Source organism: Planotetraspora mira, assembly GCF_016863275.1.
GTDB classification, from domain to species: Bacteria; Actinomycetota; Actinomycetes; order Streptosporangiales; family Streptosporangiaceae; genus Planotetraspora; species Planotetraspora mira.
The window spans coordinates 113,190-168,811 of sequence record NZ_BOOO01000017.1; the positions used below are offsets into that span (position 1 = coordinate 113,190).

The 55,622-nt window shown below is 69.4% G+C and carries 54 protein-coding genes and 1 pseudogene (2 of these 55 cut by a window edge); 26 read left to right on the forward strand and 29 right to left on the reverse strand.

Going from position 1 to position 55,622, the window contains the following annotated elements; genetic code table 11:
- The 4 genes from Pmi06nite_RS17145 to Pmi06nite_RS17160 all read left to right on the forward strand — a co-directional run.
- Window positions 1–44 carry the 3' end of a DNA glycosylase AlkZ-like family protein gene (locus tag Pmi06nite_RS17145; RefSeq protein WP_203954014.1) on the forward strand. Its footprint begins 1,060 nt before the window's first position, so the window shows 44 of its 1,104 coding nt (coding positions 1,061–1,104); the start codon falls outside the window, past its left edge; the stop codon is at window positions 42–44.
- Window positions 45–169: 125 nt separating this feature from the next.
- The gene (locus Pmi06nite_RS17150; RefSeq protein ID WP_203954015.1) at window positions 170–1,126 is read left to right on the forward strand and encodes an NAD-dependent epimerase/dehydratase family protein; all 957 of its coding nucleotides are present in this window, start codon (window positions 170–172) and stop codon (window positions 1,124–1,126) included.
- A complete protein-coding gene (locus Pmi06nite_RS17155) occupies window positions 1,123–2,073 on the forward strand; it encodes an RNA polymerase sigma-70 factor (RefSeq protein ID WP_239113973.1) in 951 nt (316 codons plus the stop codon). The genes Pmi06nite_RS17150 and Pmi06nite_RS17155 overlap by 4 nt, the downstream gene beginning before the upstream one ends.
- A gap of 148 nt (window positions 2,074–2,221) precedes the next feature.
- Window positions 2,222–4,291 (forward strand): PhoX family protein, encoded by a 2,070-nt coding sequence (locus tag Pmi06nite_RS17160; RefSeq protein ID WP_373317307.1) that lies wholly within the window; start codon window positions 2,222–2,224, stop codon window positions 4,289–4,291.
- Window positions 4,292–4,507: 216 nt separating this feature from the next.
- Here the strand turns inward: Pmi06nite_RS17160 and Pmi06nite_RS17165 are convergent, their stop codons facing one another.
- On the reverse strand, window positions 4,508–7,033 hold the full coding sequence (locus Pmi06nite_RS17165; protein ID WP_203954017.1) for a DUF262 domain-containing protein: 2,526 nt from the start codon (window positions 7,031–7,033) through the stop codon (window positions 4,508–4,510).
- Between the two features lie 299 nt (window positions 7,034–7,332).
- Between Pmi06nite_RS17165 and Pmi06nite_RS17170 the strand changes: the two genes are divergently transcribed.
- Window positions 7,333–7,914 carry a cysteine hydrolase family protein gene (locus Pmi06nite_RS17170; protein ID WP_203954018.1) on the forward strand — a complete coding sequence of 194 codons (582 nt, stop codon included), beginning with the start codon at window positions 7,333–7,335 and terminating at the stop codon, window positions 7,912–7,914.
- A gap of 7 nt (window positions 7,915–7,921) precedes the next feature.
- Entirely contained in the window at window positions 7,922–8,887 is a 966-nt protein-coding gene (locus Pmi06nite_RS17175) for a GlxA family transcriptional regulator (protein WP_203954019.1), read from the forward strand.
- Window positions 8,888–8,910: 23 nt separating this feature from the next.
- On the opposite strand, the gene Pmi06nite_RS17180 is transcribed toward Pmi06nite_RS17175, so the two are convergent.
- Together Pmi06nite_RS17180 and Pmi06nite_RS42590 are read right to left on the reverse strand one after the other, a co-directional pair.
- Window positions 8,911–9,543, reverse strand: coding sequence for an AAA family ATPase (locus Pmi06nite_RS17180; protein WP_203954020.1), 633 nt, complete (start codon window positions 9,541–9,543; stop codon window positions 8,911–8,913).
- Window positions 9,544–9,560: 17 nt separating this feature from the next.
- Complete coding sequence (locus tag Pmi06nite_RS42590; protein WP_275409575.1) at window positions 9,561–10,556, reverse strand: TetR/AcrR family transcriptional regulator C-terminal domain-containing protein; 996 nt, start codon at window positions 10,554–10,556, stop codon at window positions 9,561–9,563.
- A gap of 153 nt (window positions 10,557–10,709) precedes the next feature.
- Here Pmi06nite_RS42590 and Pmi06nite_RS17190 point away from each other — a divergent pair, with 153 nt between their 5' ends.
- On the forward strand, window positions 10,710–11,819 hold the full coding sequence (locus Pmi06nite_RS17190; protein ID WP_203954021.1) for an FAD-dependent monooxygenase: 1,110 nt from the start codon (window positions 10,710–10,712) through the stop codon (window positions 11,817–11,819).
- Window positions 11,820–11,834: 15 nt separating this feature from the next.
- Here Pmi06nite_RS17190 and Pmi06nite_RS41920 read toward each other — a convergent pair whose 3' ends face one another.
- A complete protein-coding gene (locus Pmi06nite_RS41920; protein WP_203954164.1) occupies window positions 11,835–12,023 on the reverse strand; it encodes an SDR family oxidoreductase in 189 nt (62 codons plus the stop codon).
- A gap of 29 nt (window positions 12,024–12,052) precedes the next feature.
- A pseudogene (locus Pmi06nite_RS42990) lies at window positions 12,053–12,115 on the reverse strand (hypothetical protein); the annotation flags it as partial.
- Between the two features lie 33 nt (window positions 12,116–12,148).
- On the opposite strand from Pmi06nite_RS42990, the gene Pmi06nite_RS41930 reads away from it, so the two are divergent.
- The 4 genes from Pmi06nite_RS41930 to lepB all read left to right on the forward strand — a co-directional run bounded on the left by Pmi06nite_RS41930 (window position 12,149) and on the right by lepB (window position 15,606).
- Complete coding sequence (locus Pmi06nite_RS41930; RefSeq protein WP_373317310.1) at window positions 12,149–12,511, forward strand: TetR/AcrR family transcriptional regulator; 363 nt, start codon at window positions 12,149–12,151, stop codon at window positions 12,509–12,511.
- Window positions 12,512–12,662: 151 nt separating this feature from the next.
- A complete protein-coding gene (locus tag Pmi06nite_RS17205; RefSeq protein WP_203954022.1) occupies window positions 12,663–13,586 on the forward strand; it encodes a Ppx/GppA phosphatase family protein in 924 nt (307 codons plus the stop codon).
- A 9-nt stretch (window positions 13,587–13,595) separates the two neighbouring features.
- Window positions 13,596–14,546 (forward strand): NADP-dependent oxidoreductase, encoded by a 951-nt coding sequence (locus Pmi06nite_RS17210; protein ID WP_203954023.1) that lies wholly within the window; start codon window positions 13,596–13,598, stop codon window positions 14,544–14,546.
- A 232-nt stretch (window positions 14,547–14,778) separates the two neighbouring features.
- Complete coding sequence (gene lepB / locus Pmi06nite_RS17215; protein ID WP_373317308.1) at window positions 14,779–15,606, forward strand: signal peptidase I; 828 nt, start codon at window positions 14,779–14,781, stop codon at window positions 15,604–15,606.
- 3 nt (window positions 15,607–15,609) lie between these two features.
- Here lepB and Pmi06nite_RS17220 read toward each other — a convergent pair whose 3' ends face one another.
- The gene (locus Pmi06nite_RS17220) at window positions 15,610–16,509 is read right to left on the reverse strand and encodes a LysR family transcriptional regulator (protein WP_203954025.1); all 900 of its coding nucleotides are present in this window, start codon (window positions 16,507–16,509) and stop codon (window positions 15,610–15,612) included.
- Window positions 16,510–16,581: 72 nt separating this feature from the next.
- Here Pmi06nite_RS17220 and Pmi06nite_RS17225 point away from each other — a divergent pair, with 72 nt between their 5' ends.
- Window positions 16,582–17,517: a dihydrodipicolinate synthase family protein gene (locus tag Pmi06nite_RS17225; protein WP_203954026.1), complete on the forward strand. Its 936-nt coding sequence runs from the start codon at window positions 16,582–16,584 to the stop codon at window positions 17,515–17,517.
- 532 nt (window positions 17,518–18,049) lie between these two features.
- Here the strand turns inward: Pmi06nite_RS17225 and Pmi06nite_RS17230 are convergent.
- Window positions 18,050–20,617 (reverse strand): DUF4118 domain-containing protein, encoded by a 2,568-nt coding sequence (locus tag Pmi06nite_RS17230; RefSeq protein WP_203954027.1) that lies wholly within the window; start codon window positions 20,615–20,617, stop codon window positions 18,050–18,052.
- A 270-nt stretch (window positions 20,618–20,887) separates the two neighbouring features.
- On the opposite strand from Pmi06nite_RS17230, the gene Pmi06nite_RS17235 reads away from it, so the two are divergent.
- Genes Pmi06nite_RS17235 through Pmi06nite_RS17250 form a run of 4 tightly spaced genes read left to right on the forward strand, consistent with a single transcriptional unit; the run spans window position 20,888 to window position 25,764 of the window.
- On the forward strand, window positions 20,888–20,977 hold the full coding sequence (locus Pmi06nite_RS17235) for a potassium-transporting ATPase subunit F (protein WP_203954028.1): 90 nt from the start codon (window positions 20,888–20,890) through the stop codon (window positions 20,975–20,977).
- 14 nt (window positions 20,978–20,991) lie between these two features.
- Entirely contained in the window at window positions 20,992–22,653 is a 1,662-nt protein-coding gene (kdpA, locus tag Pmi06nite_RS17240) for a potassium-transporting ATPase subunit KdpA (RefSeq protein ID WP_203954029.1), read from the forward strand.
- Window positions 22,653–24,791: a potassium-transporting ATPase subunit KdpB gene (gene kdpB / locus Pmi06nite_RS17245; RefSeq protein ID WP_203954030.1), complete on the forward strand. Its 2,139-nt coding sequence runs from the start codon at window positions 22,653–22,655 to the stop codon at window positions 24,789–24,791. The genes kdpA and kdpB overlap by 1 nt, the downstream gene beginning before the upstream one ends.
- Window positions 24,792–24,831: 40 nt before the next feature.
- Window positions 24,832–25,764, forward strand: a complete 933-nt coding sequence (locus Pmi06nite_RS17250) for a potassium-transporting ATPase subunit C (protein ID WP_239113974.1) — start codon at window positions 24,832–24,834, stop codon at window positions 25,762–25,764.
- 32 nt (window positions 25,765–25,796) lie between these two features.
- On the opposite strand, the gene Pmi06nite_RS17255 is transcribed toward Pmi06nite_RS17250, so the two are convergent.
- Window positions 25,797–26,318 carry an SRPBCC family protein gene (locus Pmi06nite_RS17255; protein ID WP_203954031.1) on the reverse strand — a complete coding sequence of 174 codons (522 nt, stop codon included), beginning with the start codon at window positions 26,316–26,318 and terminating at the stop codon, window positions 25,797–25,799.
- Between the two features lie 107 nt (window positions 26,319–26,425).
- Between Pmi06nite_RS17255 and fxlM the strand changes: the two genes are divergently transcribed.
- A complete protein-coding gene (gene fxlM / locus Pmi06nite_RS17260) occupies window positions 26,426–27,679 on the forward strand; it encodes a methyltransferase, FxLD system (protein ID WP_203954032.1) in 1,254 nt (417 codons plus the stop codon).
- Window positions 27,680–27,759: 80 nt separating this feature from the next.
- On the opposite strand, the gene Pmi06nite_RS17265 is transcribed toward fxlM, so the two are convergent.
- On the reverse strand, window positions 27,760–27,963 hold the full coding sequence (locus Pmi06nite_RS17265; protein WP_203954033.1) for a cold-shock protein: 204 nt from the start codon (window positions 27,961–27,963) through the stop codon (window positions 27,760–27,762).
- A 603-nt stretch (window positions 27,964–28,566) separates the two neighbouring features.
- On the opposite strand from Pmi06nite_RS17265, the gene Pmi06nite_RS17270 reads away from it, so the two are divergent.
- Entirely contained in the window at window positions 28,567–28,965 is a 399-nt protein-coding gene (locus tag Pmi06nite_RS17270; protein WP_203954034.1) for a hypothetical protein, read from the forward strand.
- 83 nt (window positions 28,966–29,048) lie between these two features.
- Here Pmi06nite_RS17270 and Pmi06nite_RS17275 read toward each other — a convergent pair whose 3' ends face one another.
- Both Pmi06nite_RS17275 and Pmi06nite_RS17280 read right to left on the reverse strand, forming a co-directional pair.
- The gene (locus Pmi06nite_RS17275; protein ID WP_203954035.1) at window positions 29,049–30,008 is read right to left on the reverse strand and encodes an LLM class F420-dependent oxidoreductase; all 960 of its coding nucleotides are present in this window, start codon (window positions 30,006–30,008) and stop codon (window positions 29,049–29,051) included.
- Window positions 30,009–30,010: 2 nt separating this feature from the next.
- Window positions 30,011–30,796 (reverse strand): ABC transporter ATP-binding protein, encoded by a 786-nt coding sequence (locus tag Pmi06nite_RS17280; RefSeq protein WP_203954036.1) that lies wholly within the window; start codon window positions 30,794–30,796, stop codon window positions 30,011–30,013.
- A gap of 380 nt (window positions 30,797–31,176) precedes the next feature.
- Between Pmi06nite_RS17280 and Pmi06nite_RS17285 the strand changes: the two genes are divergently transcribed.
- The 3 genes from Pmi06nite_RS17285 (at window position 31,177) to Pmi06nite_RS17295 (ending at window position 35,205) form a co-directional block, all read left to right on the forward strand.
- Window positions 31,177–32,076, forward strand: coding sequence for an ABC transporter substrate-binding protein (locus Pmi06nite_RS17285; RefSeq protein ID WP_203954037.1), 900 nt, complete (start codon window positions 31,177–31,179; stop codon window positions 32,074–32,076).
- 85 nt (window positions 32,077–32,161) lie between these two features.
- The gene (locus Pmi06nite_RS17290) at window positions 32,162–32,992 is read left to right on the forward strand and encodes an ABC transporter permease (protein ID WP_203954038.1); all 831 of its coding nucleotides are present in this window, start codon (window positions 32,162–32,164) and stop codon (window positions 32,990–32,992) included.
- 134 nt (window positions 32,993–33,126) lie between these two features.
- Entirely contained in the window at window positions 33,127–35,205 is a 2,079-nt protein-coding gene (locus tag Pmi06nite_RS17295) for a phosphocholine-specific phospholipase C (protein WP_203954039.1), read from the forward strand.
- Window positions 35,206–35,255: 50 nt separating this feature from the next.
- On the opposite strand, the gene Pmi06nite_RS17300 is transcribed toward Pmi06nite_RS17295, so the two are convergent.
- Entirely contained in the window at window positions 35,256–36,515 is a 1,260-nt protein-coding gene (locus tag Pmi06nite_RS17300; protein ID WP_203954040.1) for an APC family permease, read from the reverse strand.
- 178 nt (window positions 36,516–36,693) lie between these two features.
- Between Pmi06nite_RS17300 and Pmi06nite_RS17305 the strand changes: the two genes are divergently transcribed.
- Window positions 36,694–37,377 carry a pyridoxine/pyridoxamine 5'-phosphate oxidase gene (locus tag Pmi06nite_RS17305; protein ID WP_203954041.1) on the forward strand — a complete coding sequence of 228 codons (684 nt, stop codon included), beginning with the start codon at window positions 36,694–36,696 and terminating at the stop codon, window positions 37,375–37,377.
- Window positions 37,378–37,456: 79 nt separating this feature from the next.
- Here the strand turns inward: Pmi06nite_RS17305 and Pmi06nite_RS17310 are convergent, their stop codons facing one another.
- The 3 genes from Pmi06nite_RS17310 to Pmi06nite_RS17320 all read right to left on the reverse strand — a co-directional run bounded on the left by Pmi06nite_RS17310 (window position 37,457) and on the right by Pmi06nite_RS17320 (window position 39,189).
- Complete coding sequence (locus Pmi06nite_RS17310) at window positions 37,457–38,086, reverse strand: MBL fold metallo-hydrolase (RefSeq protein ID WP_203954042.1); 630 nt, start codon at window positions 38,084–38,086, stop codon at window positions 37,457–37,459.
- Between the two features lie 71 nt (window positions 38,087–38,157).
- Entirely contained in the window at window positions 38,158–38,799 is a 642-nt protein-coding gene (locus tag Pmi06nite_RS17315; RefSeq protein ID WP_239113975.1) for an MBL fold metallo-hydrolase, read from the reverse strand.
- Window positions 38,800–38,904: 105 nt separating this feature from the next.
- Window positions 38,905–39,189, reverse strand: a complete 285-nt coding sequence (locus Pmi06nite_RS17320; RefSeq protein ID WP_308442505.1) for a YchJ family protein — start codon at window positions 39,187–39,189, stop codon at window positions 38,905–38,907.
- Here Pmi06nite_RS17320 and Pmi06nite_RS41935 point away from each other — a divergent pair.
- Complete coding sequence (locus tag Pmi06nite_RS41935) at window positions 39,188–39,379, forward strand: hypothetical protein (RefSeq protein ID WP_239113992.1); 192 nt, start codon at window positions 39,188–39,190, stop codon at window positions 39,377–39,379. The genes Pmi06nite_RS17320 and Pmi06nite_RS41935 overlap by 2 nt on opposite strands.
- A gap of 46 nt (window positions 39,380–39,425) precedes the next feature.
- Here the strand turns inward: Pmi06nite_RS41935 and Pmi06nite_RS17325 are convergent, their stop codons facing one another.
- A complete protein-coding gene (locus Pmi06nite_RS17325) occupies window positions 39,426–40,961 on the reverse strand; it encodes a Na+/H+ antiporter (protein WP_203954045.1) in 1,536 nt (511 codons plus the stop codon).
- A gap of 176 nt (window positions 40,962–41,137) precedes the next feature.
- On the opposite strand from Pmi06nite_RS17325, the gene Pmi06nite_RS17330 reads away from it, so the two are divergent.
- Together Pmi06nite_RS17330 and Pmi06nite_RS17335 are read left to right on the forward strand one after the other, a co-directional pair.
- Window positions 41,138–41,941, forward strand: coding sequence for an aminoglycoside 3'-phosphotransferase (locus tag Pmi06nite_RS17330; RefSeq protein ID WP_203954046.1), 804 nt, complete (start codon window positions 41,138–41,140; stop codon window positions 41,939–41,941).
- A gap of 106 nt (window positions 41,942–42,047) precedes the next feature.
- Window positions 42,048–42,899, forward strand: coding sequence for a helix-turn-helix domain-containing protein (locus tag Pmi06nite_RS17335; RefSeq protein WP_203954047.1), 852 nt, complete (start codon window positions 42,048–42,050; stop codon window positions 42,897–42,899).
- A gap of 27 nt (window positions 42,900–42,926) precedes the next feature.
- Here Pmi06nite_RS17335 and Pmi06nite_RS17340 read toward each other — a convergent pair whose 3' ends face one another.
- The 8 genes from Pmi06nite_RS17340 to Pmi06nite_RS17375 all read right to left on the reverse strand — a co-directional run bounded on the left by Pmi06nite_RS17340 (window position 42,927) and on the right by Pmi06nite_RS17375 (window position 50,874).
- A complete protein-coding gene (locus Pmi06nite_RS17340; protein WP_275409579.1) occupies window positions 42,927–43,166 on the reverse strand; it encodes an EF-hand domain-containing protein in 240 nt (79 codons plus the stop codon).
- A 48-nt stretch (window positions 43,167–43,214) separates the two neighbouring features.
- A complete protein-coding gene (locus Pmi06nite_RS17345) occupies window positions 43,215–44,141 on the reverse strand; it encodes a succinylglutamate desuccinylase/aspartoacylase family protein (protein ID WP_203954049.1) in 927 nt (308 codons plus the stop codon).
- Window positions 44,138–44,989, reverse strand: a complete 852-nt coding sequence (locus tag Pmi06nite_RS17350; RefSeq protein WP_239113976.1) for an alpha/beta fold hydrolase — start codon at window positions 44,987–44,989, stop codon at window positions 44,138–44,140. Before Pmi06nite_RS17350 ends, Pmi06nite_RS17345 begins: the two co-directional genes overlap by 4 nt.
- A 61-nt stretch (window positions 44,990–45,050) precedes the next feature.
- Window positions 45,051–46,766 carry a DUF885 domain-containing protein gene (locus Pmi06nite_RS17355; RefSeq protein WP_203954050.1) on the reverse strand — a complete coding sequence of 572 codons (1,716 nt, stop codon included), beginning with the start codon at window positions 46,764–46,766 and terminating at the stop codon, window positions 45,051–45,053.
- A 140-nt stretch (window positions 46,767–46,906) separates the two neighbouring features.
- Entirely contained in the window at window positions 46,907–48,100 is a 1,194-nt protein-coding gene (locus tag Pmi06nite_RS17360; RefSeq protein WP_203954051.1) for a dipeptidase, read from the reverse strand.
- Window positions 48,097–49,488, reverse strand: a complete 1,392-nt coding sequence (locus tag Pmi06nite_RS17365) for a dipeptidase (protein WP_203954052.1) — start codon at window positions 49,486–49,488, stop codon at window positions 48,097–48,099. The genes Pmi06nite_RS17360 and Pmi06nite_RS17365 overlap by 4 nt, the downstream gene beginning before the upstream one ends.
- Window positions 49,466–50,164, reverse strand: a complete 699-nt coding sequence (locus Pmi06nite_RS17370; RefSeq protein WP_203954053.1) for an SDR family NAD(P)-dependent oxidoreductase — start codon at window positions 50,162–50,164, stop codon at window positions 49,466–49,468. Before Pmi06nite_RS17370 ends, Pmi06nite_RS17365 begins: the two co-directional genes overlap by 23 nt.
- Window positions 50,161–50,874 carry a creatininase family protein gene (locus tag Pmi06nite_RS17375; protein ID WP_203954054.1) on the reverse strand — a complete coding sequence of 238 codons (714 nt, stop codon included), beginning with the start codon at window positions 50,872–50,874 and terminating at the stop codon, window positions 50,161–50,163. The genes Pmi06nite_RS17370 and Pmi06nite_RS17375 overlap by 4 nt, the downstream gene beginning before the upstream one ends.
- 298 nt (window positions 50,875–51,172) lie before the next feature.
- Here Pmi06nite_RS17375 and Pmi06nite_RS17380 point away from each other — a divergent pair, with 298 nt between their 5' ends.
- Entirely contained in the window at window positions 51,173–51,733 is a 561-nt protein-coding gene (locus Pmi06nite_RS17380) for an Lrp/AsnC family transcriptional regulator (protein WP_203954055.1), read from the forward strand.
- Between the two features lie 71 nt (window positions 51,734–51,804).
- Here the strand turns inward: Pmi06nite_RS17380 and Pmi06nite_RS17385 are convergent, their stop codons facing one another.
- The 5 genes in view from Pmi06nite_RS17385 to Pmi06nite_RS17405 are tightly spaced (at most 1 nt apart) and all read right to left on the reverse strand, a layout consistent with a single transcriptional unit that may run on beyond the window.
- Window positions 51,805–52,302 (reverse strand): MaoC family dehydratase, encoded by a 498-nt coding sequence (locus Pmi06nite_RS17385; RefSeq protein WP_203954056.1) that lies wholly within the window; start codon window positions 52,300–52,302, stop codon window positions 51,805–51,807.
- A 1-nt stretch (window position 52,303) separates the two neighbouring features.
- The gene (locus Pmi06nite_RS17390) at window positions 52,304–53,503 is read right to left on the reverse strand and encodes a CaiB/BaiF CoA transferase family protein (protein WP_203954057.1); all 1,200 of its coding nucleotides are present in this window, start codon (window positions 53,501–53,503) and stop codon (window positions 52,304–52,306) included.
- The gene (locus Pmi06nite_RS17395; RefSeq protein WP_203954058.1) at window positions 53,500–54,762 is read right to left on the reverse strand and encodes a methylaspartate ammonia-lyase; all 1,263 of its coding nucleotides are present in this window, start codon (window positions 54,760–54,762) and stop codon (window positions 53,500–53,502) included. The genes Pmi06nite_RS17390 and Pmi06nite_RS17395 overlap by 4 nt, the downstream gene beginning before the upstream one ends.
- Window positions 54,759–55,583, reverse strand: coding sequence for a M55 family metallopeptidase (locus Pmi06nite_RS17400; protein ID WP_203954059.1), 825 nt, complete (start codon window positions 55,581–55,583; stop codon window positions 54,759–54,761). The genes Pmi06nite_RS17395 and Pmi06nite_RS17400 overlap by 4 nt, the downstream gene beginning before the upstream one ends.
- Window positions 55,580–55,622 carry the 3' end of a glycosylasparaginase gene (locus tag Pmi06nite_RS17405; RefSeq protein WP_203954060.1) on the reverse strand. Its footprint extends 905 nt past the window's final position, so only the last 43 of its 948 coding nucleotides appear in the window; its start codon lies beyond the right edge, outside the window — the gene reads right to left on this strand; its stop codon occupies window positions 55,580–55,582. Before Pmi06nite_RS17405 ends, Pmi06nite_RS17400 begins: the two co-directional genes overlap by 4 nt.

Sequence of the window (55,622 nt, forward strand, 5' to 3'; positions counted from 1 at the left end):
ACCTGGCTCGCTGGCTCGGCCTGGACCTCACCTTGCCTCGTTGAGCGCTTCATGACCACTGTGGCCTGAATCACATCCGACGTCTGTCACACGAGAGCCCGCCCGCCCGTCCTGTCGCCGCAATCGAACTTTCCCCGGCCGGCGGCCGGGGCGGAGACATGGAGTGATCATGCGAGTTCTCGTCGCTGGAGCCACCGGAGTGATCGGTCACAGGATGGTGCCGCTGCTGACCGCGGTCGGGCACGACGTGGTGGGCCTGGTCCGGCCGGGAGGTGACGCCCGGGCGCTGATGGAGGCGGGCGCCGGGGTCGTGACCGGGGACGCCCTGGACCGGGAGAGCCTGCACCGGGCGGTCCGCGAGGCGGCGCCCGACGCGGTGGTGAACATGCTCACCGCGATTCCCGCCACGATCGATCCGAAGAGACTGTCACGGGATTTCGCGCTGACCAACCGGCTGCGCACCGAGGGCACCGGCAACCTGATCGACGCCGCGAGCGGGGCCCGGATCATCAGCCAGGGGCTGGCCTACGGCTACCAGCCGGGCGAGGGCCCGGCCGACGAGGACGCCCCGCTGTGGCGGACGGGCACGCCCAAGGAGTTCGTCCCCGTGCTGGACGCCCTGGTCGAGCTGGAGAGGCTGACCACGCGGGCCGGCGGGCTGGTGCTGCGCCTGGGGCATCTGTACGGACCCGACTCGATCTACGCCGCGGACGGCTCGTTCACCCGGCAGGTGCGGGCCGGGAAGGTGCCGCTGGTGGGCGGCGGGAACGCGGTCTTCTCCTTCACCCACGCCGACGACGTGGCGGCCGCCGTCGCCGCCGCCCTCGACAAGCAGGACGTCACTGGGGTGCTGAACCTGGTGGACGACGAACCCGCGGCCCTCCATGAGTGGCTGCCCCGGCTCGCCGAGATCCTCGGCGCCCCGGCCCCCAGGAAGGCGCCCGCCGCGCTCGCGCGGCTGGCCGTCGGAGGCTGGGGGGTGGCCTTCATGAACTGGCTGCGCGGCGCCGACAACGCCCGCGCCCGCCTGCGCCTGGACTGGCGGCCGCGGTACGCCTCGGTGCTCCAGGGGTTCGCCGCCGAACTCGGCGGTGAACTCGGCGGTGAAATGGCCGCGTCCGCATGAGCGTTGACGCCGGCGGGCCCGGCGGGCCCGGCGGGCCCGGCGGGAACAGGAACACACAGGCCGAGGAAGAGGGGCAGGGCATGCGGACGTCCGCGGAGGTGTTCGAGGAGCACAGGCAGTTGCTCCTCGGCCTCGGATACCGGCTGCTGGGGAGCATGTGGGACGCCGAGGACGTGGTCCAGGACGCGTATCTGCGCTGGACGCAGACGGACAGGTCCGAGGTGCGCGAGCCGCGGTCCTTCCTCGTGACGATCGTGTCGAGGCTCGCTCTGGACCAGCTGCGGTCGGCGCGGGTGACCCGTGAGGCCTACACCGGTCCCTGGCTGCCCGAGCCGGTGGACGGCCAGGCGTTCGGCCCGCTCGACACGGCGGAACTCCGCGACACCCTCTCCTACGCGACCCTGCATCTGATGGAGCGGCTGTCCCCGCCCGAGCGCGCGGTGTTCGTGCTCCGGGAGGCGTTCGACCTGCCGTACGACGACATCGCCGAGATCGTCGGCAGCTCGGCCGCGACGTGCAGGCAGTGGCACCACCGTGCGGCCGAGCGGCTGGCGGACGGCCGGGACAGATTCCACCCGTCGGCCTCGGACCACGACGAGTTGCTCGGCCGGTTCCTGGCCGCCGCGCGGAGCGGCGACCTGGCCACGCTGACCGAGGTGCTGGCCAAGGACGTCGTCGCCTACAACGACGGCGGCGGCAAGGTACGCGCCGCGCTGCGCCCGGTCGTCGGCCGCGCCAAGGTGCTGGCGTTCGTGGCCGGGCTGATGTCGCGCTATCCGATCGAGGAGGTCCGCGCGGTCGAGGCCAACGGCGAGCCTGCGATCTGGACGGTGATCGACGGTCAGCGGCAGCTCGTCACGTTCGACATCCGGGCCGGCCGCATCCACGCCATTTACGCCGTCCTCAACCCCGACAAGCTCTCCCACATTAATCAGGACATCAGCTGATTTATCCATATATCGGCCGAATGTAGTAATACGACCTATTTCTCGTCATCCCTGGAATCGATTCACCCAACGGGCAATCTCAATTCATCTGAAATTCAGATGGCGCGTCTTACGGTAAGGGCAATCGTCTCCGATCTTGGAGGGCCCTGTGGCGAACCCTTCTCCCCGAAGGATGCTCCCGCTGTTATCCGCTCCACGCGCGGGCGGGCGCGATGCGATGACATGCCGGTTCCGCTGTGGCGATGCATGCGCACATGAAGTCCCCAATACCAGCGACAATCCCTATTTCGGCGACATCCTCTCCGGCACGTTCTCCCGCCGCGGCGCGCTCCGGGCCGGTGCCCTCGGCACGCTGGTCGCGACCGTCGGCGTCGCCGGTGCTGCCGTGCCCGCCGCGGCCGACAGCGGTCACGGATCGGCCTCCGGGCACGGGTACCGGGACGGCCTCGGGTTCACTCCCGTGGCGCCGAACTCCGCGGACGCGCTGACCGTGGCCGCCGGCTACGTGTCGTCGGTCGTGGTCCGCTGGGGTGACCCGGTCCTCCCCGACGCGCCCAAGTTCGACTTCGACAGGCAGACGGCCGCGGCGCAGGCGAAGCAGTTCGGCTACAACTGCGACTTCGTGACCTTCTTCCCGCTGGGACGCGATCGCGGCCTGCTGTGGGTCAACCACGAGTACACCGACGAGAACCTCATGTTCCGCGGGTGGACCAGCGGCGACACCGTGCCGCTGGAGCAGATCAGGATCGGGCTGGCCGCGCACGGCGGCTCGATCGTGGAGGTCGAACGGGTCGGGCGCACCGGGCAGTGGAAGCTCGTGACCCATGGCCGCCGCCGGTACAACCGCCGCATCACCGCGCAGACCCGGATGGCCTTCTCGGGTCCCGCGGCCGGCTCGGCGCTGCTGAAGACCGCGGCGGACAAGCGCGGAACCACGGTGTACGGCACGCTCAACAACTGCGCGGGAGGCACGACGCCGTGGCAGACGGTCCTCACCGGTGAGGAGAACTGGAACCAGTATTTCGTCGGCGGCAACGGAGTCCCCGAGGCGCAGAAGACCTACCTGACCCGGTACGGCATCAGCACCACCACCGCGATCCCCAGCGGCAACCGCCGCTTCGACCGGGTGGAAGAGCGGTTCGACCTCGCCAGGCACCCGCAGGAGATCAACCGGTTCGGCTGGATCGTGGAGGTCGACCCGTTCGACCCCGACTCCACCCCGGTCAAGCGCACCGCCCTGGGCAGGTTCGCGCACGAGGCCGCCACCACCACGCTCACCCGGGACGGCCGCGTGGCCGTCTACATGGGCGACGACGGCCGGTTCGAGTACATCTACAAGTTCGTCTCCAAGGACCGCTACATCCCGGGCTTCGACCGGCACAACCGGGATCTGCTGGACGAGGGCACGCTGTACGTGGCTACGTTCACCGGCGACAGCCCCGCGGCCGAGATCGACGGCTCGGGCACGCTGCCGAAGGACGGCGCGTTCGACGGGGCGGGCACCTGGATCCCGCTGGTCAGCGGTGACAAGTCCTTCGTCCAGGGCATGACGGCCCAGGAGGTCCTCGTCTACACCCGCGTGGCCGCGGACAAGGTCGGCGCGACCAAGATGGACCGCCCCGAGGACATCGAGCGCAACCCCGTCAACGGCGCCGTCTACGTCGCGCTGACCAACAACACCAACCGGACCGCGGCCCAGGTCGACGAGGTCAACCCGCGGACGGCGAACAGGCACGGACACATCCTGGAGATCGTTGAGAGGAAGAACGACGCGGGCGCGACGTCGTTCGGCTGGTCACTCCCCCTCGTCTGCGGCGACCCCGCGGATCCCTCGACCTACTTCGGCGGATACGACAAGACGAAGGTCTCGCCGATCTCCTGCCCGGACAACGTCACCTTCGACGCACAGGGAAACCTGTGGATCTCCACCGACGGCAACGCGCTGGGCAAGAACGACGGCCTGTTCGCGATGCCGCTCGCCGGTTCCGAGCGCGGCCACGTGCGGCAGTTCCTGACGGTTCCCTTCGGCGCCGAGACCTGCGGCCCGCTCATCACCGGAGACCAGCTCAGCGTGTTCGTCGCCGTACAGCACCCGGGTGAGATCACCGGCGCGACCCCCGACAACCCGTCCAGCCACTGGCCCGACGGCGGGGCCGCCCAGCCCCGGCCGTCCGTCGCGGTGGCCTGGCACAAGCAGGGCAAGAAGATCGGCTCCTGAATCCGGCCGCTCGCGATGAGGACCACGGCCCGCCCGGGCCACGGTCCTCATCCGGGCGGACCCGGTCAGCCTGCGGTCGGTTCGGTCAGGTTGGCGACCAGGCGCGAGACGAGCACACGTGTTCTCCCCCATAGGTTCGACCTGCCGACGCGCAATCGAATCGTTCGCCACTACACCGACGAACGCGCAGGCGGCCGATACGCCTTCTCCCCCTGATCACGTCTTTGACGTGACCTGCGCGGCAAACCAGTCGAGTAGGGCGACAACAACGTCGAAGACCGCGATGTTGGCCAGCTGGGTTATCTTGACTGAGGGATATAGCTCCAGCTTTCCCACCGGGATGTCGACGCCGGGCGCGTCGTTGAGCCGTTGCCTCAGGTCTTCGCGCAGAGCCGGGTCGTCGAACGGGGGCCGCCTCTTGAGCGTGCCGAAGGGAATCGCGAACGTGTCGGCGTAGAAGCGGATTACGTGAATCTGCTTCCCATCAATTCTGATGATAGGTGCGCATGAAGCACCAGCCGAGGTGCCATGCTGCACCTCTCCTCCGCGCGCTCGCCAATGCTCCAGCACTCGCTGTACCGCGCCCGCCGCCTGAGGTCCGCTCGTCTCATTGAGCTGCTGAAAGAAACGCTTCTCGCGCTCCTCAACGACCTCGGTATCCAATTCGTCCTCACCGGCCAGCTCGGTCTCCGCAAGGTCCGCTGCCCCGGGAAGTCCCAGCAGCTCAGCGAGCTCGCGAGCGCTGATGTGCTGTCCAGGATCAGCCTGACCGTTCTCGTTCAGCTCGATTCCCTCAGCCTGCAGGACATCACGAACATCCCTATCGTCGTCTGGGTCCGTCCAGCGGAAACTTCCCGAAATCTGACCAGACTTGGTGAGCACCCGGTGGGCGTTGAATACCGGAACAGTGGCCAGATGCACACCCACGGGAACGGCGTGCGAGCCGATCAGCTCCGCGAGATCGGAATAGGAGGTCCAGGTAGCGGGTGACAGTGCAGCCAGCGCATTGTGCAACAGGGTCCAGTCGCGTGAAGCTGCGGTGCCCCGGTCGGTCTCCTCGGGACCGGGCCAGATAGAGGTCGCCAGGTCAGCGAGCCGACCGGCTCGAGTGAGGATCTCGGCCTTGCCCCAATGCTCGGCAGCTGCGATCTCCTGGTTCATCACAAGGCCACTCTGTGCGAGTTGCTTGCGCTTGCGGGCGAAGGGCGTGTTCCCCAGTTCGGAGTTGTAACCACTGAGTGTGAGATTGCCCAGGGTGTGCACAAGCTGCCGGTGCACCAGGTCAGGGTCGTCACTGCCCCTGGACAGCTCGCTCACCCAATCCGCGGTTGGGGTCTGTGGCAGGACATGCTCGATGGTGATCTGCTTTTCAGACAGATCCACCCGTTCCTTACTTCCCAGCGCTTCCTCGAGACGGCGTAGAACCAGCTTCTGCTGTGCCGGACGGCCCTGCCAGTAAAACGCCCGGTTACGGATCTCCTCACGCAGCTGATCGTCTGATGGCCAGTACAGCCGGGCCGGCGACAGCGCCGTGCGCACAGTCTGCGGTATCGACGGCTCGTCCGGGGACAGCTGCACGGCGAGCCGCTGGAAGATCCTGTTCAAGTTGTTAGTGGTCACCCCGGCGATCAGCCGACGTACCAGAAAACTCTCGACGTAGAGAAGCGTCTCGGCGACCTCGTCATCATCGATGACATCGTCCTCGCGGAACTCCAGCAGCCGCATCACCAGCGGGTACGCGGTAGTGGCCTGCCAGGCGTCGAGGAACCTCATCCTCTGCGCCGTCGGGGAGTCGCCGACCGGGTCGAGGATCTGTTCCAGATGCCGGGCACGGCGGTGCAACTCCTTGACGTACTCCTCGACCTTCGCCTCGTCTCCGGCTATCTCGAGCAGGATCCGCTGATGCCCGCGGTAAACGGCGTTGTATTGCGCCTCGTCCCCTTCCCTGAGCACCAGCACCAGATACATCAGCTGTTCCATGGCCTTAGGCTTCAGCCGCTTCTGGATCGGGCGCCAGAAATCGTCGTAGACATGCTGACCCCGCGTGGGCAGGCACATGAACACGTAGTTTCGGATCAGGTCTACCTGGCTCAGCCGCATGCCGGTGTTGTTGATCGACTCGAAGATCCGAAACGCGTTGTCGTCCTTCTCCACCAGGATCTGCACCAGGTTGAGCCGATCCAACAGCACCGACTCCACCCGCTCGATGTCATGCGGATCAGCCGGGTCGTCGAACTCCACCAGCATGCTCTTGAAGAACTGGTAGGCGTTGCCGACCAGGCTGCCGGTCCCTTGCTCTTGCACCTGGTCCACGCACGCCTTGAACGCCGCCCGGTCCCCCTGGGTGGGCAGCAAGCGGTAGCGCATCTCCCCGTGCTGGAACTTGTTGATCAGATGAAGCTCATCGATCCGCTCGCGATGCTCTGGGTCTTCCGCCGTCAAGTGATCCCTGATCGCGCACAGTGCAAGCATCAGCGTGGTCAGCCGCTGCTGACCGTCCACCACGATCCACTGTGAACGACTCGGTGCCAGATCCGGTCCCGGCGCCAGCACGACCGAACCGAGAAAATGACTCGGGGCGTCTTGTCGGCCATCAGCCAGTATGTCGACCTGAGCTTTGATGTCCGCCCACAGTTGGGCAAGCTGATCGCGTTCCCAGGTGTACTGGCGCTGGTACAACGGGACCAGCAGTTGCTGGTCGCCCTGAATGAGCCGACGCAGGGTGGTCTCGTTCGCCTTCACGCCATCTCCCTCGCCGACCGTTTAGTGGTTCAAGCTCCTGCGCAATTCGCAAATCACGCGGAAGCGTAAGCCGCTCCACCGTCGTCGGTCAGCCAAACGCACCAGTCCGTCCGGCCGAATCGTCCGTGTCAGCGGGTGTCCCAATGTCACGACAACCCAGGCGAACGGCCATCGGCCGCCGACCTGATGCCCGTTGTCTCTCTGATCGCCATCACTGCCGAGCAGTTGTCCGGATCGTTCCGCATCGAGCCTCGATGGTGTCTTACGACGGCCCCCTGTCCGGCGACAGGCTTGGCGACATGAAACGTGCACTCGTCGTCGTCGACGTCCAGGAATCCTTCCGGCAGCGCCCCAACTGGCGGGCCGTGTCCAACCCCGGCATCGTGGACCAGGTGAACCGCCTGGTGACCTGGGCCAGAGAGCGCGACGACCTCGTGGTGTGGGTCCTGCACTCCGAGCCGGGCACCGGCACGCCGTTCGACCCCCGCTCGGGTCACGTCCGGTTGATGGACGGGCTGAAGCCGGAGGAGGACGAGCCGGTGCTCACCAAGACCTCGCACAACGCGTTCACCACCACCAACCTTCAGCAGATCCTCACGACGGAGGGCATCCGCGACCTGGTCGTGTGCGGCATCCGGACCGAGCAGTGCTGCGAGACCACCACCCGCCTGGCCTCCGACCTCGGCTTCGACGTCACCTTCGTCACCGACGCGACCGCGACCTTCCCGATACCGCACCGCGACGCGCCGGAGGACCGGGAACTCGAGGAGATCCTCGCCGACCCCCGCACCCTGCAGGTGGCCGAGATCATCGCCAGGACGGAGTACGCCCTGGCCGGCCGCTTCGCCGCCATCACGAGCACGACGGCATTGGTAGGCTGACCAGATCGTGCCCCGAGTCGTCTTCCTGCTCCTCCCCCGGCTGCACCTGCTGGACCTCGCCGGTCCGGCCCAGGTGTTCTCGACGGCCGCCGATCTCGGGTACGGCTACGAGCTGAGCTACGTGGGTGAGCGGGAGGACGTCCCCACCGCCCAGGGCCTGCCGATCCGGGCCCAGGTCACCTGGCCCGAGCTGGACACCGGCGACCTGGTCGTGGTGCCGGGCTGGCGAGGGCCGACATTCCGCGACAGCCCGAGGCTCGACCCGGACAGCTCCCGCAGGCTCGCCGAGCATCACGCGGCGGGCGGCACCGTGGCCAGCGTCTGCGCGGGAGCGGACGCGCTCGGCCGGGCCGGGCTGCTCGACGGCAAGCGCTGCACCACCCACCACGGCCTGCAGGACGAACTGGCCCGCCGGTATCCCCGGGCGACCGTGGTCCGCAACGTGCTGTTCGTCGTCGACGACCGGGTGGTGACCTCGGCCGGAATCGCCAGCGGCATCGACCTCGCGCTGCACCTCGTCGCCGTACGGCACGGGCCGGGGGCCGCCGCGAGGATCGCCCGCGAGATGGTGGTCTACACCCGGCGCAACGGCGACGAGCGGCAGGCGGGGGCCCTGCGCTACCGCTCCCACCTCAGCGACGTGGTCCACCGGGTGCAGGACCTGATCGACTCCCGCTTCACCGAGCCGCTGCCGCTGGACGGCCTCGCCACCGCCTCCGGGGTCAGCCCGCGCACCCTGACCAGGATCTTCGGCGAGGCGACCGGGATGACCCCGCTGCGCTACCAGCAGACGCTCCGGGTGGAACGCGCGGAGCACCTGATCGGCCAGGGCGCGACGGTGGAGTCGGCCGCCCGCGCGGTCGGCTTCCAGGACGCCCGCATGCTCCGCCGCCTCAGAGCCCGGACGAACCCCTCTGCCGGAAGCTCTGGAGGGGGCTCGGCCGGGAGCGCGTCCATCACGTACGACGCCTGACCCGGCGGAGCCTGCTCCGTCTTTCAGTCGAACCGGATGTGCTTCACCCCGGTCCAGGCCCGGCGCAGCCGTCCCCGTAGCGCACTGTCCGTGTTCGAGGCGAGGGTGAGCCCGGTGGCGCCGGCGATGTGCTCGGCGACCTGCGAGACCGTCAGCCGATCCGTCCAGATCTGCTCGGCGAACTCGGCGTCGTTCAGGCGCCGCAGGCAGTGGTCGAGCTTCGCGACGGCGAAGCTCTCGCGGCGCAGCGAGGCGTTCTCCCCGGCCACGAACCGCACGACGTTTCCGAAGCCGCGCTCGCGCAGTCGTCGCAGCACCGTGCGGCGGTCGGCCAGGAGTGCGAAGTGCCGGACGTCGTGACCGCGCTCCCGGAGCCTGCCGACGGTCTCCCCGAAGTACCCCGGCTCCACGACCGTCATCGGAACGATCACCGTGCCACTGTGCCGGGTGAGGGCCAGGTCCAGCACCTCGAACACACCCTGTCGCCAGGCCGGCAGGTCCTGGAAGTCTCCGCGCAGACGTGGAGGCATCATCCGGTGCAGCCCGAATCCGACGTGTTCCGGGTCGCAGATGACGCTGCCGGGAAGCCGCCGTTGGATCTCGTGGGCGGTCTGCGTCTTGCCGCCGCCGAAGGGGCCGTTGATCCACAAGAGCATGGGGCAGACCCTAACTCTCAGTGTGCCGAGCCGCCTCGCCCACGTTGCTGCTGCTCGATGAGGCGGGCGAAGCCGTCGAGCAGGGTCCGCAAGCCGAGTTCGAAGAGTTTGTCGCAGTCGAGGTCGTAGCCGCCGTCTTCGGCGAAGGCGTCCATGAGTCTGGCGAAGGCCGGGTAGCGGCCGGTGGCGGCGATGGAGCCCATGGCAGGGCCGTGGAGCTCCATCCACTGGTCCTCGGACAGACCGGTGACGGCCTGAGCGTGGGTCTCCCGTTCAAGGTGGACGGCCAGGCCCTGGACGTGGCTGTAGAGCAGCACCTGCAGATCGAGCCTGGTGGTCGGGTCGAAGCCCTGCTCGTCCAGCGCGGCGAGGATCCGCTCGCCGTGGACCAGCAGGTTCTGTAGCGGCAGCGGCCTGGTGAGGGCGTTGAACTGGGCGAGCCAGGGATGGCGGCGGTACAGCGTCCACATCGCGCGTGCGCTGTCTTCCAGTTGGGCCCGCCAGCCGGCCGGGGGCGGCTGCGCGTACGTGTGCTCGCCGAACGCCGCGTCCGCCATCAGGAGGATGAGGTCGTCCTTGTCGGCGACGTGGCGGTAGGTCGACATGGTGGCCACGCCGAGCCGGGCCGCGACACCGCGCATCGACAACGCGTTCAGCCCCTCGGCATCGGCGATCTCGATCGCGGCGCGCACGATGCGCTCGCGCGTCAGTTCCTGCTCGGCCGGCGGCGCCGGGCGTGCCCTGCGACGCGGCCCGTCCTGCGTCGCCGGACGGGCCTCCTCACCGGCGTCCAGCGGTGCCACGACCGTGCCGACCCGGGGCTGGGCTCGCACGAGCCCCTCCTGGCGCAGGGTGGTCAGCGCTTTCGTGGCGGTGGCGAGCGCGACGCCCCAGTCCCTGGCGATCTGACGAGTCGACGGCACCCGGTCCCCCGGTGCCAGCCGGCCGGCCTCGATCCGCCGGCGGATGTCGGCGACGATGCGCTGATAGGGCGGTTCGATGGTCTCTGTCACCGGCTCGGCTCCTCTCGTCTGTTCTAGTACAGACCCTAACATCAGATTCACAAGAATCCTCCTGTACTAGGGCAGATTAGCAGGTCAACGCGTTGTCCTATGGCTGCGTACGATGTACATTCAGATCTCGCGTACACCGTAGGAGGAGAACAGATGAAAACCGTGCTCATCTCTGGAGCGAGCATCGCCGGTCCGGCCCTGGCCTACTGGCTGCACCACCACGGCTTCGCACCGACCGTGGTGGAGCGGGCGCCCGCACCGCGTATCGGCGGCCAGGCGATCGACATCCGCGGAGTCGCGCTCGACGTGGTCGACCGGATGGACATGCTGACCCCACTGCGGGAGTTGCGCACCCGCATGCGTGGGATGTCCATGCTGGACGGCGACGGCAACGAGATCATGCGCTCCACCGAGTACGCGGCGAGCAGCGGCCGGCTGGACAGCGACGACATCGAGGTGCTCCGCGAGGACCTCACCCGGATCCTGCACGAGCGCACGGTCGCGGGCACCGAGTACGTGTTCGGCGATTCGATAGCCGCGATCGAACAGGACGAGGACGGCGTGCGGGTGGAGTTCGAGCGCGGCCGGCCGCGCACGTTCGACCTCGTGGTGGGCGCCGACGGGCTGCATTCGACGGTGCGGCGACTGGCCTTCGGCCCCGAGGCCGAGTTCATCCACCACCTCGGCACCTATGTGTCGGTGTTCACCACCGAGAACATCCTGAACCTGGACGAGTGGCAGGTCTGGATCCGCGACGGCGACCTCGGCGGCGGCATCTACCCGGCACGGGACAACACCGAACTGCGGGTCAACCTCGGCTTCATGTCCGAGCCCGTGGACTACGACCACCGTGACCTGGACGCCCAGCGCCGGCTGGTCGCCGACCGGCTCGCCGGAATGCGCTGGGAGATACCGCGACTGCTCAAGGCCATGTGGCAGGCGCCCGACTTCTACTTCGACGCGATGGCCCAGATCCGGATCGACTCGTGGTCACGCGGACGGGTGACCCTGCTCGGTGACGCCGGCTACTGCGCCTCACCGCTGTCCGGTCAGGGCACCAGCCTCGCGCTGGTCGGCGCGTACGTGCTGGCCGCCGAACTGGCCGCGGCCGGCGGGGACCACCGGTCCGCGCTGGCTGGTTACGAGCGGCGCATGCGCCCGTTCGCCGAGCTCAACCAGGCCCTGGCCACGGAGAACCCGGGCGGCCCCGCCTCCGAGGAGTCGATCGAACGGGCGAAGAACGCGATCTCGCTGGACGCCTGACCGGCCTTGCTCGGGTTAGGCCGCGTATCCGCCGTCGACGTTGATGGTGGCACCGGTGATGTAGGCGGCGTCGGGACCGGCGAGGTACACGACGAGGCTGGCCACCTCGTCGGTGGTGCCGTACCGGTCCACGGCGATGTAGGGCTTGGTGATCGCCGCGAACAGCCCGTCTTGTGCAGGTTGACCGCGACCGTGTGGTCGTATCCCTCTTCGGTGATCTCCCCGATCGGGCCGACCCCGCTCACCCCGGCGTTGTTGACCAGGATGTCCAACCCGCCCAGCCGCCGGACTGTCTCGTCGACGGCCTGACGGACGGCGTCGCGCTCGGCCTGTTCTGGGCGAAGGGCTACGACGGGACCACGATGGCCGACCTGTCCTCGGCGATGAACCTGAAGCCGGGCAGCATCTACGCCGCGTTCGGCTCGAAGGAGGGCCTCTACGAGAAGGTGCTCGACCGGTACGTCACCACGGTCTTCACCTACTCCGACGACGCCGTGGCCCGGCCGACGGTCCGCGATGTCGTCGAGGCGTGGTTACGCGGCGCCGCCACCGTCACCACGGGCGAGGGCACGACGGATCGCTGCCCGAGGGGGTCGAGTCGGGGGTCCTGGCCACATACGTCACCGCGCTCTCCCAGGGAATCGCCGTCGAGGCGGCGTCCGGAACTCCGCGCGCCGACCTCGACGCGATGATCGACCTGGCCCTCAAGCGGCTACCCTGGGAGTAGGCTCTCCAAAGTTTTCGCGCGGCCTGTACACGAACGGCGCCAGTCCCCCACTGACGCCCGCCGCCGAACGACGATCCGTCCCCCCCACGGGTTGGGAGCGCAGAGAGGTGATGCGGATGCGGCAGGCAGCTGTCCTCGACGTCGGCTGTCACAGCGCTCTGCTGACCGTGGTCCGCCGGCCGCACGGGCAGACCGGCCTGGAGACGGTGCTGTCCCACAAGGTACGGCTGAGCCTGCACCAGATGCTCGCCCCGGACGGGCAACTGGACGAGCAGGGGATACGCAGCGTCCAGCAGGCGGTGGCCGAGACGATGGACGCCAACCCGGCCGCGCAGTCCCGCGTCTTCGCCTTCGCCACCTCCGTCATCCGGGACGCACCCAACCGCGACGAGGTCATCGCCCGCATCGCCGGGGCCACGGGCACCCGGCTCCGGGTCCTGCCCGGCCGGGAAGAGGCACGGCTGGCCTACGTGGCGGCCCGCCAATGGGCGGGGCACACGTCGGACCCACTGCTGGTCCTGGACATCGGCGGCGGCACGATAGAGATCGCCTCCGGGACCGACAGGGAACCGCACACCGTGCATTCGCTGCCGCTGGGCGCCAGGACGATCACCCGCAGATGGCTGCCCGGCGGGGCCGCCTCCTCCTCGCGGCAACTGCGCAGGGTCCGGCATCACCTCCGCCGGGCGCTGAGCCGGCAACCCGGTCTGCCGACGCCCCAGCCCGGCGGACACGTCCTCGCGAGCTCGAAGACCTTCACCCAGCTCGCCCGGCTCGCCTTCGCCCAGGGCGAGCCGTCCTGCTCGCGCAACCGCCTGTCGCTGACCGGCGTACAGGCGTCACTCGCCCTTCTGGCCGACATGGACCCGGCCCACCGTGGAGAGCTGCCGGGCATCAGCACACACCGCGCCGAGCAGTCCCTCGCCGGAGCGCTGATAGCCGAGGCCCTCATGGAGGCCTGCGAGGCGACGAGCGTGGAGATCTGCCCCTGGTCCACCCGAGAGGGGCTCCTGCTGGAACGCCTCGGATCAACCCACTGACGGAGTGCGATGCGTGCAATAAGCCAGGACGTCCTCGGCGGTCCAGAGGTGCTCAAGGAAACAGAAGTGGAGCGGCCGGCGCCGGGTCCGACCGAGGTGCTGGTGCGCGTGCGCGCCGCCGGGGTCAATCCGACCGACTGGAAGCATCGCGCCACGGGCGGCCTGCTGGGAAGGCCGCCGTTCGTTCTCGGCTGGGATGTCTCCGGTGTCGTCGAGTCCGTCGGGCTCGGAACGGCACTGTACAAACCGGGTGACGAAGTGTTCGGCATGCTGCGCTACCCGTACGGGCACGGCGCCTTCGCCGAGTATGTGGCGGCGCCCGCCCGCACCTTCGCCCCCAAACCCCGGAACGTCGACCATGTGCACGCGGCGGCGCTCCCGCTGGCGGCGCTGACCGCATGGCAGGCCCTGAAGGACACCGCAGGGGTGACGGCCGGACAGCGGGTGCTCATCCATGCCGCCGCCGGCGGAGTGGGCCATCTCGCGGTGCAGATCGCCAAGGCCCGGGGTGCGTACGTCATCGGCACCGCGAGCGCCGCCAAACACGCGTTCCTGCGCGGTCTGGGAGCGGACGAACTCGTCGACTACCGGAGTGTGGACTTCGCCGAGGTGGTCGAGGACGTCGACGTGGTGATCGACACCATGGGCGGCGACCACGGGCCACGCTCTCTGCGCACCATGCGCCGAGGCGGCGTCATCGTCTCGCTCGTGTTGTCCAACACGGACGAGGGGCTCCGGGCACAGGCCCAGGCACTGGGCATCCGGGCGGAGTCCATGCTCGTGGAGCCGGATCTCGCCTCTCTGAAGGCGATCTCCGCGTTGGTGGAGGCGGGCAGGCTCCGTGTCGAGATCGACACGGTGCTGCCGTTGGAACAGGCGGCCAAGGCGCACGAGCGCGGTGAGACAGGCCGCACCACCGGCAAGATCGTGCTCACCGTGAACGACTCCGCAGGAGCCTAGAACCCGAGTACTCCGCCCGCTTGCATATCCTTTCCGTCGTCGGCGCTCCGGCCCGGGCACGGCTCGCACCGCGCCTGCTCCGGTGCCGGCACTGATCAGGGGCCACGGACAGTGGAGCTCTTCATCGTGTCGAACCTCCCTCGGCTCGGGTGTCCCGAGTGGCGGGACGAGGACTAGTAAGATCAAGAATCTCGGTGCTCCCCCCGCACCGCCCTACCGGGACGAGGTGACCGTGGTCGCGGAAGACACCGAGCAGGCCGACGAGGGACACAAGGGCAGGAAAGGCTCGTTCTTCCGGGAGCTCCCGATCCTCGTCGTCGTCGCCCTGGGCCTGGCGTTGCTGATCAAGTCCTTCGTGGTCCAGGCCTTCTACATCCCATCGGAATCGATGGAGAACACCCTCCTGGTCAACGACCGGGTCATGGTGAACAAGCTCGTCTACCACGTCCGCGACATCGAACGCGGCGACATCGTCGTCTTCTCCGGCGTCGACTCCTGGGACCCCGAGATCCCGTACCAGGATCCCGGCAATCCATTCGGCCGCGCACTCCACTGGGTGGGCATCCAATTCGGCCTCGTCCCCGGCGACAAGGACTACATCAAGCGGGTCATCGGCAAGCCGGGCGACACGGTGAAGTGCTGCGATGCCAAGGGGAGGGTCACCGTCAACGGCACCGCGATCGACGAACCCTACTTGTACCCCGGCGACATCCCTTCCGATCAGCCCTTCTCGATCACCGTGCCGAAGGACCGCCTGTGGGTCATGGGCGACCACCGATCCGTCTCGTACGACTCCAGGCGCCATACGAGCGACACGGGCGGCGGCACGATCCCCGTGGACAAAGTGGTCGGACGAGCCTTCGTCATAGCGTGGCCGTTCGATCGCGCGAAGGTGCTTTCGATCCCCGGCACGTTCGCCCAGCCGGCGCTGAACGCGGCTTCATCGGTCGTGGGGTCACCGTTGCCGCTGGGTATCGCAGGAACCGTGCCGCTGGTGCTGTGGCGTCACCGCCGCTTCGCCGAGCGGCCTCGGCGAAGGACACAGGACCGGCCCTCGTAGCGTCTACTCGCCGTCCAGCCCGACCGGAACGGAACTCCGCAAGGCCTCGGTGATCGCCGTCACGGCCGGATGCCCGCCTCCGCCGCTCCGGAAGGCGATCTTGGTGCGCCGCCGGATCGGCACCCGCGTCAGGACCGTGCCCGGCGGGGCGTCGAACGTCCCGATGTGGGGAACGAGCGCGACCCCCTGCCCTGCCGCCACCAGGGCCAGCACCGTGGAGAACTCGTCGATGCGGTGCCGGACCCGCGGGGTGTAGCCGGCGGCCTGACAGGCACGGATCGTCATCTGGTGGCACGCCGTACCCGGCGAAGCCGTGATCCAGTCGGCCGCCTCGCACCGGGCGACGACCTGGTCCGGCGGCACGTCCAGCGGGGACGCGGAGGCCAGATACATCGACTCGGCGCACAGCGGTGCCACGATCAGGCCCGGTGTGGCGGCCTGGGGGACGAAGTCGTAGTCGTGGATCAGCGCCACGTCCAGCTCGCCGGCTCGCAGCGCGTCGGCGATCGCGGCCGGGTCGATCTCCGAAACCATCGGCTCCAGCGCCGGGTGCCGGCGGCTCAGCTCGATCAGCGCGGCCGGCAGGATGGCCCGGGCCGCGGTCGGGAAGGTGCCGATCCGCAGTGGCCCGGCGAGGCCCCGGCGGGCGTCGATCAACTCCGCGGATGCCAGTTCGAGGCGTTCCAGCAGCGCTTCGGCGTGCCGGGCGAGGTTGCGGCCGGCCGGCGTGAGGCGCACGCGGCGGCCGGTGCGTTCCAGCAAGGGCACGCCGGCTTCCCGCTCCAGAACCGCCAACTGCTGAGACACGGCCGACGGGCTGAAGGCCAGGGCCTGGGCGACCGCCGCGATGGTCCCCCGATGGTCGAGTTCCCGGAGCAGGCGGAGGCGGCGAAGCTCGAGCATCGGCTCAGCTTACGCTTTGAGCCGGAAAAGGTAACTGGACCTGGGCAAATCCGCCGGGCCACCATCGATCCCATGAACTCTGCGACCTCGAGCCGTGATGCCCGCACCCCCGACGCCCCGAGCACCCGTCCCCTGGCCGGGATCCACGTCCCGCTCATCACGCCCTTCGCCGCCGACGGCACCGTCGCGGCCACCAGCCTCGAAGGCCTCGCGCACGCCGTGCTCGACGCGGGCGCGCGCGGCATCGTCGCCCTCGGGACGACCGCGGAGCCGGCCTCGCTCACCGCGGACGAGAAGCACACGGTCATCGAGGTCTGCACCCGCGTCTGCCGGGAACGCGGCGCCACGCTCATCCTCGGCGCGGGATCCCACGACACCCGTGCGACCGCGGCGGCGCTGGCGGAGCTCGCCCACCTGCCGCACGTGACGGCCGCCCTGGTGCCCGTGCCGTACTTCACCCGGCCGCAGGCGGCGGGCGTCCTCGCGCACTTCACCAGCCTCGCCACCGCCACCCCGGTGCCGCTGATCGTCTACCACGTCCCCTACCGCACCGCGCAGCCGCTCAGCGCGGCCTGCCTGCGCGCACTCGGCGCGCTGCCCGGCGTCGTCGGCATGAAGTACGCGGCCGGCGGCGTCGACGAACAGGCCGTCGAACTCCTCGGCGACCTCCCGGAGGACTTCGCCGTCCTGGCCGGCGACGACCTGTTCGTCTCCCCGCTCCTCGCGCTCGGCGCCGCCGGGGGAATCCTGGCCTCGGCCCACCTGGCCACCGCGTCGTTCGTGGAGCTCGCCGCCGCCTGGCACGCCGGAGAGGCGACCCGCGCCCGGAACCTCGGCCACCGGCTGACCGCGCTGTCGGCCGCCCTCTTCAGCGAGCCCAACCCCACGGTGCTCAAGGGCGTCCTCCACGCCCAGGGCCGCATTCCGACGGCCGACATCCGGCTCCCCCTGGTCCCGGCGTCCCGGGCCGCCGTCGACGCGGCGCTGGAGCGGGTCGCGGAGCTCTGATCGGATGATCCCGCGAAGCGAGAGCGGCGAACCGGACCCGCGGACCTTCGTCAGCGAGCGGCTCGCTCGTCGGATCTCAGGGGCCAGTCGCACCGGGGCAGGTGTACGCCCTTGTGCGTGATCATGCATAGGTTCGGGGGAAGGCATGCCTGCCAGGCGCGACGCCGCGCGTGATCATGCACAGGTTCGCTCGTACGCGTGCTGGTCAGGCCTGATGGGTTTCGTGATCATGCACAGATTCGGCGATTGGCGCGTTGTCCAGGCCATATGTGCGTGGTGATCATGCAAATCTGCCCGATTGCATGATCACCGCACGTGTAGTGCCAGGTCGCGGTAGGTTTCTCCGAAAGTGTGCATGATCACGCTTGGGAAACTGGCTGCTCAGGGCGGCAGTTTCCGAACCTGTGCATGATCACGCTCAATGGATCGGCTGGTCAGGCTGGCGATTTTCGAACTTGTGCATGATCACGGCGCTTGCGACGTGCGGGAACTCGGGCCCGGCATGCCCGCGCCACGCGCGGGTCCGCCGTGATCAGCTCGCCTCCGAGGCGCGGTCGCCCGAGGACGCCGCGCGCGAGGAGACGGGCAGCGTGAGGATCATGGTGAGGCCGCCGCCCGGTGTCTCGCCGGGAGTCAGCGTGCCGCCCATGGCCTCGATCAGACCCCGTGAGAGAGCCAGGCCGAGACCGACGCCGCTGTGGTCGTCGCGGTCGCCGAGACGCTCGAAGGGCAGGAAGACCCGGTCGTGCGCCTCCGGCGGGATGCCCGGGCCGCGGTCGACGACGCGGATCTCCACGTGGTCGCCGTGCCGGCTCGCGGTGATCAGCACCTTCTCCTCGGGCGGGTTGTAGCGGACCGCGTTGGACAGGAGGTTGACCAGGGCCCGTTCCAGCAGGGCCGGGTCGGCGACGACTTCGGGCAGGCCTGCCGAGACGTCGCCTTCGACCTGATCTCCCTGCGGCCCGAAATCGTCGATCGCCCGGGGGACGATCTCCTCCAGTGAGACCGGCTCGACGGACACTCCCAGGACGCCGGCCTGCAGCCGGCTCATGTCGAGCAGGTTGACGACCAGCCGATCCAGCCTGGCCAGCGATTCTTCGGCGGTGGCCAGCAACTCCACGCGTTCCTCGTCACTCCACGCGACGTCGGTGGCGCGCAGGCTCTCCACCGCCGCCCTGGCCGACGCGAGCGGGGAACGCAGGTCGTGGCCGACCGCGGCGAGCAGCGCCGTACGCATCCTGTCCGCCTCGGCGAGGGGCCGGACCTGTTCGGCCTCCTCGGCGAGCCGCTCCTGGCGGAGCGCGACCACGGCCTCGGCTGCGAACGCCTCGAGCACCCGGCGGTCGGCGGCGTCGAGCAGTCCGCGCGCCGCGAGCACGTGGGTGTCGTCGATGACCACGTCGGTGTCGGCCGCACCCGGGCACGCACTCGGTTCGTCCCCGGAGGTGGCGGCGACGTGCCAGGCATCGGGATCGGACTGGTCGCCGGGATTGGGCTCGGCCCCGGGCCGGCGTTCAAGCAGGCTGACCGATGTCAGCCCGAATGTCTCGCGGAGCCGGGCGAGCAGGGACGGCAGCGCCGCCTCTCCCCGGAGCACGTGCCCCGCGAGGGTGGACAGCACCTCGGCGTCCGCGCCGGCCCGCGCGGCCTCGCGGGTACGGCGAGCCGCCAGGTCGACGACCGTGCTGACCATGATGGCGACCAGCACGTAGATCGCCAGCGCGAGCAGGTTCTGCGGATCGGCGATGGTGAACTCGTCGACCGGCGGCGTGAAGAAGTAGTTGAGCAGCAGGAACCCGGCCACGGCCGAGGCGACGGCCGGCCACATGCCGCCGACCAGGGCGACGGCGACGACCATCACCAGGAACAGCAGGATGTCGATGGGCAGGGTCAGGGCGTCCCGCAACGGCCGCAGCCCGGCGGTGAGCGCCGGCAGTCCGGCGACGGCCAGCGCCCACCCCGCCAGCCGCCGCGTGAGGGTGAGCGCGGCCCGGGACCGCGAAGGGCGGCTCCTGCCCTTGCTGATCTCGGCGTGGGGCACCAGATGGACGTCGATGGAGCCGGACCGGGCCGTGGTCGTCAGGCCGACGCCCCGGGAGAACAACTGGGCGAACCGGCCTCTGCGGGACGCGCCGAGCACGAGTTGGGTGGCGTTGACACCACGGGCGAAATCCAGCAGGGCGCGGGGGATGTCATCACCGACGACCTGGTGATATGTGCCGCCCAGGCTCTCGATCAGGGTGCGCTGGCGGGCGAGCCCGGCGGGGTCTGCGACGGCAAGCCCGTCGGCCCGTGTGACGTGGAGGGCGAGCAGATCCGCGCCCTTGCTGCGGGCGGCGACGCGGGCCGCCCGCCGGATCAGCGTGTCACCCTCCGGGCCGCCGGTCAGCGCCACCACCACGCGCTCACGGGCCTCCCAGGTCCCGCCGATTCCATGATCGGCCCGATACCGGTCGAGTTGCTCGTCGACCTTGCCCGCGACCCAGAGCAGCGCCAGCTCACGCAGAGCGGTCAGGTTTCCGATGCGGAAGTAGTTCGACAGCGCGGCGTCGACCTTCTCCGGCGGGTAGACGTTGCCGTGCGCCATCCGGCGGTGCAGAGCCTCGGGCGACATGTCGACCAGTTCGATCTGGTCGGCCCGCCGTACCACCTCATCCGGCACCGTCTCCCGCTGGGCGATGCCGGTGATCTGCTGGACGACGTCGTTGAGCGACTCCAGGTGCTGCACGTTGACCGTGGAGACCACGTCGATCCCGGCGTCGAGGATGTCGTCGATGTCCTGCCAGCGCTTGGTGTTGCGCGAGCCCGGCGCGTCGGTGTGAGCGAGCTCGTCGATCAGGGCGATCTTGGGCATTCGTGCGATGACCGCGTCGACGTCGAGCTCGGTGAAGGTCGCCCCACGGTGGACGAGCGTCCTGCGGGGGACGACCTCCATGCCTTCGAGCAACACGGCCGTACGGGCGCGGCCGTGGGTCTCGACGAACCCGACGACGACATCGCGCCCGCGCTCCCGTGCCCTGCGGCCCTCGCAGAGCATCGCGTACGTCTTGCCGACACCCGGCGCCGCTCCCAGGTAGACCCGCAGCCGCCCGCGCGTCATCCGGCCCACCCCTTCACCGCTTCTCGATCGGCCGGCTCCATGCGTCCCAGATTCCGGCCCGCTGATCACGTCGTCGGCCCGACCTCGATCAGCATCTGTCTTCTTCGGTCTACCACGCGTGGCGGACCTTGCACGCGCCGCCACGGACGCGGACCGCACAGGATGGGCTTTGACGTACGGTGACGGGGGGATACAGAAAGTGACCACGTCCTGGAGCGCAGCCTGCCGGCGCGGCGATCTTCCTGTCCATCCGAAGGCGGTCGAGCGGTCTTGAGCATTGAGAACCTCGTCGGGCTCATCCTGGCCGTCTCCGTGGTCATCTTCCTGATGGCGGCTCTGCTGTTCCCGGAACGGTTCTGAAGGAGCGGTTCCAGATGAGCACGACGACCGCGGCGATCCTGTTCACCGGTTCCCTGGTGATCGCTCTGGCCGTGGCCTACCGGCCGCTGGGCGACTACATGTACCGGGTCTACACCGGCACCGGGCAGTCGCGGGCCGAACGCGGCGTCTACCGCCTGATCGGCATCAGACCCGACGCCCAGCAGACGTGGAGCGCGTACGCCCGCAGCGTGCTCGCCTTCTCGGTGGTCTCCGTCCTGTTCCTGTACGGCTTCCAGCGACTGCAGGAGCACCTGCCGCTGAGCCTCGGGTTCGGGCCCGTCGTCCCGCACCAGGCGTGGAACACCGCGATCAGCTTCGTCACGAACACGAACTGGCAGTCGTACTCCGGCGAGTCCACCATGGGCCACCTGGTGCAGATGGCGGGGCTGGCCGTGCAGAACTTCGCGTCCGCCGCCGTCGGCATGGCCGTCGCGATCGCCCTCGTACGCGGATTCGCCCGCAGGAAGACCGAGCACCTCGGCAACTTCTGGGTGGACCTGATCCGCGGAATCCTCCGGATCCTGTTGCCTCTGGCCTTCGTGGGCGCGCTCGCTCTCATCGCCGGCGGAGCGGTGCAGAACTTCCACGACCCCTACCCGCTCCAGACCCTGGCCGGCGCCAGGCAGGTCATGACGGGCGGACCGGTGGCCAGCCAGGAGGTCATCAAACAACTGGGCACCAACGGCGGCGGCTTCTACAACGCCAACTCCGCCCACCCGTTCGAGAACCCGACGCCCTGGACGAACTGGCTCCAGATCTTCCTGATGCTCGTCATCAGCGTCAGCCTTCCCCGCACGTTCGGCAGGATGGTCGGCAGCGACAGGCAGGGCTACGCGATCGTCTCGGTGATGGCGACGCTGGCGATCGTCAGCCTGACGCTGATCACCGTGTTCCAGATGAGCCATCACGGCACGGTGCCGACCGCGGTCGGCGCCGCGGCGGAAGGCGTGGAGACCCGGTTCGGGGTGCCGAACTCCGCGACGTTCGCCGGCGCGACCACGCTGAGCTCGACCGGGGCGGCGGACTCCGCCCACGATTCCTACACGAGCCTCGGCGGCATGATCGGCATGTTCAACATGATGCTGGGCGAGGTCGCCCCGGGCGGCACCGGCTCTGGCCTGTACGGCATGCTCGTCCTCGCGATGATCACGGTCTTCGTGGCCGGGCTGATGGTCGGGCGCACGCCCGAGTATCTCGGCAAGAAGATCGGCAGCCGGGAGATCAAGTTCGCGGCCTCCTACTTCCTCATCACGCCGATCTGCGTCCTGGTCGGAACGGCGGTCGCGATGGCCGGCGACTGGGGGCGGAGAGGAATGCTCAACACCGGTCCCCACGGGCTCTCCGAGGTGCTCTACGCGTTCACCTCGGCGTCGAACAACAACGGGTCCGCGTTCGGCGGCCTCAGAGCGAACACCCCGTTCTACGACACGGCACTCGGGCTGGCCATGGCCATCGGGCGTTTCCTGCCCATGATCCTCATCCTCGCGCTGGCCGGGTCGCTCGCCCGGCAGGGCCGGATTCCGGTGTCGGAGGGCACCCTGCCCACCTATCGGCCGCAGTTCGTCGGGATGGTCGTCGGCGTCGCGGTGATCCTGGTCGCCCTCACCTTCCTCCCCGCGCTCGCCCTCGGGCCGCTGGCCGAAGGGATCCGCTGATGGGCGGGGTCGCGACCGGCGGGCGCGTTCAGGCCGGGCTGCTCGATCCGAAGCAGCTCGTCAGAGCACTGCCCGACGCCGTCAAGAAGCTCGACCCACGCACGATGTGGCACAACCCGGTCATGTTCATCGTCGAGATCGGCGCCGTGTGGAGCACCGTCCTGGCGATCGCCGAACCCAGCTGGTTCGCCTGGCTGATCGTCGTCTGGCTCTGGCTGACCGCGATCTTCGCCAACCTCGCGGAAGCGGTGGCGGAAGGCCGCGGCAAGGCCCAGGCCGACGCCCTGCGACGGGCCAAGCGGGACACCACGGCCCGCCGTCTGATCGATTGGAGGCCCGGCGGACCGGCCCGGGAAGAGGCGGTTCCCGCACCTCAGCTCCAGCAGCACGACCACGTCGTCGTCGAGGCGGGCGAGATCATCCCCGGCGACGGCGACGTCGTCGAAGGCATCGCCAGCGTCGACGAGTCGACGATCACCGGCGAGTCGGCCCCGGTGATCCGGGAGTCCGGCGGCGACAGGTCGGCGGTCACCGGCGGCACCAAGGTGTTGTCCGACCGGATCGTCGTGAAGATCACCCAACGGCCCGGGGAGAGCTTCATCGACAAGATGATCGCTCTCGTCGAAGGCGCCAAACGCCAGAAGACGCCCAACGAGATCGCCCTCAACATCCTGCTCGCCTCACTGACGATCATCTTCGTGATGGCGGTCACCACGCTGCAACCACTCGCGATCTACTCCAAGGCGACCCAGCCGGGCGTGCCCGACTCCCTGACGTTGAACGCCCACGGCGTCAGCGGCATCGTCATGGTCGCGCTGCTGGTCTGCCTGATCCCGACGACGATCGGCGCCCTCCTGTCCGCGATCGGCATCGCCGGGATGGACCGGCTCGTGCAGCGCAACGTCCTGGCCATGAGCGGACGCGCGGTGGAGGCCGCGGGGGACGTCAACACCCTTCTGCTGGACAAGACCGGCACCATCACCCTCGGCGACCGCCAGGCATCGGCGTTCCAGCCCGTCGACGGCGTCACCGAGCTTGATCTTGCCGACGCCGCGCAGCTGTCCAGCCTCGCCGACGAGACGCCGGAAGGCCGTTCGATCGTGGTGTTCGCCAAGACCCGGTACGGCCTGCGCGAACGCACCCCCGGCGAGCTCTCCCACGCGACCTGGATCGAGTTCACCGCCCAGACCCGCATGTCCGGCGTCGACTTCGACGGCGGCGGGAAACAGGTCCGGTTGCTCCGCAAGGGCGCGGCGACCGCGGTGATGAAATGGGTCCGCGACAACGGCGGCCATCCGACCGGCGAGGTCGGCCACATCGTGGACGGCATCTCCGCCAGCGGCGGCACACCACTCGTGGTCGGCGAGGTCCTCAGACAGGACGGGAGGACCACCGCGCACGTGCTCGGCGTCATCCACCTCAAGGACGTCGTCAAGCAGGGTATGCGTCAGCGGTTCGACGAGATGCGCCGGATGGGCATCCGCACCGTCATGATCACGGGTGACAACCCGCTGACGGCCAAGGCGATCGCCGACGAGGCCGGGGTGGACGACTTCCTGGCCGAGGCGACTCCGGAGGACAAGCTCGCCCTGATCCGCAAGGAGCAGGAGGGCGGCCGGCTGGTCGCGATGACCGGTGACGGCACCAACGACGCGCCCGCGCTCGCGCAGGCCGACGTCGGGGTGGCGATGAACACCGGAACGTCGGCCGCCAAGGAGGCCGGCAACATGGTCGACCTCGACTCCAACCCGACCAAGCTCATCGAGATCGTCGAGATCGGCAAGCAACTCCTCATCACCCGCGGCGCGCTGACGACCTTCTCGATCGCCAACGACATCGCCAAGTACTTCGCCATCATCCCGGCGATGTTCGCGGCGGTCTATCCCGGCCTGGACACCCTCAACATCATGCGGCTCAACAGCCCGCAGTCGGCGATCCTGTCCGCGGTCATCTTCAACGCGATCATCATCGTGGTGCTGATCCCGCTCGCCCTCCGCGGCGTGCGCTACCGGCCCTCGAGCGCGTCCAAGCTGCTGGCCCGCAACCTCTACATCTACGGCCTGGGCGGCATCATCGCGCCGTTCATCGGCATCAAGCTCATCGACCTGCCGGTTCAGTTCCTGCCGGGGATGTCATGACACCCCAGGTGATCTTCAGCTCCCGCCGGAGGCGGTGCCGATGCCGCTCATGACCCGCGCGCCCGCCTGGGTGGTGCAGCATCTGGCGGCTGTCCGCGCTCTCCTCGTCCTCACGGCGATCACCGGAGTGATCTATCCGGTCGTCGTCTGGGGTGTCGCCCTCCTCCCCGGCCTCCACAACCGGGCGGAAGGTTCGATGGTCACGATCGGCGGCCGCACGGTCGGCAGCCAGATCATCGGCCAGCTGTTCACCGACAGGAACGGCGACCCGCTCAAGCAGTACTTCCAGAGCCGTCCGTCGAACGCCGGAACCGGCTACGACCCCACCTCGACCGGTGCGGGCAACCTGGGCCCGGAGGACATCGTCGACACGCTGCCGGAGGATCCCGCCAAAAAGGCGGTGGCGATCGCCGCGCACAAGGCAAGGGACAGCCTGCTCACGCAGGTCTGCACCCGCAGCAAGGCCGTGGGCGCGCTGGAGGGCGTGGACGGCTCCCGGCCGTTCTGCACCCCGGGCGGCGTGGGCGCGGTCCTGTCGCTCATCGGGCCCCGCGACAGGACCGGGCACGTGACGAGACCGACCCGGGTCGTCAGCGTGAACGAGCAGTGCGGCATCGTGGCCAGGCCGTTTCTCACGACCTACGCCGGCCGGCCGGTCGAATGCGCCCGGTACGGCGGCGACTACCTGGTGGGCGAGATCGTGCCGATCCGGGGCGACGCCCCAGCCACGCCCGCGGTGCCGGCGGACGCGGTGACGGCGAGCGGCAGCGGCCTCGATCCACACATCTCCCCCGCGTACGCACGATTGCAGGCCCCGCGCGTCGCCAGGGCACGCGGCATCCCCACCGACGCGGTGCTGAAAGCGATCACGGCCAATGAGGACGGCCGCGTGCTCGGCTTCATCGGTGAGCCCCGGGTCGACGTCCTGCGGCTCAACATCGACCTCGACAAGAGATATCCCTTCCGCGGGTGAGGCCCACCGGTCCCGGCTTCCTCGACGAGCCGTTAGAGAGGCTGTGCCTGCAGCCCGGAGTCGCGGATCCGACGCAGGAGTGGCAGCTGTCGCAGCCCTCCGGCCAAGGAGCGCAGCCGTTCCAGACTTCGGTGCAGATGCGTCTGCTCGTGCCCCTGCGGGAGGCGTCTGAGCACGGCGGGCACGCCGAGGAGCCTGGTCTGCACCGAGCAGCGCAATGCGGTTGCCGCACCGATGGCGCGCAAGTCGTACCGGACGGCCCGTTCGTACTTGTCTCGACCGAACGCAGGCCGGTAGCACCGGATGAGCATCTGGTCACTCAGCTCCACGACTTCCCCATGAAAGGTGCCCGGGCCGCGTCTACCACCTTCGAAATCCAGTCTGGTGTGGGCGCCGACGACATCGGGCTGCGAATCGAGGAGGGTGACCGCCTCCAGGCCGGCTATCCACCTGCTCATGAGGTCGGGCATCACCAGCCAGCGCAGGACATCCGCGGAAGGGCACTCCACGGTGACCGCCCCGTCGAAGGCGTACTGACCCCACTCGTATCGCATCCGGCAACCATAACCGGGCCGTGCCGGGGAAGATCCGGAGAGGCAGAGTCGACGAAGACACGGAGAACACCGCCCCAGGCGAGCACCCGCGCAATACCCTCGGCGACGTGCGCGTCGAGACGATCGATGAGGAGAACAACACCGCCGAGCGACTGCGCCACGCGCTGGTCGACCGGCTTCGCGAGCAGGGGGCCGTACGCACAGCGGGGGTCGAGGCGGCGCTTCGTGCCGTCCCTCGCCACCTGTTCGCGCCAACCGTCCCGCTGGAGGAGGCCTACGCCGATGAGGTGATCCTCACCAAGCACGACGAGACCGGCCGGCCGATCAGCGCCGCCTCCCAGCCGAGCGTCGTCGCCATGATGCTCGAACGGCTTCAGGCCGAACCCGGCCGGCGGATCTTGGAGATCGGCGCCGGCACCGGTTACAACGCCGCCCTACTCGCCCACCTGACCGGCGATGACGGCCACGTCGTCACGATCGACCTGGACGAGGACATCGTCGACGGCGCCAGGGCGGCCCTCGCCGCGGTGGACTGCAGGAATACGCGGGTCATCCTCGGCGACGGTGCACTCGGCCACCCGGACGGCGCGCCATACGATCGCGTGATCGCCACAGTCGGCGCCTGGGATCTGCCCCCGGCCTGGCTTGAGCAACTCGCCCCGGACGGCAGGCTCGTCGTACCGATGCGGCTGAGAGGCAGCGTGAGCCGCGCGATCACCTTCGAACGCTACGCCGGCCGCTGGGTCAGCCAGGCCAGCGACATATGTGGCTTCGTTCCCCTGCGCGGGATCGCCGACGACGCTCGGCAGACGGTGCGACTGGCCCCCGACGGAGCAGTCACCCTGCAGACCCACCAGGATCAGTCCGTGGACGCGGCGGCCATCGGCAACGTGCTCGAACAGCCCTCCAGGGAAGCCTGGACGGGAGTGCCGTTGAGCCCTGGCGAGTCGTACCAGTGGCTGTGGCTGTGGCTCGGCTGCAGGATGGACAACGCGCTGAGCCGGATGGCCGTAGAACGATCCGCCATCGACAGTGGCCTGGTCAGGCCCCTGTTCGGCTGGGGATCCATGGCGATCTTCGGCAAGGATGATCTCGCCTACCTCACTCAGCGACCGGTGGCCACCGACAGCGCTCGACAGGCGTACGAGATCGGAGTCATCGGCCACGGACCCGGCGCCGAAGAGCTGATCCACCAGGCGACAGGGGCGATCCGCCTCTGGGACCGGGACTATCGGCACCGAACCGCGCATTTCGAGATCCAGCCCGGCGGCGACCGCAAGGAAAGCGAGCGATTCGAGCACGCCGATGGCCGCTTCGTCTTCGACAGGCCGCACAACCGGCTCATCGTCTCGTGGGTGTGAGACGACGACCGAGCGGAAGGGCCTGCGAAAACCGAAAGGGCCCGCACCTCAAGAGGCGCGGGCCCTTCAGTGACGACTTGTCAGACGGGAACGATGTTCTCCGCCTGCGGGCCCTTCTGGCCCTGCGTGACGTCGAACGACACCTTCTGGCCTTCCTGGAGCTCGCGGTAGCCCTGGGCGGCGATGTTCGAGTAGTGAGCGAAGACGTCGGCGCCGCCGCCGTCCTGCTCGATGAAGCCGAAGCCCTTTTCCGCGTTGAACCACTTCACGGTTCCGGTAGCCATATCAAATCTCCTTCGATGAGGGGGCAGAGCCGGAATCCGCACTGCACGGATTCCGCGTCGCCGCAATGAGCCCATCCGGAGATGACCGGCCAAACAGCAGTGCACCCGTCGGATACATCCCGTCAGGTGCACATAGAGTTCTATGGGTACCACAACTGCAACTGCCGGAGAGCTTACCAGGCATCGGGCCGGTCGCGAAAGCGACCCGTTCCATCACCCACCGTGACCACTCACTCGCACTCGCGAGAGGCCCGGACCAGCCGCCGGCGGCGTACCTCCAGAAGTCCCGCATCGCGGTCGGCGGGGTCGGTCCGGCCAGCTCCAGCTGGGTGGGCAGGATGGTGATCACGCCGGTGGACGCGGTGATGTGCGCCGCCGTTCCCGTGCCGGACGAGAGCTCAGGTGACGGGCTCTTCCCACGCAACGGCGCCAGGTGATCGGGCCGACCCTCCAGGAGGCCGCGCCGCGTTCGCTCCTCGACGCGGGATTTCCGCGATCTCATGACGGCGGGACGCCCGAGCCGCGATCATGCTGGAGTTACAACTCGAAGCCGATCACTGGAGGATGTCCGTGCGACTCCCGCGATCCCTTTCGGGGTGGACCATGGCGGTGTTCGGGGCCATGGCCCTGGTGCTCGGCCTGGTCGGGCTCGTGGCGCCCGACGTGCAACTGGCCATGCTCGACTTCGTGGCCGTCGACCCGGGGCAGCGCGCCTCAGGCGACTACACGCGGGTCTTCATGACCGCCTCGTCGATGGCGTCCGTGAACATGGGCGTCTACTACGTCCTGGCCGCGGCCGTCGACTTCCGGGCGTTCTTCTTCTGGACCGTCCCCTTCCGGCTGGTCACCTTCACGGTCTTCACCACGCTCGTGCTGACGGACGTGGCGCCGGGCAGCTTCGTCGGCGTCGGGCTCTGGGAGGGCGTGGGCGCGCTGATCACCGGTGCGGCGTTGTGGCGGGAACGCCGGGCACGGGCCGCAGGCGACGCCGTTCTCGCGTAACGGGACGTCGTCGCTGAGGGCCGTAGTGGCCCCGCCCGCGTTCGCGCGGGGCCGATCGGACCCGTCGGGACCAGGCCGACCAGTCAGCGGATGGGCAGGGTGCCCTCCACGTGTGGCAGCACCTCGGCGGCGATCAGTTCCAAGTGATCGAGGTCGGTCATGTCGATCAGGCGCAGGTGCACCCGGGTGGTGCCGATCGCGGCGAATTCGCCGATCCGCTCGACGAGTTGTGCGGGTGAACCGATCACCGGGTCCTCCGGAGGCAGCGCGCTCGGCACGTGCAGAGGAGCGGCCCGGCGCCGGGCTTCGGCGTCGTCGCGTCCGATCGCGACGACGATGCCCGCGGAGAGCGTCACCGGCGCGCGGCCGGTCTCGACCCTGCCGGTGCGCTCACTGGCCTCGATCACACGCTCATAGGCCTCGGCGGTCTCCCCCACGCTCTTGAACGGCATGTTGAACTCGTCGGCGTAACGAGCGGCCAACTCCGGGGTGCGCTTCGGCCCCCGGCCGCCGACGATGATCGGCGGGCCGGGCACCTGCGCCGGCTTGGGCAGCGCCGGTGCGTCGACCAGCCGGTAGTGGTCGCCCTCAAAGGTGAACCGCCCTCCGGGCGGGGTCGCCCACAGCCCGCTCACGATGGCGAGTTGCTCCTCCAGGCGATCGAAGCGTTCGCCGAGCCGGGGAAACGGGATGCCGAGCGAGGTGTGCTCCCGCTCGTACCAGCCCGCGCCGATGCCCAACTCGACCCGGCCGCCGCTCATCTGATCCACCTGCGCGACGATCACCGCCAGCGGCCCGGGCAGCCGGAAGGTCGCCGAGGCGACCAGCGTGCCGAGCCGGATCCGGGAGGTCTCCCTGGCCAGTCCGGCCAACGTCACCCAGGCGTCCGTCGGGCCGGGCTCACCGCCGTCCGGCCCCATCGACTGGTAGTGGTCGGCGCGGAGGAAGCCCTCAAATCCGCCGTCCTCGGCCAGCCGGGCCATCCGCAACTGGTCGTCGTAAGTGGCGCCACGGTGGGGTTCGGTGAAGACACACACGCGCATGCTCATCGTCCTTTTTCCCCGGCCGCCGCCGGAGCGTCGCGCTCCATCAGAAGTTCGTGCAGGTCCGCGCTGCATCGGGCGACCTGTTCCAGGTGCGCGTTCCGTCCAAGGCTGCGTGGCCGAGGGATGTCGACGTCGACCACCTTGCGGATCCGGCCCGGTCGCGGGCTGAGCACCACCACCCGGTCGGCCAGAAGCACCGCCTCGTCGATGGAGTGGGTGACGAAGACGATGGTGGCCGCGCCCTCCGTGTGGATGCGTTGCAGTTCCACCGACAACTCTTCACGGGTGAGCGCGTCCAGTGCGGAGAACGGCTCATCCATCAGCATCACCCGGGGACCGCCGATCAGCGATCGGCAGAGCGAGACCCGCTGCTGCATGCCACCGGACAATTCATGCGGCAGGCGCTTGTCGAAGCCGCCCAGGCCGACCATGTCCAGCAGTTCCCGGGCCCGTTCGCGATGCGCGGCGCGCCGCCAGCCGAAGATCTCCACCGGCAGCAGCACGTTGTCGATCACCGACCGCCAGGGCAGCAGCGCGGGCCGCTGGAACACCATCGCGATGTCGCGCCGGGCCTTGGTCACCCGCTCGCCCGCGACGGTGATCTCGCCTTCTGTGACGGGCAGTAGACCGGCGATCAGCCGCAGAAGCGTGGATTTCCCGCATCCAGATCGGCCGACGATCGCGACGAACTCCCCCTCCGCCACATCCAGGTCGATGCCGCGCAGTGCCTCCACTTCTCCAGAGCGTCCGGTGAAGGTGCGGGAAACACCGGCTAGTCGGATCATCGGGCAGGTTTCCCCTCCAGCGACGGCGGTTCACTCTCGTGAAATTATCCGAATTGCCCGGTAATGGCAGCTCGGGACACATAATGCCAGTTTCATAGTCAACTCGCATCTGACACGAGCCGACACACCCATGATGATTTTTACGTACGCTGTCCGCGAGGCTCCCTCCACGGCCTCGCCCCTGGACCCGTCCCGTTCGAACCCCCTCCGGCTGGGCGAACCCCGCCGGTCGAAGAGAAACGGTGTTTATGAGAAGGCTCACCCGTACGGCTGCCGTCGCGCTCACGGCCGGCCTGTTCGTCGCCGTAGCCGGTTGCGGAAATTCGGGCAATTCAGACAACGCTGCATCAAGTAATGGTGTCGGTAAAAATCTGGAGAAAGTGACCTACCTGACTTCATTCGGCAATTTCGGTCGTGACGCGTACGCCTGGGTCGCGAAGGAAAAGGGTTTCTTCGCCGAGGCCGGGTTCGAAGTGGACATCAAGCCCGGGGGCGGCACCGGCGACAACATCACGAAGGTCGAGGCCGGCGCGGCCATGTTCACCCCGCTCGACCTCACCGGCGTCCTGCTGGCCCGCGGCAACGGCGGGGCCAAGGACGTCGTGGCGGTGGCCGGCATCCAGCAGAACACCATGGCCGCGATCATCAGCCTCGAGGGCAACCAGATCACCACTCCGAAGGATCTGGAGGGCAAGACGCTCGCCGACAGCCCCAGCTCGGTGGTGCGCAACCTGTTCCCCACGTACGCGAAGCTGGCAGGCGTCGACGCGACGAAGGTCACGTGGGTCAACGGCCAGCCGGCCAACCTGATCGGCCTGCTGGCGAGCGGGAAGGCGGCCGGCATCGGCCAGTTCGTCGTGGGCAAGCCGACCGTGGAATCCGTCGCCAAGGGCAAGAAGGCGGTGGTGCTGCCGTACAGCGACGTGATGAGCGACCTCTACGGCAACGTGCTGGTCACCTCGGCGAAGATCGCCAAGGAGAACCCGGACATGGTCAAGCGCTTCACGGCTGCACTGATCAAGGGGCTCGTCTACAGCATCGACAACCCCAAGGAGTCGGGCGAGATCCTGCAGAAGAACGTCCCGGCCAGCGCGGCCGGACCGGCGGCCGCCGAGCTGGAGCTCATGGCCACGTTCGTCAGGCCGTCGGGCGCCACGATCGGCGCGATCGACGCCGACCGGGTCGCCGGCAGCATCAAGACCCTGCAGGACGCCGGCGCGATCCCAGCCGGTCTGACCCCTGACCAGCTCATCGACTCCAGCCTGACCCCGGCGGCCTGAGCATTCCCCCGACAGGTGCACCCACCGCGGGTGCACCTGTGACGGCATCCGTTGAACGGCCGCGACAGCAGACAGAAGGCGTGAGATGACCGAGGTGAGCGAGGCTCGGCCCCAGGTGCGCCAGGCGCCCCGCCGGCGCCGGCCCGGTGGCGGTGTGGCGTACACGGCGATGTGGCCGGTCCTCGGGGTGATCGTGGCGATCATCGGCTGGTGGCTCGTCACCGCCGCCTTCCGCCTTGTCCATCCGGCCGTGCTGCCGCCGCCGCAGGAGGTGCTGACCGCGTTCGAGGCGCGACCGGGGGAGCTGCTCGACGGACTCGGCGCGACCACGCTGGCGACGGTGATCGGCTTCCTGCTCTCCATGGCCGCGGGGATCCTGATCGGGATCGCGCTGGCCGCCTCTCGGACGATCGAGCGAATGTTCTCGCCGCTGCTGGTGGCGGTCAACGCGGTGCCGAAGATCGCGCTCGGGCCGTTGTTGGTCGTCTCGCTCGGCTGGGGGCAGCGGCCGATCCTGACCATGGTGATCCTGCTCAGCTTCTTTCCGATCGTGCTCTCCACCTCGACCGGGCTGACCACCACCCCCACCGACCTCGCGGAGCTCGCCAGATCTCTGGACGCGTCACGCTGGCAGGCGTTCCGCAAGGTACGGCTGCCGGCAGCGCTGCCGCAGATCTTCGTCGGCCTGAAGGTCGCCATGCCGCTGGCCGCGATCGGCGCGGTGATCGGCGAGTTCCAGGCCGGTGAGGGCGGGCTGGGCTACCAGATCGTGCAGTACAGCGGGATGGGCGACAGCGCCACAGCGTGGGCGGCGATCATCCTGGTCGGGACGATGAGCATCGTCCTCTATTTCGCCCTGGTGCTGGTGGAGCGGCTGGCGTTGCCGTGGGTGCGCGAAACCACGTCGGCCCGGTGAAAGCCCGCGGCCAAGCCGTTCAGACGCCCTTCCGAATGATGTTCCGTTCCTGTCCCGAGGCGTTCGTCATCGCCTGATGACCATTGGTGCACCCAGCTGTCAGCGCTGCACCCCTCACAGGAGACAGGCCCGCCATGACCGGAATTGGTCGTCGACGTTTCCTCCAGCTCGCGGGCGGCACCGCCGCCTTCTCGCTGCTTCCCCAGACCATCGCCCGTGCCGCCGCCATCGCGCCCGCCGTACGAACCGGAACCCTGCAGGACGTCGAGCACATCGTCGTCCTGATGCAGGAGAACCGATCCTTCGACCACTACTTCGGCACGCTCCGCGGCGTGCGGGGCTTCGGCGACCCCCGCCCGGTCGTGCTGCCCAGCGGCAAGCCGGTCTGGTACCAGTCCAACGGCACGAAGGACGTGCTGCCGTTCCATCCGACCGCATCCAACATGGGCATGCAGTTCCTGCAGGACCTCAACCACGACTGGAACGGCGGCCACAAGGCCTGGAACCAGGGCAAGTACGACCAGTGGGTTCCCGCCAAGACGGCCACGACCATGGCCTACCTCACGCGGGCCGACATCCCGTTCCACTACGCCCTGGCCGACGCCTTCACCATCTGCGACGCCTACCACTGCTCCTTCATCGGGGCCACGGATCCCAACCGCTACTACATGTGGACCGGGTACACCGGCAACGACGGCGTCGGCGGCGGTCCGGTGCTCGGCAACGACGAGGCCGGCTACGGCTGGACGACCTACCCCGAACGACTCCAGCAGGCCGGCGTCTCCTGGAAGATCTACCAGGACGTCGGCGACGGCCTGAACGCCGCCGGATCCTGGGGTTGGACCAGCGACCCCTACATCGGCAACTACGGCGACAACTCGCTGCTGTACTTCACCAAATACCGCAACGCCCGGCCGGGCGACCCGCTCTACGACAGGGCCCGGACGGGAACCCAGGTCAAGGCCGGCGGCGGGCTCTTCGACATCCTCAGGTCCGACGTCCTCAACGGCACGCTCCCGCAGGTGTCCTGGATCGCCGCGCCCGAGGCGTACACCGAGCACCCGAACTGGCCCGTGAACTACGGCGCCTGGTACATCGCCCAGGTGCTGGCCGCGCTGACCGCCGACCCCGACGTGTGGAGCAAGACCGCCCTGCTCATCACCTACGACGAGAACGACGGCTTCTTCGATCACGTCGTCCCGCCCTACGCGCCGGGTTCCGCCGCGCAGGGGCTGTCGACCGCGGACGTCACCAAGGAGCTGTACACGAAGGCGGGCAGTTATGTGGCCGGGCCGTACGGCCTGGGCCAGCGCGTCCCGATGATCGTCGTGTCGCCGTGGAGCAAGGGCGGCTGGGCCTGCTCCCAGACCTTCGACCACACCTCGATCATCCAGTTCATCGAGAAGCGGTTCGGCGTGCACGAGCCGAACATCTCACCCTGGCGGCGGGCCGTCTGCGGCGACCTCACCAGCGCCTTCGACTTCGCGCAGACGGACGCCTCCCAGACGCCGCTGCCCGACACCTCCGGCTACGCCCCGCCGGACCGCAAGCGGCACGCCGACTACGTCCCCACACCGCCGGCAACTCCCGTCCTGCCCAAGCAGGAGGCCGGGCTACGCCACACCCGGCCCCTGCCGTACGACCTGAAGGCCGACGGCAGGACCGACACCGCCGGCGGGACCTTCGCGGTCGACTTCGCCAGCCGGGGCGCGGCGGGCGCGACGTTCTACGTGACCTCGGCCAACGGGCTCGGCGGCCCCTGGACCTACACCGTGGAGGCGGGCAAGACCCTGACCGGCACCTGGACTCCGCCCAAGAAGAACCAGGGCGCCTACGACCTGTCGGCCTTCGGGCCCAACGGCTTCCTGCGTACATTCACCGGGCGCATTCCGGCGAAGGGCACGAACCCGGCGGCCCCTGAAGTCGCCGTCGGCTACGACGCCGCCCTCGGCAACGTCACGCTGACCCTCACCAACCGCGGGGGCGCCTCCTGCAGGGTCACCGTCACCGACGCGTACGGCGGCGCCGCCCCGGCGGCGTACCAGTTGGCGCCCAATGCCACCGTGGTGCACTCCGTGGTCCTGGGCGGCAGCTACGGCTGGTACGACCTGAAGGTCACATCCGACGCCGACTCCACCTTCGTGCGCCGCGTCGCCGGGCACGTGGAGACCGGCAGGCCCAGCATGAGCGACCCCAGGACCGTCACCGTCTGAGCGTCCCTCCCCCTCGGATGCCCGCACCCACTGTCACCCGCGGGCATCCGTCAAGGGCGAGCGCCGGCCGTTCGGCGCAGTCCGTAGACGGCCGCGCCCACGGCCAGCACCGCGGCCCCGGAGATGACCGAGGAGACCGGCAGAGCGAAGGCCAGGGCCAGGCAGCCGGCCAAACCGAGCGCGGGCACAATCCGCGGCGGCCGGCCCTCGGCCGGGGTGAGGGTCCAGGCGCTGGTGTTGGCGATGGCGTAGTACACCAGCACCCCGAAGGAGGAGAAACCGATCGCGCCACGCACGTCCACAGTCGCCGCAAGCACGGCGACGACGCCGCCGACAGCGAGCTCGGCGCGGTGAGGCACCTTGAACCGCGGATGGACGGCGGCCAGGGCATGCGGCAGATGCCGGTCGCGGGCCATGGCCAAGGTCGTGCGTGACACCCCGAGGATGAGCGCCAGCAGTGAGCCGAGCGCGGCCACCGCCGCCCCGGCGCGCACCACCGGCACCAGGCCGGGCAGCCCGGCGGCGCGGACCGCGTCGGCGAGCGGCGCCGTCGCCTCGCTCAGCCCGGTCCCGCCCAGTACGGCCAGTGCCGCGATCGCGACCGCCGCGTAGACGGCCAGCGTGATTCCCAGGGCGAGCGGGATCGCGCGCGGAATGACGCGGGCCGGGTCGCGGACCTCCTCGCCGAGGGTGGCGATGCGGGCATATCCCGCGAAGGCGAAGAACAACAGGCCTGCCGCCTGCAACACCCCGCCGAAGGTGACATCCCCTCCGATGGCCAGGCGCGCGGCGTCCGCCTCACCGGAGCCGAGGCCGCCGATCACCACCGCGGCGAGCACGACCAGGACCACCGCGACGATCACCCGGGTGAGCAGGGCGGACTTCCGCATCCCGGCGTAGTCGACCGCGGTCAGCGCCACCACCGCGGCCACCGCGACCGCGTGGGCCTGGCCGGGCCAGACGTACGAGCCGACGGTGAGCGCCATGGCGGCGCAGGAGGCGGTCTTCCCGACCACGAACGCCCACCCGGCCAGGTAGCCCCAGAAGTCCCCCAGCCGCTCACGACCATAGAGGTAGGTGCCGCCGGAAGCCGGATACCGGGCGGCCAGCCGGGCGGAGGAGGTCGCGTTGCAGTAGGCGACCACGGCGGCGAGGGCCAGACCGAGCAGCAGCCCCGACCCGGCGGCCTGCACCGCCGGCGCGAGGGCGGCGAAGATCCCGGCTCCGATCATCGCCCCCAGTCCGATCACCACGGCATCGGTCAGACCCAGGCGACGTTCCAGCGCGGAGTGGATCGGCGTCCCAGCCATTGGCCAACCCCTCCACCGGTGCAAAGCGTCTCCGACAGTTGGCGACGATACTCAAGGTGCGTGCGCGGGAACGCGGTCACCCCGGGCCGAGGAGGGTTCGAGAGGGGCGAGCCGCGACCGGCCGTTCCCTACCGGATGCGGTGTCTCCTCTGGGCGATGGCAGTGGTAGAACGGCCCCATGTCCCAGGAAAGCCCGTCGGCAGAACAGGGCGGCGTCAGACGTCTGTTGCGTTCGTTGCCGGTCTTCGACTTCGAACTGCCCGAGTTCCTCCCCGAAACCGCGCCCGGCGATCCGGTCTCGTTGTTCGTCGAATGGCTGACCTCGGCGATCGAGGGCGGGGTGCCCGAACCCCACGTGATGACGCTCTCCACGGCCGACGAGAACGGACGGCCGTCGGCGCGTGCGCTGATCTGCAAGGACGTCGACACGTCCGGAAACTGGTACTTCGCCTCCAGCGCGTCCAGCCGCAAAGGACGCGAACTGGAGGCCAACCCGCATGCGGCGCTGACGTTCTACTGGCCGCGACAGGGCCGGCAGATCCGCGTCCGCGGAGCCGTCACACCGACCGGCGCCGAACGAAGCGCGGCCGATTTCCTCGCACGCTCGCCCGGCGCCCGGGCCGAGGCGCTCAGCAGTCGTCAGTCGCAGGTCCTCCACGATCCCGCCGAGGCCGAGGCGGCTCTCCAGAAGGCTCTGACCAGGATCGCGGCCGACCCGGACCTGGTCTCCACCGACTGGACGCTCTACGCCCTGGCCGCGGCGGAAGTCGAATTCTGGCAGGCCGACGAGCAGCGTCGTCACACCCGGCTGCGTTACGAGCGCAGCGACGGAGGCTGGACCCGCCACCGGCTCTGGCCGTAGGAGCGCTGCGAGGAGCCGCCACCACCGCCGGGGCAGCGATCCCCTTCGGCCGCTGAACACATCGGCCTGGGCAGGACCTTCAGATCTCCACGGATTCCCCGACCGGAATCCGCGCGTAGTCGGTCCCGCTCTTGAACTCCATCCAGGAGTCGAAGTAATCCTGGCCCAGGTCGTTCAGGGTGGCGTCGTGGATCGGGAACGCCCGCATCGGCTTCACCGCTCGCACGAAGTCCAGCGCCTCAGCGAGCTTGAGCCAGGGGGCCGCGGCCGGCACGAGCAGCGTCGCCACCGGCGACGGCGGGACGAACAGCGAATCGCCGGGGTGGTAGACGTCGCCGTCGACGATGAACCCGACGTTGGCACAGCCGGGCAGGCCGTCATAGATCTCGGCATGCGCCCCGCCCACGACGTCGATGACGAACCCCGCCGCGGTGAAGCGCCGCCCCACCTCGACGGCGATCGCCGCGCCGCCCAGCTCGGGCGCCTTCTCGACGGCCGATGGCGGCATGTGGACCCGGAGCGCGGAGTTGCGTTCGCTTGCCGCCAGGAGCTTTTCCACGTCGACATGGTCGGGATGCTCATGGGTCACCAGCACCTCATCGACCCCGTCGAGGGCTTCGGCCTCGGAGAACGTGCCCGGGTCGATGACGAGCACCCGGCCGTCGACCTCCAGGCGCACGCAGGCGTGGCCATATTTGATCAAACGCATGCGCCCACTATTTCAGGAAATGTCAGCCCACTCCGCTTGCCGACTCGTCATTCGGGTGCGGCGGCCGCACCTCAGTGACCGCGCGCGATCCACTCCTCCAGGTGAGGAGCCTCGGCGCCGATGGTGGTCGGCTCGCCGTGGCCGGTACGGACGCGCGTCTCCGGCGGCAGGGCCAGGAGGCGGTCGCGGATCGAGTCGATGATGGTGGGGAAGTCGGAGAACGACCTGCCGGTGGCTCCGGGTCCGCCCTGGAACAGGGTGTCGCCGGTGAAAACGGTGCCGTGCTCGTCGAGGTCGGGCGCGTACAGGCAGACGGCGCCGGGGGCGTGGCCGGGAGTGTGCAGCACGGTGAGCCGGGTGCCGGCCACCGTCAGCACCTGACCGTCGGCGAGTTCACCGTCGGGCAGTCGCTCCGCGTGGGTCTGCTTCCACAGCGGCAGGTCGCCGGGGTGCAGGAGTATGGGAGCACCCGTACGGCCGGCCAGGGCGGGAGCGGCGTCGATGTGGTCGTTGTGCGCGTGCGTGCACACGATCGCGCGGAGGGTGCGCCCGCCGAGCGCGTCAGCGATGGCGTCCGCGTCGTGGGCGGCGTCGATGACGATCGCCTCGGTGTCGTCGCCGACGATCCAGACGTTGTTCTCGACGTCCCAGTTGCCTCCGTCGAGCGAAAACACGCCCGAGGTGACCAGGTGCTCGATACGGGCGGCCATCACTCACTTCTCCTCGTGCTCAGGTTGAGCTGCGTACGGCTCCTGATCATATGAGCCCGGAACCCGGCTCCCGACCTCACGACCTCATGACGGGCGACGCGTGCCCGGTCAGGTCGTGACGACGCCGTCGACATAGACCCAGGCGCCCTCGTGCCGCGCGAACCGGCTCTGCTCGCGCAGCTCACCGGGCTCCCCGCGGTGGGCGTAACCGGCGCGGAAGGTGACGGTGCCGGTGGTGTGGAAGGGGCTCCCCCCGGAGACGTCCTCGATCTCGAGCCCGGTCCACCGCATGCCCCGCTCGAACTCGACGCGGGCCGGCCGGGTGGTGGGGTGCCAGGTCCGCATGAGGTAGGCCTCGTCCTCGACCGCGAACGCGGCGTACCGCGAGCGCATGAGCGCCTCCGCCGACGGCGCGGGCTGCCCGGCGTGGAACCGGCCGCAGCACTCGCCGTACGAGGCGGGCAGGCCGCAGGGGCAGGGCCCGGCGGCGCGCGGCGATGGGCGACGGGGGCGGGATGTGCCGTTCACCCTGCGAGGCTATCCGGTTCCCGGCCCCTCCCCCTCGATGCCGATCTTCGAGTGACGAAGACGTCATCACGAGCACCGAGTCCGCGCCGGGAGGAGCGTCCTCACTCGTCGGTGAAGCGCTGGTCCTGCCGGTCGAGGTGGCGCTGGAGGCGGCGGTGCGTCTCCTGCCCGACCTCGCCTGCGGCGTACATGCGAGACAGCGCGTCGCTCTGCACGGCGAGCACGTCGCGGCGTATCTGGCTGTAGGCGCCGGTCAGGTCCTCGGACTCCTGGTCGAGATCCATCTGGGTCTGAACGGACCGCCGGACGTGTGCCAGCACAGCCGGAGAGGCGGCCTCGAGGTCCTCGAGTTGTTCGATGTAACCGGCTGCGATCTCGGTGAGCCGCCGCCGGGCCCTGACGTACTCGGCGCGGGAGTGGCCGGGGCTGACCGCGAGGCCCGAGAGCCTGACCAGCGGTGCGAGGGTGAACCCCTGCGCGACCAGGGACACGACGATGACGCCGGTCGCCAGGACCATGAGCAGACTGCGATGAGGCAGGGGCAGTCCGGAGGCGGTGGTCAGCGGGATGGACAGGGCGGCGGCGAGCGGCACCACGCCGCGGGCACCCGCCCAGGAGACGACCGCCGGCACCTGCCAGGACGGGCGGAGGCGTCCTCCTGTGCGCCATTGCCGGAGCGCCGACAGGGGGAACATCCAGGCCACCCGGACGACGACCAGCGTGAGCGCGATCGCGAGGACGGCGGGAACCCAGGATCGCTCGGCCGCCGAGAGCTCGCGGATCTGGCCGGGCAACTGGAGACCGATGAGGCTGAAGACGACGCTCTCCAACAGGAAGATCAACGTTCCGTACACGGCGGTCAGCTGGAGCCGGATGCCGGGGTTGGTCAGCTCGTGCTGCCTGATGCCGAGGATCACGGCCGCCACGATCACGGCGGTCACCCCTGAGGCGCGAACGGCCTCGGCCAGCACGTAGGCCAGGTAGGGGACGACGAGGGCGATCACGCTCTCCAGGACCGGGTCCTCGGTGCGGCGCCGCACCCACGAGACGCCGACGGCGACCACTCCCCCGACCAGCACGCCGCCGCCGGCCAGCCGGGCGAAGTCGAGGGTGACGCCGGTCCAGCCCACCGCGCCGCCGGCCACCGCGGCCGCGACGGCGATCCGGAACAGGATGAGGCTGGTGGCGTCGTTGAACAGGCTTTCCGCTTGAACAAGGGTCTGCAGGCGGGGTGGCAGCGCGAGTCTGCGGCCCAGCGCGGTGACGGCGACCGGGTCGGTGCTCGCCAGCACCGCCCCCAGCACGAATCCCAGTGCCGGCGACAGGGGCGTCAGCATCGTGGTGACGAACCCCACCGCGGCGGCGGAGACCAGAACGAGCCCGACGGCGAGCAGGGTGACCGGCCGCCACAGCCGTTTGAGTTCGCGCCAGGAGAGCTCCTCCCCCGCCGCGTACAGCAGCGGAGGCAGCACGACCAGGCTCACGATCTCCGGCGTGACGTGAACCTGCTCGGCGATGGGGAGAAGCCCGACGACCACGCCCGCGACGACGAGCAATGACGGGGCCGGCACGCTGATGCGATCGGCGAACGTGGCCACGACAGTGGCCGCCGCGACCAGGAAAAGCACGATCTGCACGCCATGCACCGAATCTCCTTGGAAGCCTCGTTGCCGACCAGACTTCCCGGCGCACCTGGCACCAAGGTACAGGAATCAGGCAAAGCCGCACGTCCGACGGACTTGTGGCAGTCTGAGTCGGTGGCTTCGATCACGTTCGTTCGGCGGCCGTCTGTTCATCGGCCGGTCCCGTCCTCATGAGCCGTCCCGTCATCTCCGAGATCCCGACCGGTCCCGTGCCCGTCCCCGGCGCCGTCTCGGCGCTCGCCCGAGGCGACACCGTCACTCCGGTGTGGCGCAACGAACTCGGCGGCCTGACGTTCCGCCTCGGCGGCGGGCGTGACGGCACCCGGTACGTCAAGTGGATCGCCGCGGGCACCCCGGAGATCGACCTCCCCGGCGAGGCCGAGCGTCTGGCCTGGGCACGACGATGGGCGACCGTCCCGCGAATCATCGAGCAGGGCGCGGACGCCGACGGGACGTGGCTGGTCACGGCGGCGGTGCCCGGCCGCTCGGCGGTGGATCCTCACTGGACCGCCGACCCGGCGGCCGCCGCGGCCGCGATCGGCCGAGGGCTGCGCCTGCTCCACGACGCCCTGCCCGTGGACCGGTGCCCGTTCGACTGGAGCGTCGCCCGACGGCTCGCACGCGCCGACGAACGCATCGCCGGCGGCGAGGGACCCGCCGACCGGCACCGGCACCTCGATCTCGCGGAGGCCCGGGCGCGCATCGGCGAACCGCCCGCCGTCGACCGCCTCGTCGTCTGCCACGGGGACGCGTGCGCCCCCAACACCCTGCTGAACGACGACGGGACGTTCGCCGCGCACGTCGACCTCGGTTCGCTCGGGGTTGCCGACCGGTGGGCCGACCTCGCGGTCGCGGCGTGGAGCACGGAGTGGAACTACGGCCCGGGATACGACGGCATCGTCTACGACGCGTACGGGATCGCCCCGGACCGGGACCGCATCGCCTACTACCGCCTGCTCTGGGACATGGCCTGACCGACTCTTCCGGAACGGGCGGCTTCTCCGCCTCGACCAAGGGCCTGAACGAGCGTGTACTACTTTTTTGCCCCGATTTGATGCGAAGGTTTCTAACCTTTCCGGTATGAGGACCGCTCTTGGTGAGTTCCTCCGCGCCCGGCGCCAACTCATGACCCCTGATCAGGTTGGGCTGGCGGAGGCCGGTGATCGCCGCAGGACGCCGGGCCTCCGTCGCGACGAGGTGGCCATGCTGGCCGGCGTCAGCACCGACTATTACGTCAGGCTGGAACAGGGCAGGGACCGCCACCCGTCCGAGCACGTGCTCGACGCCCTCGCGAGCGTCCTGCGACTCGATCTCGAAGCCAGCGCGCACCTGTTCGAGCTCGCACGGCCCCGGAACAAGCCCATAGCCTCCGAACAGGCGGATCGCGTCAACCCGGACGTGTTGCGGCTCATCGATCGGTGTGACCACGCGGCCGCGTTCGTGGTGAATCGCTGGTGGGACGTGCTGGCCGCCAATCCGCTGACGTCCGCCTTCTACGCGGGGATGGACGGCAGCGACAACCTGATACGGCTGACGTTCCTCAACCCCGCGGCACGCGAGTTCTACCGCGACTGGGAGCAGGAGGCCCGGGCCAAGGTGGCCCACCTGCGCGCGGTGGCGGGCGCACACGACGACCCGTCCCTGGTCGCGTTGGTCGAAGAACTCTCGCGCGCGAGCGAGGAATTCCGCCGGATATGGGCTCGCCACGACGTCCAGGCCAAGACCAGCCCGTCCATCCGCTTCCGTCATCGTGTGGTCGGTGAGATGACCCTGCACTACCAGGTGTTCGACATCACGGGCGATCCCGGTCAGAAACTCATCGTCGGCCAGGCCGCGCCCGGCAGCCCGTCCGAGCGCGCCCTGGCCAAGCTGCGCACGCTCATCGATGACCGCCCTATGACGCGGACGCCCCGCCTGCCCGCCGACGGTTGAGCCGTGCGGGTGGGCGGGGCAGTGCCGTCAGGCGTTCCACGCCTCCGCGAACTCCGCCAGGTTGATGCGCCCGTCCTCGTCATCGTCGGTGTGCTTGAAGATGGAGTCGAGGTCGTCGCCGCTGACCTCCTCGCGGCGGGCGTTCATGGCGAGCTTGAACTCCGCCGCGGTGATGTATCCGTCCTCGTCGCCGTCGAACTCGGCGAACGTCCGGGTGATCTCGTCGTCGGCCATATTTCGTCCTCCTGATGATGCCGTTGATCTCAGGACAGCATGAAACCAGACATGAACTGAACTTGTGGGACAACACCCGTTTCAGGAGCCCGAGCGTGCGAGACCGAGCAACAGGCCGTCCGCGGACACGGCCGGGCTGGTCGTAAGGAACAGCGGCGTACCCGCCTCGGGCGCCCGCACCTCGGCGAACACCTCGCCCCAGACGTCGCTCATGGTTCCGAGCAGTCCACCGGCCGGCACCGACTCCCCCGTCGTCACAGCGGGCTGCCACCAGCCGGCCCGGTCGGTGCGCAGCCAGTGCCAGCCCTCATGCCGCTGGGCCTCACGCGCGGGCCACGGATCACCGTCGAGCACGCCGACGGACCTGGCGATGTTGCCCAGCCCCGCCACGTGCCTGTCGATCGCGGCGCGGTCGAGCAGGCCGTTCTGACCGGACTCGGCGATGATCGCCGGGATGCCGGCGTCCGCAGCGGCCGCGCAACTGCTGCCGGCCACCGTCCGTGCCACAGCGGCCTGGCGGACGATGTGCCCGGCGCCGTAGGCCACGGCGAGATCGAGCGACGCCGACTCGACCGGAGACTCCTCGAAGATCGTGAACGGCTCGAGCGCCTCGGGCACGTCACCGGCGTGCAGGTCGACCACGTAGTCGGCGCCGGCCATGAACGAGGTGAACAGATGGTGGGCGAGCACCTCGGTGAACGTCCCGTCGGGGTCACCGGGGAAGTGCCGGTTCAGGTTCTTGCCGTCGGCCGGGACGACGAACGGCGTCCTGGCCCAGAACGCCGGCACGTTGGCCACCGGAACGGCGATGATCCGCCCGGAGACGGTGTCCACATCGAGATCCCGTACGAACTCACGGACGGCCGCGATCGAGGCGTACTCGGCTCCGTGCACGCCGGAGAGGACCGTGAGCAGGGGCCCGTCCCCGCGGCCTCGGATGTCGAAGTACGGGATGTCGAGACCGTCAGGACCGAGTTCGGGGATGCTCAGCGTCCGCCGCGTGATCATCGGGTCGCCGTCCCCGGCAACGCCTCCGCGAGGAAGTCGCGCATCGTCTGCTGGAACAGTTCGGCCTCCTCGATCTGCGGTGAGTGGCCGGACTTCTCGAAGACGACCAGCTTCGAGTTCGGGATGAGCGAGGCGATCGTCTCCGCCGACGACACCGGGGTCACCCAGTCCGTACGGCCCACCGTGACCAGGGTGGGGCAGGTGACGGACGGAAGCTGGGGCTTGACGTCGTAGATCGGGGCGTTGTGCTGGAAGCACCAGTTGTGCGCCTCATGACGGTAGATGCCGGCCTCCACCCGCGCCGCGGCGGCCACCGGGTCGTACTCGAAGTCGTACAGCGGGATCAGCTCGGCCCAGCAGGCCTTCAGATCCTCGTCGTCGCGGATGTTGCCGCTCCAGTACCGCTCGTAGTTCTCCCAGTTGAGTTCCACCCGGGTCTGCTTGCGGGCGTTCTCGGTGGCGACCTCGAGGTTGGTGCGGTCCGGCGAGGTGTCTCTGAGGATCATCGCGCTCACCCGATCGGGGTAGGCGATGGCGTACTCCATGGCGATGAAACCGCCGTAGGAGCCGCCCGCGATCACGATCTTCTCGGCGCCGGCCCACTCGCGCAGGGCGTCGACGTCCGCGGCCCACTGCGCGTGGGAGTAAGGCGGCACGGCCTCGCTCAGGCCGCAGCCGCGGGCGTCGAACACCACCACGCGGAAGATGTCGGCGAGCGGGCCGAACGTCGACTTCGGCTCGGCCAGCGAGCCGATGCCGCCACCGCCGTGGTGGGCGATCAGCACGGGCGCGCCCTCCCGGCCGAGGACCTCGACGTTGAGCTGCGCTCCATTGATCTCGACGAACACGTGCACTCCTAGCTGAAGGGAAGTCCGGAGAAGCAGGGGACGGAAGTCTGAAAGAGCAGGGTCAGGCGGGGACGGCGTCGATCCAGTCGGTGACGATCTGTTCGAGCACCCCGAGCGGGACCGCGCCGTTGCCGAGCACCGTCCCGTGGAAGGCGCGGACGTCGAACCGGGATCCGAGCCGGTCCTGCGCCACGCCGCGCAGGCGGCGGATCTCCCGCCGGCCGATCATGTAGGCGAGCGCCTGGCCGGGCCACGCGATGTAGCGGTCGATCTCGTTGCGCACGTTGGCCTGGGTGGTCGCGGTGTTGTCCCACATGAACTGCATGGCCTGCTGCCGTGACCAGCCCAGATGATGCATGCCGGTGTCGACGACCAACCGGCAGGCCCGCAGCGCGTCGAACGAGAGCATCCCCAGCCGGGACAGGTCCGAGGTGTACAGCCCCATCTCATCGGCCAGCCGCTCGCTGTACAGGCCCCAGCCCTCGACGTAGCCGCACACCTCGGCGTCCAGGAAGCGCCGGTACTCCGGAAGCTCGGTCAGCGTCTGCGCCGAGGCGATCTGCAGGTGGTGCCCGGGCGTGCTCTCGTGGAAGGCCAGCGCCTCGTACTCGTAGACGAAGCGCTCCTGCGGGTCGGCCGTGAGCACGCAGTGGGCTCCGGGCCGGGATCCGTCACCGGCGGGCGGCCGGTAGTACGCCAGCGCCGCGTTGCCCGCCTCGATCGGGTTGATCTCCTCGATGACGCAGTCGGCGATGTCGTAGGCGGGGAACCAGTCGCCGCGGGCCTCCTCCGCGCGCCGCAGCGCGTCGGTGACGGTCTCGACGATCTGACCGGCGTCGCCGAACCGAAGCGACCGGTCCTCCCGCAACCGCGCCATGACCTCCCGCACGTCACCGGTGCCGAGCACCCGGCCGCCCAGCTCGGACCATTCCGGGCGCAGGTCCGCGAGGCAGTCCAGGCCGATCTGGTGGATCTCCTCCGGGGTCAGGTCGGTGGTGGTGTGCCGCCGCACCGCGGCGCGGTAGCCCTCCTCGCCACCGGGGACGAACCGGACGCCGACCCGGTCGTCGGGCCGGGCGACCGGCAGCAGTTCGTCCCGCAGGCCGTCGAGCAGCCGGCGCAGCGCGGGACGGACGGACCCGTCGACGATCTCGGCCGCGCGGGCCCTGATCCGGTCTTCGTCCACGCCGGCCGGCAGCCGGGGGCTGAGCAGGGTGTCGTCGGTCAGGCTCAGCGCGAGGTGGCCGGTGAGCTGGTCGATGGCCTGGCCGACGCCGACACGGGTGGGGATCCGGCCGTCCGCCTTGGCCTCCCGGTAACGGTCGAGTACCGCGTCGAGGAAAGGCGGCAGGGCGGACAGCCGCTGGATGTACTGCTCGGTGGCCTCGGCGTCTTTCAGCGGCGCCTCGGGGACCGCCATGAACATCATCCCCTGGGGCGCGGAGTACCCGTCCGCCGACGCTCCCGTCTCCCACAGGGCGTGTTCGAGGTCCGACCGCGCGGCCCAGGAGAGGCGGCCGAGCACCGCGTGGTTGACCCGGTCGGCGGGGTTCAGGGTCTCGGGATCGATCTCCTCCAACCGCCGTTCGAGGTCGGCGAACTTCGCGGCGTCGGCGCTCGATCCGGCGCGGCTGACGTCGGGCACCAGGCCGTCGAAGCCGGAGACGCCGAGCAGCGTCGCGCTGAACGGGTCGGCCGTGTGCTTGATCTGGAAGAACTCCGCACTCAGCTGCGAGAGCTGGGCGTTCGGCTCGGCTGCGACCTCTTTGTCGGCCACCGCTGGTCCTCTTTCCTGTCGATTTCCCTATCGACTTCCCTGTCGACGGGATGGCTGATCCGGCGTCGCGCGGCCGAGACGGGAGGCGGCGCGTACGCCTGGGGGTGCCACGGGCGACTCGCCCGCGGAGCGGATCCGGGCTAGGCCCAGATCTGCTTGAGCGCTCTGAGGATGTTGCCGCCCAGCACCGCGGTGATCTCGCTGTCGGAGAAGCCCTCACGCACCAGCAGGCCGCAGATGTTGGCGAAGTTCTCGGTCGGGTTCTCCAGGCCGTCCACGTACTCCACCTTTTCGAACGAGGGACCCCCGGGGGCCGCGGCCCCCACTTTGAGCAGGTGCCCGAAGACGGTGTGGAGACCGACGTGGTCGCCGTACAGGGTGTCGGGCCCGAACGCGACGTGCTCGATGCCGACCAGATCCAGGCAGTACCGGAAGTGGTCCATCACCGACAGGATGCTGTGCCGCGGATGGGCGTGGGACAGCGTCGTGTGCGGAGCCGCGGACATGCCGATCACTCCGCCGGTCTCGGCCACGGCGCGCAGGACGTCGTCCGGCTTCATCCGCGGCGTGTCCCACACCGCGCGCGCTCCGGCGTGCGTCATGAAGACGGGCCGCTCGCTGACCGCGCACGTGTCGAGGCCGGTGCGGTCGGAGGAGTGCGAGATGTCGATCGCGAGGCCGAGCCGGTTCATCCGGGCGACCGCCCGCCTGCCGAAGTCGGTCAGCCCGCCGTCGGTGGTCTCGTTCAGGCCGCTGCCGAGCGCGTTGGCGTCGGAGTACGCGATGCCGATCTGGCGGAGACCGAGACCGTAGAGGACGTCGAGCCGGTCGATCTCGTTCTCGATCGGTGTGGCCGCCTCCAGGCCGAACACCAGTCCCACCTTGCCTGTCCGGTGGGCGTGGTCGATGTCGGCCAGGGTCCTGACCACGATGACGTCGTCCTGATGGGCGATGTCGGCCTGCCGCATGCCCAGATCGGTGATGATGTCCAGCCACCGCCACGGCGCGTTGCCGGTGACGCAGGCGGTGCCGTCCATCATGTTGTCGAACACCACGGTCATGCCGGAGGCGGCGAGCCCGGCGAACGCCGTGTGCTGGCGGCCGGTGCGGTTGTACTCCGGGGTCTGACGCATGTCGGCGGGGAACCGCACCGGATGGTCGTGCAGGCTGATCACGATGGTGTCGCGCAGCAGCCGCTCCGCCCGCGACCGGTCCTCCGCGCCGAGCCCGTCGGCGTACGGCGGAACGCGGCCGAACTCCGGGGCCAGGTCGAAGACGGGGAGGTCGACGCCCGGGGTGAGATAACCGTAGGACCGGTACGGCTCCCCGGTCATCGCGCGGGCCCGTCGTGCCGGACCACCGGAGCCAGCCGGTGGGGTCCGTCGGCGAGCAGCCGCCACAGGTGTTCCCAGGCGCGCATGCCCTCGCGCAGCCGGGAGACGCGCATGAACTCGTTCGGCGCGTGCAGGTTCTCGTCCGCCGTTGAGAAGGAGAAGAAGAGCGTCTTGGCGCCCAGCACCTCCTCGAACAGCGCCGTGGCGGGCAGGGTCCCGGCGATGACCGCCAGCAGGACGTCCTGGCCGGGGTAGACGTGCTCGAGCGCCGCGCCCGCGGCCCGGATCGCCGGGTGGTCGGCCGGGATCGTGTACGCGGGCACCCCGCCCTCGTCGGCGTGGACCGCGACGCGGACGCCGGTGAGCTTGTGCGCGAGCACGTGGTCGGTGATCGCCTGCAGCACCCGCTCCGGGCGTTGTCCCGGTACCAGCCGGCAGGAGATGTGGCCGGTCGCGATGTGCGGGATGACCGTGTACTTGCCGCCGGCCCTGATCCCGTTGATCTCGAGGGTGGGACGCTCCCACAGCCGTTCCAGCGTGCTGTAGCCGGCCTCGCCGAAGACGTTGTCCAGGCCGAGGTCCTCCCGGTAGCGGTCCTCGTCGAAGGGCACCGCCGCGATGGCGGCACGGCGCTCGTCGCTCAGCTCGGGTATCCCGTCGTAGAAGCCGTCGACCGCGACCCGTCCTTCGGGGGTGTGCAGCCCGGCCAGGATCTCGCTCAGGGCGTGCACGGGGTTGGCGACCGTGCCGCCGAACCGCCCGGAGTGCAGGTCGCCGTCCGCGCCGGTGACCTCGATGTCCAGGGTGACCAGGCCCTTGGAGGCGATCGACAGGGACGGTTCGCTCGGGCGCCACATGGCTCCGTCGGCGGAGATCACCAGGTCGGCCGCGAGCTCGTCCGCGTGCTCCCGCAGATAGGCGGGAAGGTGGGGGCTGCCGATCTCCTCCTCTCCCTCGAAGAGGAACTTGATGTTCAGCGGCAGCGCCCCCTCCTGCTCGAGGAACGCCTGCGCCACCTTGAGCACGATGAACACCGGGCCCTTGTCGTCGGTGACTCCGCGTCCGCGGATCACGTCGCCGTCGACGGTGAGCTCGAACGGAGGGGTACGCCACTCGGCGAGGTCGCCGGTCGGCTGCACGTCGTAGTGGCCGTAGACCAGGATCGTGGGGGCGCCCGGCGCGCCGAGCCAGTCGCCCCGCACCACCGGGTGACCCGCCGTCGCGACGACGCGGCCGTCCGCGAAGGACAGCTGGGCCGCGAGCCACTCCGCGGCGGCCCGCATGGTCTCCTCCGTCGCGTCCCGGCTCACGCTGGGCACCGCGACGTAGCCGGCGAGTTCTTCGAGGTATTCGGCGTCGGTCGGGTTAAAAGAGAGCATGTCCGCCATCAATCGAGAGGGTCTGGCCGGTGATCCAGGACGAGGACTCGGAGACGAAGAACCGGACACCGTGCGCGATGTCCTCCGGCGCCCCGAGCTTGCGCACCGCGATGCCTTCGACGAGCGCGGCCTGTCCCTGCTCGCCGTAGCTCTCCCACTGCTTGATGGTGGTGGGGTTGGACAGGACGAATCCCGGCGCGATGCAGTTGACCGTGATGCCGAACGGGCCCAGCTCGTGCGCCATCTGGCGGGTGAAGCCGATCTGGCCGGCCTTCGAGCTGGCGTACGCCTGGATGCCGGTCAGGCTGACGCTGCGGCCCGCGCCGGACGAGATGTTGACGATCCGGCCGAAGCCCCGCCGCTTCATTCCCGGCGCCACCGCCCTGGTGCACAGAAAGGTGCTGGTCAGGTTGGCCGCGACCACGGCGGACCAGTCCTCGTCGGTGATCTCCTCGATCGGGTGGTGAACCTGGCCGACGACCCCGCCCGCGTTGTTGACCAGGATGTCGACGTCACCGATCTCGGCGAAGTAGGCGCGGACCGCGGACGAATCGGTCACGTCCACCGTGTCCTTGTCGACGCCGTGCACCCGGGCCCCGTCCGCTTCGAGCGCGGCCGCGATGGCCGACCCGATCCCGTGCGCCGTGCCGGTGACGACGGCGATCCTGCCGTTGCCTGTTGTCACTGGTCGAGCCATCCCTTCTCGAGCAGTTCGCGGACCTCGGCCACACCGGCGTCCCAGACGATCTGCATGTCCTCGTCGCTGCGCTGATAAGCCCCGCCCAGGCTTCCGTCGGGCGAGAGCGCCTTCATCTCCTGCGCGGTCGCGTTGTTCGCCACCGACCTCGGCAGCACCGGCGCGCCGCCGGTGGGGATCTCGGCTCCGGCGACCCTCGTCCAGGCGAAGTTCTCCAGCCAGGAACCGTGGTACTGGTCCTCGTCGAACCGGGTGGCGGCCTCAGCCGTCTTCGGCGCGTTGTACCAGCTGTGGAACACGACCTGCACGCGGTGCTCCCGCGGCAGGCTGATCCATTCGCGGATGAGGCCGGCGACTGGCGCGTTGCCCCCGTGGCCGTTGACCACCGCGATCCGCCGGAACCCCTGGGAGGCCAGGCAGTCCAGCAGGTCGCGCATCACCTCGATGTAGGTGCTGATCCGCAGGCTCATGCTGCCCGGATACTCCGTGAAGTACGGCGCCATGCCGAACGGCAGGACCGGCAGGACCGGCACGCCGAGCGGCTCCGCCGCCTCCACCGACACCCGCTCGGCCAGGAGCGCGTCCGTCCCGAGCGAGAGGTACCCGTGCTGCTCGGTCGAGCCGACGGGAAGCACGATGCGATCGTCGTGCTGAAGGTAGTCGGCGATCTGCATCCAGTTGCTGTCGAAGACCCGCACTGGTCTTCACGCTCCGTTCTGCCGGTTCACGCGCCGTCCGGATGAACGGTTCGCGAAGTGAAACCCAAGTCGACGTTCAGGATGGTCATCTGTAAGGCGATCCGAGCCAATACTAACCATTCGTCACTTAATTACCAGTCCGCACCCCTTGGGTGCATCCGCCCCCTCAACCACCACCATGCGGCGACCGTCCTCCACGACGGCGACAGGAGGGCGTTCCGCGTTGTGGCGTTCCCCATACGGGCGACTTCGGTAGGAAGTACGCTTTGAGCACTTGCGGCCAGGTAGCCTTCCCGCCATGCCCCCTCGACGCCGCGTCGCCGCACCCAATGCCTCGACAGCTCCGCTGCGCGATCTGACCGACGTGCCCGTGCAGTCGCCGCCGGTCCCGCTCGACGACGTGGACCGGCAGATACTCGTGCTGCTGAGCAAGGACTCCCGGCGCTCCCAGCGGGCGCTGGCCCGTGAGCTCGGGATGTCCGCCCCCGCGGTCGGCGAACGCATCGCGCGTCTGGAACGCCTCGGCGTGATCCGCGGATACGGCGTCCGCCTGGACTGGAGCGCCGCGGGCTTCCCGATGACGGTGTACCTGACGATCACGGCCGTCCAGGGCTACCAGCAGAGGGAACTCGTCGCGAAGCTCGCCCTCATCCCGGAACTGGAGGGGCTCGACATCGTCACGGGCGCCATCGACATGCTCGCCCGGCTCCGGGTACGTGATCACCTGCACCTGCGGCAACTGCTGATGGATCACATCTGGCAGATCGAAGGCGTGCAGCGGACCGAGACGATGCTGAGCCTCGTGGAGATCGCGCCGAAGAACCTGGTGGCCGAGTTGTTGTCGGGCCCACCCGGCTGACCCGGCCGGAAGGTCCGGCCGGGCCGGCCCGTCACGGCCGGAAGGCCGGGCCGGGCCGTCGCGGCCGGCGGTCATCCGCCGGTCATCGGTCCATGCGCGGGTCCGAAGCCTCGCCGGTAGACCATCACCGTCCGGTTGAAGGTGATGACGACCGTCCCCTCCTGGTTGGTGCCCGTGGTCCGCACGGTGACGATGCCGACCTCCGGTCTGGAGCGCGACTCCCGGAGCGCGAGCACCTCGGACGACGAGTAGACCGTGTCGCCCTCGAACAAGGGGTTCGGCAGTCGCACCTCGTCCCAGCCCAGGTTCGCCATCACGTTGTAGGAGACGTCGTTGACGGACTGCCCGGTCACGAGCGCGATGGTGAAGGCCGAGTTCACGAGTGGCCGGCCGAACTCGGTCTGCGCGGCGTAATGCGCGTCGAAGTGCACTCGAGCGGTGTTCTGGGTGAGCAGGGTGAACCAGACGTTGTCCGCCTGCGTGACCGTGCGCCCCAGGCCATGCTGGTACACGTCGCCGACCTCGAAGTCCTCGAAGTAGCGGCCCTGCCATCCGGTGCGTACGGTCATGTCACCGCTCCTGTTCTGACGGAGCCGCGCGAAGCCGCTCGACGCGGTCGGCGTCGTAACCGAGCACCTCGGTGAAGACGTAGTCGGCGTCCTCGTCGCGCCGGGGACCTCGCCGGTGCGTGCGCTCCCCCTGTCCCACCCTCAGCGGGCTCGCCACCTGCCGCACGGTCCCGAAATACGGATGCTCGGTCTCGACCACCATCCCCCGGGCGATCGTGTGCGGGTCTCGCAGGGCCTCGGCCACGGAGTTCACCGGCCCGCAGGGCACCCCCGCCTCCCGCAGCACGCCCAGCCAGTGCTCGCTGGTCCCGGAGGCGAACACCGCCTCCAACTCGCCCAAGAGGGTCTCGGCGTTCTCCCTGCGGGCGGCGAAGTTCTCATACCGCGGATCGCTCAGCCACTCCGGGCGCCCGACCGCCTGCGCGAGCCTGCGGAAGAACTTCTCCTTCGGGCAGGCGACCACCAGCCAGCCGTCGCCGGTGGGGAAGGCCTGGAACGGGACGAGCGACGGGTGAGCCGAATGATGGGTCCGCTTGGGCTCGAAATCACCGTTGAGCTGCCAGGCGGCCGGATACGTCAGCATCGAGATGGCCGTGTCGAACAGGCTGATGTCGCAGTCCGCGCCGATCCCGTCGCGTCGCGCGGCATGCAGCGCGGCCAGGATCGAGCCTGCCGCCACCAGTCCGCCGGCGTAGTCGACCAGCGACAGCCCGGACTTCGTGGGCGGCCCGTCGGGTTCACCGGTGAGGTCCATCCAGCCGGCCATCCCCTGCAGCACGTAGTCGTAGCCGGGTTCCGCGCTGCGAGGTCCGGTCATCCCGAAACCGCTGAGCGAACTGCACACGATCGCGGGGTTGAGATGCTTGAGGTCGTCGTAGCGGATCCTCAGTTTGGCCGGGACGTCCCCGCGCAGGTTCGAGTGCACCACGTCGCTGACCTTGACCAGGTCCTCGAACACGGCACGGCCCTGCGGGGTGGAGATGTCGAGGCCGAGGCTTCGCTTGTTGCGGTTGAACGTCTCGAAGAACAGGCTGTCCTCGCCGTGCTGTTCCGGCACCACGTACCGGCCGACGTCGCCGCCGGACGACGGATCCTCGATCTTGATGACTTCGGCGCCGAGATCCGCCAGGTGCACGCTGCCGAACGGCCCGGCGCCGTACTGCTCTATCGCGATGATCCGGACGTCGGACAGCGGCATCATGGCAGCACCGGCTGCCCGGCGCGACGGGCCGCCGCGATCGCCGTGACCCGCGCCATCTCATTCCCCACGATCATCAATCCCTCATCTACGCCCATACCTGGTTTGGCCAGCACCTGGCCGGCGCCGCAGGCCATGGCGACCTGGGCGCTGATCTGCGCCGAACGGTCGGTCTCGTTGCAGGTCCCGCCGCAGTACGCCACGAGACCCCGATCACGGACCAGCAGCAGCGCCTCGATGGTGTTGTTGATACCGCCGAGATCCGGCGTCTTGACGTGGATCACGTCCGCCGCGCCCTGATCGACGAACATCTCGATGTCCTCAAGGGTGTTGCACCACTCGTCGACGACGATCTTGACGGGCGAGCCGATCCGGTTCAGGGCCGCCCGGAGGCGCACGTACGTCTCGATCTGGGACTGCCGGTCGCCCGCGTCGATCGGGTGCTCGATGACCAGTTCGTGCGGCGCGGCGATGTCTCCGAGGCGGGCGAGGTAACGGGCGACCGCGTCGACGTCACCGCCGAACGCCAGGCCCACCGTCCCGTAGGTGTCGAAATGCAGCCTCGGCAGATATCCGCTGACGGGTCGCAGCCGGCTGATCCTTTCGACCAGCCACCGCAGGTACTCCTCCAGCAGTTCGCCCTGGCGTCCCAGCTTGGTGTCGACGTTGTTGATCAGGCCGTGCGGGAGGACGTCCACCTGCTTGAGGATCATCTTCTCCGCGTTGCCGTACCGGTCGTCGCCGGTCTGCGCGAACATCGGCACCGGCCGGAGGTCCACGCCGGTCGCGTATTCGTCCCGGACGACCTCGGCGATGGTGAGCCGCCGGCTCTGCGCGACCGCGTCGAGCACCGCCTGGGTCACGCCGTACCGCACGGCCGTGTGCAGCGGGCCGGTGGCGGATCGGCCGGCGTCCACCCGCGCGGCGAGTTCGCGGAACGAGCCGAGTTCCGCACCGGCCAGCAGCGGTGTGAGGTGTTCCTCGATGTCCCGGCGGGCCGCCGCCGCGCTGAAGACCGGATCACGGCCCCCGGCGCCGCTGTACTGCACGGCGGCGCAGTCCCCATGGGCGACCGAGCCGTCCTCGAGCAGCAGCATGACCGACAGCGCCTCGCCGGCCTGCCGGATCGCCGAGAAGCCGGGAGTGACGGGACTCCCCGCGTAGGTGAAGCCGTCGTGCTCCGCGCCGGCCCTGATCGCCGCCTGGTCGTCCGCGAAGAATCCGGTGCGGACCGGTTCGGTGAGAACTTCGACGATCTTCATTCGACGAGGCCCCGGCACAGCAGCACGACGGTGATGAACGTCTGGTAGATCCACAGCGGATCCTCGCCGGTGATCGTCGCCGAGAGGTCGCCGGTCCGCTCGACCCCGGCGATCCTGGCCGCCAGTTCGCAGTAGTCGCTGCTGCGGAAGGAGATGCCCAAGGTGGCGGGAAGGCTGACGGCCGTCTGCGCCGCGGCGGGCAGGCCCTCGATGGCCGACCGCGCCTGATCGCGGATCAGGTCCCTGGCCGCCGCAGGGTGCAACGCCTCGGCGGAGAAGCGGGAGACGGACCTCTTCACCACCGCCGCCCTGATCCCCGGGCAGAACCGCTCGGTCTCCTCGGCGGTCGTCGCGTCGCCGGTGACCAGCACGATCGGCACCTGGTACGCCGCGGCCACGAGCGCGTTGATGCCCGCCTCGCCCGCGACGACGCCGTTGACGGTGACCTCGGCGAACGCCGTCGGGAAGTAGGTGTGCGACAGGACCGAGCCTCTGCTGCCCATCGACCCGTGATAGGACACCAGGAAGATCGCGTCGAAGCTCGCGTCGAGCCCCTGCATCATGTACATCGGCTTGTACCGGCCGGACAGATAACCGGCCCGCCCGGCGAGCGCGTCCGGTTTCAGGTTGGCCATCTTCGAATGCGCGTCGTTGACGAGGAACTCGGTGGCACCGGCCTGCATCGCGCCTTCGATGGCGGCGTTGATCTCACCGGTCAGCAACTCGGTGTAGTAGGGGTACTGCGACCCGCCGATGACGCACTGGTCCCAGTCGACGACCCCGGCGGTGCCCTCCATGTCGGAGGAGATGTAGACCTTCACAGCACACTCCTCGGGTGGAACTCGGGTTCGGTGGAGGTC

What these genes read in the sequence shown, in the direction of transcription:
- Pmi06nite_RS17150 (WP_203954015.1), top strand. Translation starts at nt 170, where the DNA reads ATGCGAGTTCTCGTCGCTGGAGCCACCGGAGTGATCGGTCACAGGATG.
- Pmi06nite_RS17155 (WP_239113973.1), top strand. Translation starts at nt 1,123, where the DNA reads ATGAGCGTTGACGCCGGCGGGCCCGGCGGGCCCGGCGGGCCCGGCGGG.
- Pmi06nite_RS17170 (WP_203954018.1), top strand. Translation starts at nt 7,333, where the DNA reads ATGAAACGTGCACTCGTCGTCGTCGACGTCCAGGAATCCTTCCGGCAG.
- Pmi06nite_RS17180 (WP_203954020.1), bottom strand. Translation starts at nt 9,543, where the DNA reads ATGCTCTTGTGGATCAACGGCCCCTTCGGCGGCGGCAAGACGCAGACC.
- Pmi06nite_RS17190 (WP_203954021.1), top strand. Translation starts at nt 10,710, where the DNA reads ATGAAAACCGTGCTCATCTCTGGAGCGAGCATCGCCGGTCCGGCCCTG.
- Pmi06nite_RS17205 (WP_203954022.1), top strand. Translation starts at nt 12,663, where the DNA reads ATGCGGCAGGCAGCTGTCCTCGACGTCGGCTGTCACAGCGCTCTGCTG.
- Pmi06nite_RS17210 (WP_203954023.1), top strand. Translation starts at nt 13,596, where the DNA reads ATGCGTGCAATAAGCCAGGACGTCCTCGGCGGTCCAGAGGTGCTCAAG.
- Pmi06nite_RS17220 (WP_203954025.1), bottom strand. Translation starts at nt 16,509, where the DNA reads ATGCTCGAGCTTCGCCGCCTCCGCCTGCTCCGGGAACTCGACCATCGG.
- Pmi06nite_RS17225 (WP_203954026.1), top strand. Translation starts at nt 16,582, where the DNA reads ATGAACTCTGCGACCTCGAGCCGTGATGCCCGCACCCCCGACGCCCCG.
- Pmi06nite_RS17230 (WP_203954027.1), bottom strand. Translation starts at nt 20,617, where the DNA reads ATGACGCGCGGGCGGCTGCGGGTCTACCTGGGAGCGGCGCCGGGTGTC.
- kdpA (WP_203954029.1), top strand. Translation starts at nt 20,992, where the DNA reads ATGAGCACGACGACCGCGGCGATCCTGTTCACCGGTTCCCTGGTGATC.
- kdpB (WP_203954030.1), top strand. Translation starts at nt 22,653, where the DNA reads ATGGGCGGGGTCGCGACCGGCGGGCGCGTTCAGGCCGGGCTGCTCGAT.
- Pmi06nite_RS17250 (WP_239113974.1), top strand. Translation starts at nt 24,832, where the DNA reads ATGCCGCTCATGACCCGCGCGCCCGCCTGGGTGGTGCAGCATCTGGCG.
- Pmi06nite_RS17255 (WP_203954031.1), bottom strand. Translation starts at nt 26,318, where the DNA reads ATGCGATACGAGTGGGGTCAGTACGCCTTCGACGGGGCGGTCACCGTG.
- Pmi06nite_RS17265 (WP_203954033.1), bottom strand. Translation starts at nt 27,963, where the DNA reads ATGGCTACCGGAACCGTGAAGTGGTTCAACGCGGAAAAGGGCTTCGGC.
- Pmi06nite_RS17270 (WP_203954034.1), top strand. Translation starts at nt 28,567, where the DNA reads ATGGCGGTGTTCGGGGCCATGGCCCTGGTGCTCGGCCTGGTCGGGCTC.
- Pmi06nite_RS17275 (WP_203954035.1), bottom strand. Translation starts at nt 30,008, where the DNA reads ATGCGCGTGTGTGTCTTCACCGAACCCCACCGTGGCGCCACTTACGAC.
- Pmi06nite_RS17280 (WP_203954036.1), bottom strand. Translation starts at nt 30,796, where the DNA reads ATGATCCGACTAGCCGGTGTTTCCCGCACCTTCACCGGACGCTCTGGA.
- Pmi06nite_RS17290 (WP_203954038.1), top strand. Translation starts at nt 32,162, where the DNA reads ATGACCGAGGTGAGCGAGGCTCGGCCCCAGGTGCGCCAGGCGCCCCGC.
- Pmi06nite_RS17295 (WP_203954039.1), top strand. Translation starts at nt 33,127, where the DNA reads ATGACCGGAATTGGTCGTCGACGTTTCCTCCAGCTCGCGGGCGGCACC.
- Pmi06nite_RS17300 (WP_203954040.1), bottom strand. Translation starts at nt 36,515, where the DNA reads ATGGCTGGGACGCCGATCCACTCCGCGCTGGAACGTCGCCTGGGTCTG.
- Pmi06nite_RS17305 (WP_203954041.1), top strand. Translation starts at nt 36,694, where the DNA reads ATGTCCCAGGAAAGCCCGTCGGCAGAACAGGGCGGCGTCAGACGTCTG.
- Pmi06nite_RS17310 (WP_203954042.1), bottom strand. Translation starts at nt 38,086, where the DNA reads ATGCGTTTGATCAAATATGGCCACGCCTGCGTGCGCCTGGAGGTCGAC.
- Pmi06nite_RS41935 (WP_239113992.1), top strand. Translation starts at nt 39,188, where the DNA reads ATGAGCGCCTCCGCCGACGGCGCGGGCTGCCCGGCGTGGAACCGGCCG.
- Pmi06nite_RS17320 (WP_308442505.1), bottom strand. Translation starts at nt 39,189, where the DNA reads ATGCGCTCGCGGTACGCCGCGTTCGCGGTCGAGGACGAGGCCTACCTC.
- Pmi06nite_RS17330 (WP_203954046.1), top strand. Translation starts at nt 41,138, where the DNA reads ATGAGCCGTCCCGTCATCTCCGAGATCCCGACCGGTCCCGTGCCCGTC.
- Pmi06nite_RS17335 (WP_203954047.1), top strand. Translation starts at nt 42,048, where the DNA reads ATGAGGACCGCTCTTGGTGAGTTCCTCCGCGCCCGGCGCCAACTCATG.
- Pmi06nite_RS17345 (WP_203954049.1), bottom strand. Translation starts at nt 44,141, where the DNA reads ATGATCACGCGGCGGACGCTGAGCATCCCCGAACTCGGTCCTGACGGT.
- Pmi06nite_RS17360 (WP_203954051.1), bottom strand. Translation starts at nt 48,100, where the DNA reads ATGACCGGGGAGCCGTACCGGTCCTACGGTTATCTCACCCCGGGCGTC.
- Pmi06nite_RS17365 (WP_203954052.1), bottom strand. Translation starts at nt 49,488, where the DNA reads ATGGCGGACATGCTCTCTTTTAACCCGACCGACGCCGAATACCTCGAA.
- Pmi06nite_RS17380 (WP_203954055.1), top strand. Translation starts at nt 51,173, where the DNA reads ATGCCCCCTCGACGCCGCGTCGCCGCACCCAATGCCTCGACAGCTCCG.
- Pmi06nite_RS17385 (WP_203954056.1), bottom strand. Translation starts at nt 52,302, where the DNA reads ATGACCGTACGCACCGGATGGCAGGGCCGCTACTTCGAGGACTTCGAG.
- Pmi06nite_RS17390 (WP_203954057.1), bottom strand. Translation starts at nt 53,503, where the DNA reads ATGATGCCGCTGTCCGACGTCCGGATCATCGCGATAGAGCAGTACGGC.
- Pmi06nite_RS17395 (WP_203954058.1), bottom strand. Translation starts at nt 54,762, where the DNA reads ATGAAGATCGTCGAAGTTCTCACCGAACCGGTCCGCACCGGATTCTTC.